This window comes from Promicromonospora sp. AC04 (assembly GCF_003058225.1).
In the GTDB taxonomy this organism is placed as follows: Bacteria; Actinomycetota; Actinomycetes; order Actinomycetales; family Cellulomonadaceae; genus Promicromonospora.
On sequence record NZ_QBUG01000004.1, the window covers coordinates 454,741 to 509,942 of the forward strand.

At 71.2% G+C, this 55,202-nt stretch carries 58 protein-coding genes, 2 tRNA genes, 1 other RNA gene and 1 riboswitch (2 of these 62 only partly in view); of the genes, 27 read left to right on the forward strand and 34 right to left on the reverse strand.

The features are described 5' to 3' along the window. The 3 genes from C8K30_RS13670 to ffs form a co-directional block, all read right to left on the reverse strand. Positions 1-453, reverse strand: partial view of a methionine ABC transporter ATP-binding protein gene (locus C8K30_RS13670; protein ID WP_108493440.1) — the beginning only. The gene continues 600 nt to the left of window position 1, outside the view; 453 of the gene's 1,053 nt are visible here — the first part of the coding sequence; the start codon lies at positions 451-453; its stop codon lies beyond the left edge, outside the window. After that, positions 453-1,340 carry a MetQ/NlpA family ABC transporter substrate-binding protein gene (locus C8K30_RS13675; RefSeq protein ID WP_108493441.1) on the reverse strand — a complete coding sequence of 296 codons (888 nt, stop codon included), beginning with the start codon at positions 1,338-1,340 and terminating at the stop codon, positions 453-455. The genes C8K30_RS13670 and C8K30_RS13675 overlap by 1 nt, the downstream gene beginning before the upstream one ends. Positions 1,341-1,720: 380 nt before the next feature. Continuing rightward, positions 1,721-1,817: signal recognition particle sRNA small type (ffs, locus tag C8K30_RS13680), an RNA gene on the reverse strand. Between the two features lie 174 nt (positions 1,818-1,991). Here ffs and C8K30_RS13685 point away from each other — a divergent pair. Further along, positions 1,992-2,076 (forward strand) — tRNA-Ser (locus tag C8K30_RS13685). 74 nt (positions 2,077-2,150) lie between these two features. On the opposite strand, the gene C8K30_RS13690 is transcribed toward C8K30_RS13685, so the two are convergent. Further along, on the reverse strand, positions 2,151-2,666 hold the full coding sequence (locus C8K30_RS13690; protein ID WP_233257171.1) for a MarR family winged helix-turn-helix transcriptional regulator: 516 nt from the start codon (positions 2,664-2,666) through the stop codon (positions 2,151-2,153). Positions 2,667-2,798: 132 nt separating this feature from the next. Here C8K30_RS13690 and C8K30_RS13695 point away from each other — a divergent pair, with 132 nt between their 5' ends. Next, on the forward strand, positions 2,799-3,245 hold the full coding sequence (locus C8K30_RS13695; protein WP_108493443.1) for a DoxX family protein: 447 nt from the start codon (positions 2,799-2,801) through the stop codon (positions 3,243-3,245). Between the two features lie 224 nt (positions 3,246-3,469). On the opposite strand, the gene C8K30_RS13700 is transcribed toward C8K30_RS13695, so the two are convergent. From C8K30_RS13700 to C8K30_RS13740, 9 genes are all read right to left on the reverse strand, one after another. Further along, entirely contained in the window at positions 3,470-4,195 is a 726-nt protein-coding gene (locus C8K30_RS13700; protein ID WP_108493444.1) for a YcnI family protein, read from the reverse strand. 66 nt (positions 4,196-4,261) lie between these two features. Beyond that, positions 4,262-4,894: a hypothetical protein gene (locus tag C8K30_RS13705; protein WP_146197465.1), complete on the reverse strand. Its 633-nt coding sequence runs from the start codon at positions 4,892-4,894 to the stop codon at positions 4,262-4,264. A 50-nt stretch (positions 4,895-4,944) separates the two neighbouring features. Continuing rightward, positions 4,945-5,613 (reverse strand): LytR C-terminal domain-containing protein, encoded by a 669-nt coding sequence (locus C8K30_RS13710; protein ID WP_158281009.1) that lies wholly within the window; start codon positions 5,611-5,613, stop codon positions 4,945-4,947. A gap of 19 nt (positions 5,614-5,632) precedes the next feature. Next, entirely contained in the window at positions 5,633-5,929 is a 297-nt protein-coding gene (locus C8K30_RS13715; protein WP_108493446.1) for a type II toxin-antitoxin system VapB family antitoxin, read from the reverse strand. A 147-nt stretch (positions 5,930-6,076) separates the two neighbouring features. Further along, the gene (locus C8K30_RS13720) at positions 6,077-7,735 is read right to left on the reverse strand and encodes an ABC transporter permease (RefSeq protein WP_108493447.1); all 1,659 of its coding nucleotides are present in this window, start codon (positions 7,733-7,735) and stop codon (positions 6,077-6,079) included. Continuing rightward, positions 7,732-8,736, reverse strand: coding sequence for an ABC transporter ATP-binding protein (locus tag C8K30_RS13725; RefSeq protein WP_108493448.1), 1,005 nt, complete (start codon positions 8,734-8,736; stop codon positions 7,732-7,734). Before C8K30_RS13725 ends, C8K30_RS13720 begins: the two co-directional genes overlap by 4 nt. A gap of 70 nt (positions 8,737-8,806) precedes the next feature. Continuing rightward, positions 8,807-9,535, reverse strand: a complete 729-nt coding sequence (locus C8K30_RS13730; protein ID WP_108493449.1) for a TetR/AcrR family transcriptional regulator — start codon at positions 9,533-9,535, stop codon at positions 8,807-8,809. 77 nt (positions 9,536-9,612) lie between these two features. Then, the gene (locus C8K30_RS13735; protein WP_108493450.1) at positions 9,613-10,542 is read right to left on the reverse strand and encodes an LLM class F420-dependent oxidoreductase; all 930 of its coding nucleotides are present in this window, start codon (positions 10,540-10,542) and stop codon (positions 9,613-9,615) included. Positions 10,543-10,555: 13 nt separating this feature from the next. Continuing rightward, positions 10,556-11,173: a DsbA family protein gene (locus tag C8K30_RS13740; protein ID WP_304590808.1), complete on the reverse strand. Its 618-nt coding sequence runs from the start codon at positions 11,171-11,173 to the stop codon at positions 10,556-10,558. Positions 11,174-11,197: 24 nt separating this feature from the next. Between C8K30_RS13740 and C8K30_RS30320 the strand changes: the two genes are divergently transcribed. The 8 genes from C8K30_RS30320 (at position 11,198) to C8K30_RS13775 (ending at position 18,802) form a co-directional block, all read left to right on the forward strand. Continuing rightward, positions 11,198-11,455 carry a hypothetical protein gene (locus C8K30_RS30320; RefSeq protein ID WP_146197466.1) on the forward strand — a complete coding sequence of 86 codons (258 nt, stop codon included), beginning with the start codon at positions 11,198-11,200 and terminating at the stop codon, positions 11,453-11,455. A 10-nt stretch (positions 11,456-11,465) separates the two neighbouring features. Further along, positions 11,466-12,215 carry a TetR/AcrR family transcriptional regulator gene (locus tag C8K30_RS13745; protein ID WP_108493451.1) on the forward strand — a complete coding sequence of 250 codons (750 nt, stop codon included), beginning with the start codon at positions 11,466-11,468 and terminating at the stop codon, positions 12,213-12,215. Between the two features lie 135 nt (positions 12,216-12,350). Next, positions 12,351-12,488: riboswitch (FMN riboswitch) on the forward strand. 115 nt (positions 12,489-12,603) lie between these two features. After that, positions 12,604-13,290 carry a nicotinamide riboside transporter PnuC gene (gene pnuC / locus C8K30_RS13750; protein WP_108493452.1) on the forward strand — a complete coding sequence of 229 codons (687 nt, stop codon included), beginning with the start codon at positions 12,604-12,606 and terminating at the stop codon, positions 13,288-13,290. Positions 13,291-13,309: 19 nt separating this feature from the next. Further along, positions 13,310-14,467, forward strand: coding sequence for a Gfo/Idh/MocA family protein (locus tag C8K30_RS13755; RefSeq protein WP_108493453.1), 1,158 nt, complete (start codon positions 13,310-13,312; stop codon positions 14,465-14,467). Positions 14,468-14,509: 42 nt separating this feature from the next. After that, on the forward strand, positions 14,510-15,730 hold the full coding sequence (locus C8K30_RS13760; RefSeq protein ID WP_108493454.1) for an acyl-CoA dehydrogenase family protein: 1,221 nt from the start codon (positions 14,510-14,512) through the stop codon (positions 15,728-15,730). An 86-nt stretch (positions 15,731-15,816) separates the two neighbouring features. Beyond that, entirely contained in the window at positions 15,817-17,241 is a 1,425-nt protein-coding gene (locus C8K30_RS13765; protein WP_108493455.1) for a sensor histidine kinase, read from the forward strand. Continuing rightward, positions 17,229-17,888 (forward strand): response regulator transcription factor, encoded by a 660-nt coding sequence (locus C8K30_RS13770; protein ID WP_108493456.1) that lies wholly within the window; start codon positions 17,229-17,231, stop codon positions 17,886-17,888. Before C8K30_RS13765 ends, C8K30_RS13770 begins: the two co-directional genes overlap by 13 nt. After that, positions 17,888-18,802 carry a DUF4097 family beta strand repeat-containing protein gene (locus C8K30_RS13775; protein WP_108493457.1) on the forward strand — a complete coding sequence of 305 codons (915 nt, stop codon included), beginning with the start codon at positions 17,888-17,890 and terminating at the stop codon, positions 18,800-18,802. Before C8K30_RS13770 ends, C8K30_RS13775 begins: the two co-directional genes overlap by 1 nt. 30 nt (positions 18,803-18,832) lie before the next feature. Here the strand turns inward: C8K30_RS13775 and C8K30_RS13780 are convergent, their stop codons facing one another. Further along, the gene (locus C8K30_RS13780) at positions 18,833-20,062 is read right to left on the reverse strand and encodes an Nramp family divalent metal transporter (RefSeq protein ID WP_108493458.1); all 1,230 of its coding nucleotides are present in this window, start codon (positions 20,060-20,062) and stop codon (positions 18,833-18,835) included. Between the two features lie 102 nt (positions 20,063-20,164). Here C8K30_RS13780 and C8K30_RS13785 point away from each other — a divergent pair, with 102 nt between their 5' ends. The 4 genes from C8K30_RS13785 to C8K30_RS13800 all read left to right on the forward strand — a co-directional run bounded on the left by C8K30_RS13785 (position 20,165) and on the right by C8K30_RS13800 (position 25,222). After that, positions 20,165-21,481, forward strand: coding sequence for a glycosyltransferase 87 family protein (locus C8K30_RS13785; protein ID WP_108493459.1), 1,317 nt, complete (start codon positions 20,165-20,167; stop codon positions 21,479-21,481). A gap of 160 nt (positions 21,482-21,641) precedes the next feature. Further along, positions 21,642-22,787, forward strand: coding sequence for a glycosyltransferase family 1 protein (locus C8K30_RS13790; RefSeq protein ID WP_108493460.1), 1,146 nt, complete (start codon positions 21,642-21,644; stop codon positions 22,785-22,787). Between the two features lies 1 nt (position 22,788). Then, complete coding sequence (locus C8K30_RS13795; RefSeq protein ID WP_233257172.1) at positions 22,789-24,099, forward strand: glycosyltransferase; 1,311 nt, start codon at positions 22,789-22,791, stop codon at positions 24,097-24,099. Position 24,100: 1 nt separating this feature from the next. Further along, positions 24,101-25,222, forward strand: a complete 1,122-nt coding sequence (locus C8K30_RS13800) for an SGNH/GDSL hydrolase family protein (RefSeq protein WP_108493461.1) — start codon at positions 24,101-24,103, stop codon at positions 25,220-25,222. A gap of 9 nt (positions 25,223-25,231) precedes the next feature. Here C8K30_RS13800 and C8K30_RS31260 read toward each other — a convergent pair whose 3' ends face one another. Then, complete coding sequence (locus tag C8K30_RS31260; protein ID WP_233257173.1) at positions 25,232-25,561, reverse strand: NAD(P)-binding domain-containing protein; 330 nt, start codon at positions 25,559-25,561, stop codon at positions 25,232-25,234. Then, positions 25,558-26,520 (reverse strand): NAD(P)-dependent oxidoreductase, encoded by a 963-nt coding sequence (locus C8K30_RS13810; protein ID WP_108493462.1) that lies wholly within the window; start codon positions 26,518-26,520, stop codon positions 25,558-25,560. The genes C8K30_RS31260 and C8K30_RS13810 overlap by 4 nt, the downstream gene beginning before the upstream one ends. A gap of 125 nt (positions 26,521-26,645) precedes the next feature. Between C8K30_RS13810 and C8K30_RS13815 the strand changes: the two genes are divergently transcribed. Further along, positions 26,646-27,026 carry a helix-turn-helix domain-containing protein gene (locus C8K30_RS13815; protein WP_108493463.1) on the forward strand — a complete coding sequence of 127 codons (381 nt, stop codon included), beginning with the start codon at positions 26,646-26,648 and terminating at the stop codon, positions 27,024-27,026. A 39-nt stretch (positions 27,027-27,065) separates the two neighbouring features. Here C8K30_RS13815 and C8K30_RS13820 read toward each other — a convergent pair whose 3' ends face one another. Further along, on the reverse strand, positions 27,066-27,473 hold the full coding sequence (locus C8K30_RS13820) for a carboxymuconolactone decarboxylase family protein (protein ID WP_108493464.1): 408 nt from the start codon (positions 27,471-27,473) through the stop codon (positions 27,066-27,068). 280 nt (positions 27,474-27,753) lie between these two features. Between C8K30_RS13820 and C8K30_RS13825 the strand changes: the two genes are divergently transcribed. Continuing rightward, on the forward strand, positions 27,754-28,626 hold the full coding sequence (locus C8K30_RS13825; RefSeq protein ID WP_108493465.1) for an esterase family protein: 873 nt from the start codon (positions 27,754-27,756) through the stop codon (positions 28,624-28,626). 51 nt (positions 28,627-28,677) lie between these two features. On the opposite strand, the gene C8K30_RS13830 is transcribed toward C8K30_RS13825, so the two are convergent. After that, positions 28,678-29,601: an LD-carboxypeptidase gene (locus tag C8K30_RS13830; protein ID WP_108493466.1), complete on the reverse strand. Its 924-nt coding sequence runs from the start codon at positions 29,599-29,601 to the stop codon at positions 28,678-28,680. Positions 29,602-29,915: 314 nt separating this feature from the next. Between C8K30_RS13830 and C8K30_RS13835 the strand changes: the two genes are divergently transcribed. Further along, entirely contained in the window at positions 29,916-30,242 is a 327-nt protein-coding gene (locus C8K30_RS13835) for a hypothetical protein (protein WP_108493467.1), read from the forward strand. A 27-nt stretch (positions 30,243-30,269) separates the two neighbouring features. On the opposite strand, the gene C8K30_RS13840 is transcribed toward C8K30_RS13835, so the two are convergent. From C8K30_RS13840 to C8K30_RS13855, 3 genes are all read right to left on the reverse strand, one after another. Then, positions 30,270-30,737 carry a hypothetical protein gene (locus C8K30_RS13840; RefSeq protein ID WP_108493468.1) on the reverse strand — a complete coding sequence of 156 codons (468 nt, stop codon included), beginning with the start codon at positions 30,735-30,737 and terminating at the stop codon, positions 30,270-30,272. A 42-nt stretch (positions 30,738-30,779) separates the two neighbouring features. Continuing rightward, positions 30,780-30,986, reverse strand: coding sequence for a hypothetical protein (locus C8K30_RS13845; protein ID WP_146197467.1), 207 nt, complete (start codon positions 30,984-30,986; stop codon positions 30,780-30,782). 883 nt (positions 30,987-31,869) lie between these two features. Continuing rightward, complete coding sequence (locus C8K30_RS13855; protein ID WP_146197468.1) at positions 31,870-32,502, reverse strand: hypothetical protein; 633 nt, start codon at positions 32,500-32,502, stop codon at positions 31,870-31,872. 187 nt (positions 32,503-32,689) lie between these two features. Here C8K30_RS13855 and xerC point away from each other — a divergent pair, with 187 nt between their 5' ends. Further along, a complete protein-coding gene (gene xerC / locus C8K30_RS13860; RefSeq protein ID WP_146197469.1) occupies positions 32,690-33,553 on the forward strand; it encodes a tyrosine recombinase XerC in 864 nt (287 codons plus the stop codon). A 69-nt stretch (positions 33,554-33,622) separates the two neighbouring features. Here xerC and C8K30_RS13865 read toward each other — a convergent pair. Further along, positions 33,623-33,709: transfer RNA gene (locus C8K30_RS13865), tRNA-Ser, on the reverse strand. A 173-nt stretch (positions 33,710-33,882) separates the two neighbouring features. Here C8K30_RS13865 and C8K30_RS13870 point away from each other — a divergent pair. Continuing rightward, on the forward strand, positions 33,883-34,596 hold the full coding sequence (locus tag C8K30_RS13870; protein ID WP_108493473.1) for a GntR family transcriptional regulator: 714 nt from the start codon (positions 33,883-33,885) through the stop codon (positions 34,594-34,596). A gap of 151 nt (positions 34,597-34,747) precedes the next feature. Here C8K30_RS13870 and C8K30_RS13875 read toward each other — a convergent pair whose 3' ends face one another. Further along, the gene (locus C8K30_RS13875; RefSeq protein ID WP_108493474.1) at positions 34,748-35,356 is read right to left on the reverse strand and encodes a hypothetical protein; all 609 of its coding nucleotides are present in this window, start codon (positions 35,354-35,356) and stop codon (positions 34,748-34,750) included. Next, positions 35,353-35,664, reverse strand: coding sequence for a hypothetical protein (locus C8K30_RS13880; RefSeq protein WP_108493475.1), 312 nt, complete (start codon positions 35,662-35,664; stop codon positions 35,353-35,355). The genes C8K30_RS13875 and C8K30_RS13880 overlap by 4 nt, the downstream gene beginning before the upstream one ends. 241 nt (positions 35,665-35,905) lie before the next feature. Here C8K30_RS13880 and C8K30_RS13885 point away from each other — a divergent pair, with 241 nt between their 5' ends. Genes C8K30_RS13885 through C8K30_RS13895 form a run of 3 tightly spaced genes read left to right on the forward strand, consistent with a single transcriptional unit; the run spans position 35,906 to position 39,092 of the window. Beyond that, positions 35,906-36,547: a DUF4956 domain-containing protein gene (locus C8K30_RS13885; RefSeq protein WP_108493476.1), complete on the forward strand. Its 642-nt coding sequence runs from the start codon at positions 35,906-35,908 to the stop codon at positions 36,545-36,547. Then, the gene (locus C8K30_RS13890; RefSeq protein ID WP_108493477.1) at positions 36,544-37,359 is read left to right on the forward strand and encodes a polyphosphate polymerase domain-containing protein; all 816 of its coding nucleotides are present in this window, start codon (positions 36,544-36,546) and stop codon (positions 37,357-37,359) included. The genes C8K30_RS13885 and C8K30_RS13890 overlap by 4 nt, the downstream gene beginning before the upstream one ends. Further along, a complete protein-coding gene (locus tag C8K30_RS13895; protein ID WP_108493478.1) occupies positions 37,356-39,092 on the forward strand; it encodes a carbohydrate-binding domain-containing protein in 1,737 nt (578 codons plus the stop codon). Before C8K30_RS13890 ends, C8K30_RS13895 begins: the two co-directional genes overlap by 4 nt. Before the next feature lie 82 nt (positions 39,093-39,174). Here C8K30_RS13895 and C8K30_RS13900 read toward each other — a convergent pair whose 3' ends face one another. Next, complete coding sequence (locus tag C8K30_RS13900) at positions 39,175-40,230, reverse strand: arabinan endo-1,5-alpha-L-arabinosidase (RefSeq protein ID WP_108493567.1); 1,056 nt, start codon at positions 40,228-40,230, stop codon at positions 39,175-39,177. A 255-nt stretch (positions 40,231-40,485) separates the two neighbouring features. On the opposite strand from C8K30_RS13900, the gene C8K30_RS13905 reads away from it, so the two are divergent. After that, positions 40,486-41,454 (forward strand): transglutaminase-like domain-containing protein, encoded by a 969-nt coding sequence (locus C8K30_RS13905; RefSeq protein WP_108493479.1) that lies wholly within the window; start codon positions 40,486-40,488, stop codon positions 41,452-41,454. On the opposite strand, the gene C8K30_RS13910 is transcribed toward C8K30_RS13905, so the two are convergent. After that, positions 41,451-42,260, reverse strand: a complete 810-nt coding sequence (locus C8K30_RS13910) for a Sir2 family NAD-dependent protein deacetylase (RefSeq protein ID WP_108493568.1) — start codon at positions 42,258-42,260, stop codon at positions 41,451-41,453. The genes C8K30_RS13905 and C8K30_RS13910 overlap by 4 nt on opposite strands. A gap of 175 nt (positions 42,261-42,435) precedes the next feature. Between C8K30_RS13910 and C8K30_RS13915 the strand changes: the two genes are divergently transcribed. Together C8K30_RS13915 and C8K30_RS13920 are read left to right on the forward strand one after the other, a co-directional pair. Beyond that, positions 42,436-43,572 carry an L-histidine N(alpha)-methyltransferase gene (locus C8K30_RS13915; protein WP_108493480.1) on the forward strand — a complete coding sequence of 379 codons (1,137 nt, stop codon included), beginning with the start codon at positions 42,436-42,438 and terminating at the stop codon, positions 43,570-43,572. After that, complete coding sequence (locus C8K30_RS13920; protein ID WP_108493481.1) at positions 43,563-44,207, forward strand: hypothetical protein; 645 nt, start codon at positions 43,563-43,565, stop codon at positions 44,205-44,207. The genes C8K30_RS13915 and C8K30_RS13920 overlap by 10 nt, the downstream gene beginning before the upstream one ends. Before the next feature lie 50 nt (positions 44,208-44,257). On the opposite strand, the gene tadA is transcribed toward C8K30_RS13920, so the two are convergent. Then, positions 44,258-44,749 (reverse strand): tRNA adenosine(34) deaminase TadA, encoded by a 492-nt coding sequence (gene tadA / locus C8K30_RS13925; RefSeq protein ID WP_255415719.1) that lies wholly within the window; start codon positions 44,747-44,749, stop codon positions 44,258-44,260. Between the two features lie 123 nt (positions 44,750-44,872). Between tadA and upp the strand changes: the two genes are divergently transcribed. After that, complete coding sequence (gene upp, locus C8K30_RS13930; RefSeq protein WP_108493483.1) at positions 44,873-45,508, forward strand: uracil phosphoribosyltransferase; 636 nt, start codon at positions 44,873-44,875, stop codon at positions 45,506-45,508. Positions 45,509-45,528: 20 nt separating this feature from the next. On the opposite strand, the gene C8K30_RS13935 is transcribed toward upp, so the two are convergent. After that, a complete protein-coding gene (locus C8K30_RS13935) occupies positions 45,529-49,074 on the reverse strand; it encodes a sigma-70 family RNA polymerase sigma factor (protein ID WP_146197470.1) in 3,546 nt (1,181 codons plus the stop codon). A gap of 182 nt (positions 49,075-49,256) precedes the next feature. Between C8K30_RS13935 and C8K30_RS13940 the strand changes: the two genes are divergently transcribed. After that, positions 49,257-50,024: a hypothetical protein gene (locus C8K30_RS13940; RefSeq protein WP_108493485.1), complete on the forward strand. Its 768-nt coding sequence runs from the start codon at positions 49,257-49,259 to the stop codon at positions 50,022-50,024. An 81-nt stretch (positions 50,025-50,105) separates the two neighbouring features. Here the strand turns inward: C8K30_RS13940 and C8K30_RS13945 are convergent, their stop codons facing one another. The 6 genes from C8K30_RS13945 to C8K30_RS13970 form a co-directional block, all read right to left on the reverse strand. Next, on the reverse strand, positions 50,106-50,414 hold the full coding sequence (locus tag C8K30_RS13945; protein WP_108493486.1) for a DUF1540 domain-containing protein: 309 nt from the start codon (positions 50,412-50,414) through the stop codon (positions 50,106-50,108). Between the two features lie 167 nt (positions 50,415-50,581). Beyond that, a complete protein-coding gene (locus tag C8K30_RS13950; protein ID WP_108493487.1) occupies positions 50,582-51,034 on the reverse strand; it encodes a heat shock protein transcriptional repressor HspR in 453 nt (150 codons plus the stop codon). 90 nt (positions 51,035-51,124) lie between these two features. Then, on the reverse strand, positions 51,125-52,138 hold the full coding sequence (locus C8K30_RS13955; protein WP_108493488.1) for a DnaJ C-terminal domain-containing protein: 1,014 nt from the start codon (positions 52,136-52,138) through the stop codon (positions 51,125-51,127). 74 nt (positions 52,139-52,212) lie between these two features. Next, complete coding sequence (gene grpE, locus C8K30_RS13960; RefSeq protein WP_108493489.1) at positions 52,213-52,902, reverse strand: nucleotide exchange factor GrpE; 690 nt, start codon at positions 52,900-52,902, stop codon at positions 52,213-52,215. Further along, positions 52,899-54,764: a molecular chaperone DnaK gene (gene dnaK / locus C8K30_RS13965; protein WP_108493490.1), complete on the reverse strand. Its 1,866-nt coding sequence runs from the start codon at positions 54,762-54,764 to the stop codon at positions 52,899-52,901. Before dnaK ends, grpE begins: the two co-directional genes overlap by 4 nt. A gap of 189 nt (positions 54,765-54,953) precedes the next feature. Further along, positions 54,954-55,202, reverse strand: partial view of an oxidoreductase gene (locus tag C8K30_RS13970; protein WP_108493491.1) — the 3' end only. The gene runs 1,410 nt beyond the window's last position; 249 of the gene's 1,659 nt are visible here — the last part of the coding sequence; its start codon lies off the right edge, out of view; the stop codon is at positions 54,954-54,956.

Genomic DNA, 55,202 nt, shown 5'->3' on the forward strand with positions numbered 1-55,202 from the left:
CGACAGCGTGGACGGATACACGCCCGCCTTGTCCGCCAGGCCGACGAAGTCCAGCAGCTCCGCGACCCGCGCGTCGCGCTTGGCCCGAGGCCAGCCCGCCACTTCTAGCGGGTAGGCGACGTTCCCCGAGACCGTCCGGGAGGAGAGCAGGTTGAACTGCTGGAACACCATCCCGATCCCGGCCCGGACCGGCCGCAGCCGCGCCTCGCTCAGCGAGCCGAGCGAGACGCCGTCGACCACGACGTCACCGCCGGTAGTGCGCTCGAGCGCGTTGATGAGCCGGACGAGGGTGGACTTGCCGGCACCCGACTGCCCGATGACGCCGAAGATCTCGCCCTCGCGGATGTCGAGGGTGACGTCGTCAACGGCGCGCACCTCGGCGCCTTTCCCCCGGCCCGGGAACACCTTGGTGGCACCCTCGAACCGGATGATGCCGCTGGTCGCCGCAGGCATCAGGAGGCGTCCTCCTGGATGCCGGCCAGGATCTCCTGCAGCTCGGCGGCCGAGTTGTCCTTGATGACGCCGGTGCCGCCCGAGGCCTCGATCACGCCCTCCTCGACCTCCGGGGAGTGGTAGATCTCGACGAGCTGCTGGAACACCTCGTTGTCGGCGTCGGCCCCGCGGGCCACCCACACGTTGATGTACGGCTCGGCGGCCGAGGCGTCCGGGTCGTCCGAGAAGATGGCGTCCTCGGAGGTCAGGTCGGCGTCGCCCACGAAGTCGTTGTTGATGATCGAGGCGTCGACGTCCTGCAGCGCGAGCGCCGTCTGGGCAGCGTCGACCGGGGTCACGGTGACCTTCGACTCGTCCTCCAGCACGTCGGCCGGCGTGGAGAACGCGCTGCCGCCGTCACGCAGGGCGATCAGGCCGGCCTCCTGCAGCACGAGCAGCGCGCGGGCCTGGTTCGTGTCGTCGTTGGGGATGGCGATCTCGCCGCCGTCGGGGATGTCCTCGACGCTGTCGTGCTTCAGCGAGTAGAGACCCAGCGGGTAGACGGCGGTCGCCGCGATCGGCGTGAGGTCGGACCCCGTGGCGGTGTTGTAGTTGGCGAGGAACTGCAGGTGCTGGAACTGGTTCAGGTCCAGGTCGCCGTCGGTCAGGCCCTGGTTGGGGAGCTGGTAGTCGCTGAAGTTCACCAGCTCGACGCTGATGCCCTCCTCCTCGGCCAGGTCGGTGAACGTGGTCCAGTAGTCGTCACCGGAGTTGACGACGCCGATGCGGACCGGGTCGTCGGCCGAGCCCGTGGCGGGCGTGATCTCGTCGGTGCCGCCGCAGGCGCTCAGCGCGAGGACGGCGGTGACGGCGAGGCCGGTGGTCAGGACGGAGGTGAAACGAGACATGGGTGGTCCTCTCGGGCGCACGGGCGTGGGTCTGCCTGTGCTCAGGATGCGTGGGGCCGGCGTCTTGCGCAGGCCGGGGTGAAACGGCGGCGGGCCACGGCCATCAGCAACGTGGCGAGCTCGGGACTGGTGCGGTGCGGCCCTCAGCGGACCGCGGGAACGTGCGGCGCTCTCAGCGCTCGCGCATTCGCCCGCCACGCACGCGGCCGCTACACATGGCGTCGCGACAGATGCGCGACGTCGTGGCGGCGGTCCAGGTGCGGGTCATACGGACATCGTGCGTCACTGCACAACGTCGGGGCGAATCCCCTCGGGGTAAATCCCACGATGCGGACGAAAACCTGTCCACATCGTGGCGCACCCGCGGAAACGCGGGAAAAATAAAGGACCCCCCGCACACCCACCAGAGCTCACTTACCCTTGCTGCCTTCCGGCCCTGGGGGAGTTCGGCGAGGTGGTGCCGCACGAGGGGTCTGACCTCAGCCTAACCGATCCCGGCGGCCCGGCCGAACCGCATCGAGCCCGCTGTACGCGACCTCACAGCCCCGGCCTCGGATTCCGATTCGTTGTCCGAGCACGCCGTCCGGTATCCTCGTCAGGCCGCGCCAGACTTCGGTCCAGTGGCCGCGCGCCCGCCGTGGCGGAGCGCGAGGAGGATTCGCCTAGTGGCCTATGGCGCACGCTTGGAAAGCGTGTTGGGTTAACGCCCTCGGGGGTTCGAATCCCCCATCCTCCGCAGCCTGCGAAGGCCCGGAACCGTTGGAATTACAACGGTTCCGGGCCTTCGGTCGTTGACCAGCAGATGCCTGCTCAGGACTCTTTCGCGTCGCCCGGCTCGTCGTAGCGCCGGTAGCCCGCCGCCATCGGCCCGGGCAGGTCGACGCTCGCCAGGATGGCGTCGCTGATCGCGGCGAGCTGCTCGATCTGCTCCGGGGTGAGCACGTCGATGACGTGTCGCCGAACCGTCGCCACGTGACCCGGCGCCGCGGCCTCCATCTTCGCCCAGCCGCTCTCCGTGAGCCGCGCGTTGATCGCCCTGCCGTCCCCTGGGCAGGGGAGCCGCTCGACGAGCCCCCGGTCCTCCAGGCGCTGCACGACGTGCGAGAGCCGCGACAGCGTCGCGTTCGTCGCCCCGGCCAGCTCGGCCATCCGCAGGGTCCGGCCGGGCGTCTCGGACAGCACCGCCATGACGAAGTACTCGAAGTGCGTGACGCCGGAGTCGCGGCGCAGCTGGCCGTCGAACACCCCGGGGAGCAGTTCGAGCACCGCGACGAAGCGGACCCACGCCGCCATCTGGCGACGGTCGAGCCACGGGGTGTCATTCACCGGAGCAGGTTCTCACGCGATGGTTGTCGCTTCAATTCACCCCGTGCTAGCGTGCCGCGAAAGTTGAAGCGACAACTTGATTCACCCCCTCAGCCCACCCGACCTGCCAGAACAAGCACAGGGAGTTCTCCCATGAAGTTTCCGTGGACCAGGGACCTTGCAGTACTCATCGCCCGCGTCGCGATCGGAGTCGTGCTCATCGCGCACGGCGCCCAGAAGTTCTTCACCTTCGGGATCGCCGGGACCATCGACTCCTTCGCCGGGATGGGCGTCCCCGTCCCGCAGGCCGCCGCGCTGTTCGCGGCGGTGGTCGAGCTGGTCGGCGGCGCCGCGCTGATCCTCGGCGCCGCGACCCCCGTCGTCGGCCTCCTGGTGGTGCTGAACATGCTCGGGGCGTTCGCGCTCGTGCACCTCGGCAACGGCGTGTTCGTCGACCAGGGCGGCTTCGAGCTGGTGGCCGCGCTCGGCGCCGGCGCCCTCGTCCTGGCGGCCACCGGTCCCGGCGCGTGGAGCGTCGACCACCTGGTGGGCCGCGCGGTGGCGTCGCGTCGCGAGGTCGCCGCGCCGTCGGCGATCTGAGCCGTCCCGGCAGCCAACACAGCACCATCGCGGGCCTCTCGTCGTTGTCGGACGGCGAGGGGCCTGCGGTCCAGGCGCTGCTCAAGCTCTGACCTCGGCGAGTGCAGACCTAGCCGCACCCCGCGTCGGCGAGTGCAGACTTCGTTGCGGCTAGAGGGCGGTCAGCCGCAACGAGGTCTGCACTCGCCGACGCAGAGCACAACTAGGTCTGCACTCAGCGGGGCTCAGGCACGGCGGCGGGTGACGAAGGCCGCGCCGATGCCCACGGCACCGACCACGATCCCGACACCGCCGAGCCAGCGGCCCACGGGGTCGACGGCGGGAGCGGACTCAGCCGATCCGGCGGCGCTCCCGTCCGAGGCGGCCTCCGCGGTCCCGCCGCCGTGGTGACCGTCCTCGGCCTCCGCGGCGGTCGTAGTGAACACTGGCGCGGGAGCCTCCGGCTCCTTGCCGTCGTCGGTGGCGAGGTCGTCCCAGTCGACGACGTTGCCGTCGGTGTACGTCTGGTGGGCCGGGAGCACCACCTCGGTGCCCTCCTCGGGCAGCGCCCCGACCCGGACGGCGAACTCCTGGTACTCGTTCGGCGGGACCTCGTAACCCTTCTCCGCCGTCCAGGTCACCCGCACGGGCGCTTCGTCGACGGTCGCGCCCTCGACCTCGAACGGCTCGTCGAGCTTCTCGACCTCCACCTCCACGTCCCAGCCGGGCAGGGAGCGCGGCCTGACGCTGAGGAACGGGGTGTCGGTGGGCAGGTCCACGACGAGCTTCTCGGTCGACTCGGTGTCCGACTCGGTCGGCACGCGGAAGGTGAGGCTCGCGTAGCTCTCGGCAGCGGTCGTGTCGGGGGTCACCCCGACGTGCGCGAACGCGGTGGTGGGCAGCAGCACCAGGACGGCGGTTGCGGGGACGGCCGCGAGGGCGCGGCGGGTGGGCAGGCTGAAGCGAGTCATGTGCTCGGTCCTTTGTACGGAGATAGGTGGGAGGGCGTACGGCAACGCACCTCCCGCCCGACACCGTCAGGCCGCGAGGCGCATCACCCAGGCCGACGACGGCGGCCCGCGCACCGGCGCGACGTGCACGTCCACGGAGCCCGACGGCGTCTCGACCGCCACCGGCACCGGGACCCGCCGGACCACGGGCAGCCACAACGGCTCCAGGGAGAGGGGCCGGACCAGCCACGACGCGAGCAACCAGACGCCGCGCTCGACACCGACGAGCAGCCCGACGGTCACCGCCGTCGCGAGGGCGTGCCACGCGAGCATCCGGAGATCCATCGCGGCGGGCTCGGCCCCGGCGACGCACGCCCCGTACACACCGGCGACGGGAGCGGCCTGGTGCGCGTGCGCCCCGGCGGAGGCTCCGCCGTCGGGCAGCAGGGCGGGCGCGCAGGCGCCCGCCAGGAATCCGAAGGCCTGGTGCAGGGCGTACTGGCCGAGGCCCGCGAGGGCGAGGCCGCCCGGCCAGCGGATCTGCCTGCGCACGGCGAGCGCCGTCACCGCGAGCAGCAGCGTGCCGAGCAGCGCTATCGCCTCGACCGGCGGGACATGGCCGCCCGCCTCGAAGTGCGCCGTCAGAGCGAGCCCGAGCACGACCGCCGCCCACAGGAGCGCGCGGCCGAAGCCCACAGCTCCCGAGGACGGCGTCAGCACAGCACAGACATTAGCCCGCTAGGTGCCCGGAATGCGCAGGTCGCCGGGCGTCACTTCGCCGGCTGTGCCTCGTCGCCCGAGTCGGTGCTGCTCGGCATGATCCGCTTCTCCGGATCGATCGACTTCGCCGCGACGCAGCCCGTTACGTTCTTCAGCGGCTGGTCGGCGGCCACGTCGACGTCGTCGACGGGGAGCGGCGCCTCGAAGTCCTCGCCGATGAGCAGGTCGATCCTGCGCTCGGTCCGGTCGTCGAGGACCAGCCGGATCTCCGGGAACTGCGCGGCGAGCGTGTACGCCTGGACGATCCCGTTCCGGCCGAAGCGGATCTCCGACTCCTTGAGCAGCACCGGCACGTCGCCCGTCGCCACGATGTCGAACCCGCGGTCCGCCAGGACCGTCCGGTGCGCCTTGGCCAGACCCGACTCGCCCGAGGCGTTGAGCAGGCGGACCTTGGTGTCCGAGTACGCGGACGGGAGGGCGCCGTCGGGCTGCCCCTCCACCGGCGGGACGCACGGCACCGGATAGGTCTTCTGCTCCATCACGCCCACCGTGGTGAACGGACGGTTGAAGGGCGAGCTGATGGCGCCCGAGTAGACCGCGAGAGCGAAGATGCCGCAGACGGCGAGGAACGCGATGAGCACGCCGAAGACCACGGCCTGGCGCTCGTGCTCTCGGCGCCGGCGCTCCACACGCGCCTGGTCGTACCCGGGGGATGTCACGCGACGAACCTACCTGAGGTCAGCGGATGGTGAGCACGCGAGCGTGCAGCACAGGACGTTGCTGGAGGGCGGCCCGCACCGCCCGGTGCAGGCCGTCCTCGAGGTACAGGGTGCCCTCGTACTCGACGACGTGGGCGAACAGGTCGCCGTAGAACGTGGAGTCCTCCGCCAGGAGGGTGTCGAGATCGAGCGTGCGCTTGGTCGTCACGAGCTCGTCGAGCCGCACCTGGCGTGGTGGCACGTCGACCCAGTCGCGGGTGCGCGACCGCCCGTGCTCGGGGTACGGGCGGCCGTCTCCTACGGCCTTGAAGATCATCCGTCCATCCTCACTGGACTCGGCGGGGCACGATCCGGGTGCGGCGTTGACCACCTGCCTGCTGACACCGAATGGCGTCCCGAACCCTACCGGAACGCGAGTGTCAACAACAGTTGGACTGACGCAGGATCAGCACCGCGACGACGGTCAGGCGCTCGGCACGTCCCGCCGCCGGAACCCGATGAACGCCAGCACCAGCAGCACGACGGCGACACCGGCCAGACCCCACATATGGGACGCCTCGACACCCTCCACCATCGGGCTGCCCACCCACCAGAACGGCGAGATCCCGCGGGCCCAGTCCGGCAGGTCGAACAGGTCCGCGAACATGCCCACCAGGAAGATGTAGCCGAACAGCACCCAGGCGATCCCGGTCGCCTTCGGCAGCCACGCGTACAGCGCGGCCGCGAGGCCGACGACGACGGCGAGCGCCGGCAGGTACACGAGGCCCAGCTCCAGGTACTCCCTGAAGCCGATCTCGTCGTACCCGGTCGACGCCGCGCCGAGCCACAGCGCGAGCGCGCCGCTGACCTGGACCAGCACGGTCCCCAGGAGCGCGATGGCCAGGGAGGACCCGAGCCAGCGCCCGCGGGACACGCGGGCGGCCAGCGCGAGCTCGGTCAGCCCGGCCTCCTCCTCGCCCTTGACCCGGAGCGTCATCGCGATCGCAAAGGCCGCGGCGCCCGCCCCGATGTACAGGCCGAAGATCCCGAGGAACGTCCGCACCATGTCCTCGCCGCTGCCGAGGAGAGCCGCGTACATGGGGTTGCTCTCGACGGCCTCCAGCATGTTCGGCACCTCCCTGATGATGGTGCCGGACCCGAGCCACATCACGCCGAGGCCGAGCCCGGTCCAGATCAGGGCGCCGCGCTGCTGCACCCAGGCGAGCGAGAGGGGACCGGTGAGCGTGGGCCGGGCGTCCGCGCGGCCCTTGCGCACCGCGACCAGGCCGGACGCGAAGTCGCGTCGCGACCCCAGGAACGCCGCCAGGAGGATGAGCAGGACCACCGCCGCCACGCACAGGCCGAGCGGCCACCACCGCAGGTCGACGAAGACCCGCGTCTGCTGGACCCACGCGATCGGCGAGAGCCACGACAGCGCGCTGCCGTGCTTCTCCTGGATGTCGCCCAGCGCGCGCAGCAGGAACGCGGCCCCGAGCACGGCGAGCGAGATGCCGATGGCGCCCCGCCCGTGCTCGTAGGCCTGCGCGGCGACGAGCGCGACGGCCCCGAAGACGAGCGCCCCGAGCGCTGTCGCGAACGTCATCGCGAACGACTGCGTGACGTCGAAGTCCTGCGCGGCGAGCGTCGCCCCGCTCGCGAGCGCGATGACCACGTTCATGATCAGCACGAGGAGCAGCGCAGCCACCGACGGCGCGTGGCGGCCCACGATGCCCGCGCGCACGAGCTCGGACCGGCTGCTCTCCTCCTCGGACCGCGTGTGGCGCACGATCTGCAGGATGCTCATCACGGCCAGCGTGAGCACGATCCAGAGGGTGAACTCGTTGGCCACCGCCGCACCGGGCTGGTAGTTGTCGAGGCCGTAGCCCGGTCCCGACATCGAGATCATGGCGGGCGACGAGATGAGGACGGACCGCGCCTCGCGCGCCTGGGCGTCGTCTGCGAGCAGGAGGTACTCACCGAGCCCGCCCGCGTAGAGGAACGTGATGCCCAGGGTCCACCAGAGGATCCGCATCCGGTCCCGGCGGAGCATGAAGCGCAGCAGCTTCCCGGTCCCGGCGAGGGTGGAGCCGAACGCCGGACGCGCCAGGACCGGGGCCGACGGCGTCGCGACGGCCGCGCTCATCGCGCACCAGCCTTCTTCGCCGGCGCGCCGTTCGCCGACGCCGCGGCCTCGGCGGCCGCCTCGTCGGCGTCGAGCACGTCGCCGTAGTGGCGCATGAACAGCTCCTCCAGCGACGGCGGGGTAGCGGTGAAGCTGCGCACGTCGAGCGTGGTGATCGCGGACAGCACCGCGCCGATCCGCGCGTTGTCGGCGTCGAACGTGATCCGCGTGCCGCCGTCGGCCGCTGTTGTCACCAGGTCGTGGACGCCGGGGAGCGCCGCGACCGGCGTCGGGTCGCCGCCCACCAGTGCCGTCACGTTCGTGCGGGTCAGGTGCCGCAGCTCGTCGAGCGTGCCCGACTCGACGTCGATGCCGTTGCGGATGATCGTGACGGTGTCGCACACCTTCTCGACCTCGGACAGGATGTGGCTGCTCAGGAGCACCGACCCGCCTGCGGCCTTGGCCTCACGGATGTACTCGGTGAACACGGCCTCCATGAGGGGGTCCAGGCCGGAGGTGGGCTCGTCGAGGATGTACAGCTCGGCGTCGGACAGGAACGCCGCGACCAGGGCGACCTTCTGTCGGTTGCCCTTGGAGTAGGTGCGGGCCTTCTTGCGCGGGTCCAGCTCGAAGCGCTCGAGGAGCTCGGCCTTGCGGGCCCTGAGCCGCGCCTTGTCCCCGCCGCCGTTCAGCCGGATCAGGTAGTCGATGCACTCGCCGCCGGTCAGGTTGGGCCACAGGCTCACGTCGCCGGGGACGTAGGTGATCCGCCCGTGCAGCGCGACTGCGTCGCGCCACACGTCGCCGCCGAACAGCCGTGCGGAGCCCGAGCTCGCGCGCAGCAGCCCCAGCAGCACACGGATGGTGGTGGACTTGCCGGCTCCGTTCGGGCCCAGGAAACCGCGGACCTCGCCGGGCCGGACGGTCAGGTTCAGGCCGTCGAGCGCCTTCACGGTGCCGAACGACTTGTGCAGGTCGTGGATCTCGATCGCGGGTATGGCGGTCGATGTGGTGCTGGTCATCGCTTGTTCGCTCTCTGACGTCGGAATGGGGACGTGGCTGGGCAGCACTGGTGCCGCCGGCGAGTGCCGGTCAGCCTTGGGCGGGTGCTACCCCGTCCTGCGACGGCGGGTCCGGCACGTACAGGAGGTACTCGTCGAGCATGCGCCTGGACGTGAGGAAACCCTCGGTGAACAGCTCCAGCATCGGCAGGTAGCTGTTCGTGAGGTAGCTGCGGACGATGGCCGCGAGGTCGGCCGGGTCCGACGGCGGGCTGAGCGTCACCTCGAGCAGCAGCGCACCGAGCGAGGAGAGCGTGAGGTAGCGGGCCCGCGCGGCCTCGTCCCGGCTGGGCACGATCACGCCCGCGGCGACACCCTCGCGGGTGTAGCTCACCGAGTCGGTGACCATGTGGTCGATGAACTCGCGGGCCAGCGGACTGCCGTCCTGCATGGACCGCAGGATGTACCCGACGAGGGCCGCGTTCTCCTCCGCGGCCGCGAACCTCTGGAAGAAGCTCTGGCCCGCCGCGGCGACGGCCACGTTCTCGCGCTTGAGCCGGCGGATCGTGGCCAGCACGTCCGCGTCACACTCGGCGCGGAGCTTGTCCTTCGAGCCGAAGTGGTGCATCACCAGGCCCGCGCTCACCCCGGCGTCGGCCGCGATGGTACGGACGGACGCCCCGAAACCCTCCACCGCGAACCGGCGGACCGCGGCATCGCGGATCCGGGCGCGCGCGGTCAGGTCGGTAGCGGCGCGCACGCCGTCGCCCGACGGCGGGGTGGCCTCCGCTTGCTCCTGAGCATCCTCGGCTGAACGCATGTTCAACATGCTAACCACGCGTTCAGCCGGGTGTCCAGACCTCGGTGTCGGACGTCGGCCGGGGGGCGGCCCGTTCGTCAGCCGAGCTGCGGGCGCACCTCGCGCGCGATCACGTCGAGGTGGTCGAGGTCCGCCAGGTCGAGCACCTGCAGGTAGACCCGCTGGACACCCTCGGCCTCGAGGGCCTTGAGCCGGTCCACCACCTCGGTGACCGTTCCGGCGATGCCGTGCTCGCGCAGCTCGGCGGGCTCGCGGCCGATCGCCGCGGCGCGCCTGGTGAACTCCGCCTCGTCCTGCCCGACGGCGGCGACGAGCGCCACCGACTGGACTATCGACTCGGGCGCGCGCCCGGCGTCGGCCAGCGCCTTGTTGATCACCCCGATGCGCGGGCCGATCGAGTCGAGAGCAGGGAAGGACTGGTTGTACTCGTCGCCGTACTGCGCCGCCAGGGCCGGCGTGCGGCGCGGGCCGCCACCCCCGACGAGCACGGGGATCTTGGGCTGCGCGGGCTTGGGCAGGGCCGGGGAGTCGATGATCTCGTAGTGCTCGCCGGAGAAGGAGAACTTCTCCCCGACCGGGGTGCCCCACAGGCCCGTGACGATCGCGAGCTGCTCCTCGAGGATGCTGAACCGCTTGTCGGGGAACGGGATGCCGTAGGCGCTGTGCTCCGCGGCGAACCAGCCGGTGCCGAGGCCGAGCTCCACCCGGCCGCCGGACATCTGGTCCACCTGCGCCACCTGGATGGCGAGGACGCCGGGGTGCCGGAACGTCGCCGAGGACACGAGCGTGCCGAGCCGTACGGTCGAGGTCTCGCGGGCGAGGCCGGCGAGCGTGATCCAGGAGTCGGTGGGGCCGGGCAGGCCGTCGCGGCCGCCCATGGCGAGGTAGTGGTCGGAGCGGAAGAACGCGCTGAACCCGAGCTTCTCGGTCGCCTGGGCGACCGCGAGCTGGTCGTCGTACGTCGCGCCCTGCTGGGGCTCGGTGAAGATACGCAGGTCGAGAGTCATGATTCCTTCGGTGCTAGTCGAACTGGGGGTCGGTCGTGCGCGACCGCTTGATCTCGTAGAAGTACGGGTACCGCGCCAGCGCCACGGAGGCGTCGAACAGTGCGCCCGCCTCCTCGCCGCGCGGGATGCGCGTGAGCACGGGGCCGAAGAACGCGACGCCGTCGACGTGGAGGGTGGGCGTGCCGACGTCGTCCCCGACGGGCTTCATGCCGGCCTCGTGGGAGGCCGCCAGCTCCTCGTCGTAGTTCTCGGAGGTCGCCGCAGCGGCGAGGGCGGCGGGCAGGCCGGCCTCGGCGAGCGCAGCGACCGCAACGGCGTCGAAGGCCTTGTCGCGCTGGTTGTGGATGCGGGTGCCGGCCGCGGTGTAGAAGGCGGAGAACGCCTCCGGGCCGTGGTCCGTCTGGACCGCCGCCGCCACGCGGCCGATGCCGCGGGAACGCTCGATGCGGGCGCGGTAGTCGGCGTCGATGTCCCTGCCCTTGTTCAGCAGGTACAGGCTCATGAGCTTGAAGGTGAGCTCGACGTCGCGGACCTGGGCCACCTCGAGGGCCCAGCGCGACGTGATCCAGGCGAAGGGGCACATGGGGTCGACATAGACGTCGACGACGGGTTTGGTGGCAGTCTCGGTCACGCGCAGCAGACTACGCTCGCTTGCGTGACCGGGATCCGTTGGGGAAGTCTCGCCACCGTCGTCGGTGGCGGGGTGATCTTTCTGGTGTGTCTCGTGGGCGTCGTGCTCGGTCATCCGTGGTCCGCGGTGCCCGGTGTTCTCGGCCTCCTGACGGCCGCGCGCGAGGTGCGCTACCTGCGCAGACTGCACTCGGGGAAGATCTCTGCCAAACGGGAAAATTCGCATCATGAACGTCATTCGTCGCTCAAAGACTCTTCACGTGGCCCGGGGAGCACGCGGTAGCCTGCCAGGCATGACCGCCGTCCGTACCCACACGCACGCGCAGGCAGTCGACGCTGCGGTGGACCTGTTCACTCGGCAGGGGTACGAGGGAACCACCGTCGAGGAGATCGCCGACGCCGCCAAGGTCAGCCGCGCGACCTTCTTCCGCCGGTTCCGCTCGAAGGAGGACGTGGTCTTCGCCGACCACGAGCTGCTGCTCGAGGAGGTGGTGGTCATGCTGGCCGCCACCCGCCCCGACGCCCGCGCCAGCGAGGAGTCCGGGCACGACCTCGGCCGCGGCTGGGACCCCGACGTCGACCCGTACCTCGAGGTGTGCCGCGCGGCACGCATGGTGTTCGACCACCACGTGGGCCAGCGCGAGACCTCGCTCGCCCGGTACGCCCTGCTGCAGCAGGTACCGGCGCTGCGCGACCGCGAGCTCATCACCACGCACCGCTACGAGCGGGCGTTCACGCACTACCTGCGCGACACGCTCCCGGCCGAGCGGTCGGCGTCGACCGCGTCGATCGCGTTCGCGGCCTCCGTGGTCGCCGTGCACAACGCGATCCTGCGGCGCTGGCTGCGCACCCCGTCCCTCGAGCTGCGGCCCGAGCTCGAGGAGGCGTTCGCTGACCTGCGGCGGGCCGCCGTCCTCGGCGCCACGGCCAACCCCCTGTCCGACGACGGCACCCCGGTCACCCGCCGCGTGGTCGTCGCCGTCGTCGAGGGCCTGGCCGGGCCCGACGAGGTGGCCCGCGCCGTCCGGGACGCGCTCGTCTAGCGCTCGTGTCGAACGCACAGGTCAACTCGTGTGACCTGTGGGTCCGACTTGTGGCCGGTCAGACATCCCCGGGGCGTTCCCGTGGGAATGAGGCCGTGGCATCCTGTGTTCCGCTAGACAATGTGCAGCAGATGCACACGTGCTCCGGGGTCGGTGAAATTCCGAGCCGGCGGTCATAGTCCGCGACCCGGGTCGCTCCTTCGGGAGGGGCTCGGTTGACCTGGTGAGATTCCAGGACCGACGGTTAAAGTCCGGATGGGAGGAAGCACGTGCGGCGCGTGCCGTCGACCCTTCGGGGCCACGGCTCCGCGCCGTCGTCGGCGCCCCTGTGGCGTGCCGGCCCTCACCCCGGAGTCCCCGTGTGCGGACTTCGGAAGAGGGAAGAGACATGGACTGGTTCCGCGCCGCCTACGACGCGACGTTCCTGGTCGGCGACCAGCAGATCTACTGGCGTGAGGTCGTCGGCAACCTGTTCGGGCTGGCTTCCGCCCTGGGTGGGCTGCGCCGCAAGGTCTGGGCATGGCCGGTCGGCATCGTCGGCAACATCGTGCTCTTCACCGTCTTCATGGGCTCGTGGTTCGGCGAGACCGGGCGGGCCGACATGCTGGGCCAGGCAGGCCGTCAGATCATGTTCATCGCCGTCTCGATCTACGGCTGGTACCGCTGGCGCCAGACCCAGCGGCTGGGTGGCGCCGGCACGGTGGCCGTGCACCCGACCTGGGCATCGTGGCGGGCCCGCGTGGGCCTCGTGACCGGGATGCTCGCCGGCACGCTGCTCCTCACCCCGCTCTTCCGCGCCCTCGGCTCCTTCGAGCCGGTCTGGGCCGACGCCTGGATCTTCACGGGGTCGGTGCTCGCCACCTACGGCATGGCCAAGGGCTGGGTCGAGTTCTGGCTGATCTGGGTGGCCGTCGACCTGGTGGGTGTGCCGCTGCTGTTCTCCGCCGGGTACTGGGCGACCGCCATGATGTACGTGATCTACGGCGCGTTCACGCTGTTCGGGTTCTTCACGTGGTGGCGCATCAGCCGCCGCGAGGGCGCAGGCCCCGGCCAGGTGGCGGTCGCCACCGCCTGATCGCGTACCGTCGGCCCTCGTGACCGCACAGGAGCGCACGGCCAGGATCGGGATCGTCGGCTCGGGCTTCCGCGCCCGCACGATGCTGCGCGTGCTGCACGCGCTGCCGGACCGGTTCGAGGTGGTCGGCGTGGCCACCCGCAACGCGGCGGACCGCGCGGAGCTCGCCGCCCGCGGCCTGCCGGCGGCGGGCCTGCCCGGGCTCCCGGCGCCCGCCTACGCCACGGTGCCCGAGCTGCTCGCCGCGGGCCGGCCGGACCTCGTCCTGCTGACGCTGCCCGCGGGCGCGGCCCAGCCGGTGATCCGCGACCTCGCCGCCGCGGGCGTCCCCGTGCTCACGGAGACGCCCGCGGCGGGCACCGTCGAGGAGCTCGCGGCCCTGCAGCGGCTCGTGGACGACGGCGCCTGCGTGCACGTGGCCGAGCAGTACCACCTGGAGCCGCTGGTCGGCGCGCAGCTCGCGGTCGCGGCGTCCGGCCTGCTGGGCACCGTGACGGACGCGCACGTCGCGATCGCGCACGACTACCACGGCCTCAGCGTGCTGCGCCGCGCCCTGGGCGCCGGCTTCGAGGACGCCGAGATCACCGCCCGGCGCGACGCGCGCCGCGTGCTGCCGAGCCCCAGCCGGGCCGACGACCCCGACGACCTCACCCCCGTCGACACGGTGCACGCGACCGCGTGGCTGGACTTCGGCGACCGGCTCGGCACCTACGAGTTCGACGACGTCCAGTACCGCTCCTGGGTGCGCTCCCCCGCGCTGCTGGTCCGCGGCGAGCGCGGCGAGCTGCGCGACGACGTCGTGCGCCACGTCGGCGCCGACGGGCTCCCCCGGCGCTCCACGCTGGAGCGCGTGGCCGCGGGCGGGGCCGGCAGCCACGAGGGCCTGTTCCTGCGCGGCTACACGCTCGACGGCGAGTGGGTGTACCGCAACGCGTTCCGCCCGGCCCGCCTGCCCGACGACGAGCTGTCGATCGCCCGCATCGTGGCCGACATGGCCGACCACGTGCTGCACGGGGCGCCGCCCCCGTACTCGGTGGCCGAGGCGGCGCAGGACCAGTACCTCCAGCTCGAGGTGCGGCGCGCAGCGGCGTCGGGCGAACGGGTGCGGACCCGGCCGCAGGCCTGGGCGACCGGGCGAGTCTGCCGCCACGCCGAGCCGAACCCGAGTGAGACGTAGTCTCGCTTGACCTGATATCCGGTACCGGCGCACCATGGACGCATGACTCAGACTCCCGGGGTGACGGCGCCCACCTATGACGTCACGCAGCCGCTCGACATCGACTTCGCCGGCGCGTTCGCCGACATCACCGAGGAGGAGCGGGCGCAGCAGCTCGCCGTCCGCCAGTTCGTGCAGGACGAGGTCCTCCCCGTCATCGACGGCTACTGGGAGCGGTACGAGGTCCCGATGGACCTGGTCAAGCGCATGGCCGAGCTGGACTTCCTGCGCGACGGCGTGGACGTGCCCGGCTTCCCGAAGATCTCCAAGATGGCCGAGGGCCTGGCTGCGATGGAGATGTCGCGCGGCGACGGCTCCGTGACCACCATCTGCGGCGTGCAGGGCGGCCTCGCGCTGCGCTCGATAGTGATGCTCGGCTCCGACGAGCAGATCGAGAAGTACGCCGGCCCGATGGCCCGCGGCGAGATCCTCGGCGCGTTCGCGCTCACCGAGCCCACGCACGGCTCGGACTCGGTGGCGCTGGAGACGTCCGCCGTGAAGGAGACGCGCGACGGCGTCGAGGGGTACGTCATCAACGGCGAGAAGAAGTGGATCGGCTTCGGCTCGATCGGCGACATCTCGGTGGTGTGGGCCCGCGGCGAGGACGGCCAGGTCCACGGCTACATCGTGCCGCAGGACACCCCGGGCTACGAGGCCACGACCATCCAGGGCAAGCTCTCCCTGCGCGCCATCCACCAGGCGCACATCGTGCTGAACGACGTATTCGTCCCGGCCGACAGCCTCCTGCCGAAGTCCCGGTCCTTCAAGGACACCGGCCGCGTCCTGTTCGCGACCCGGCTCGGCGTCGCGTGGGGCGCCGTCGGACAGGCCATCGCCTGCTACGAGGCCGCCGTCGCCTACTCCAAGCAGCGCGTGCAGTTCGGCCGGCCGCTCGCGGCGAGCCAGATGGTGCAGGAGCGCCTGACCAAGATGCTGTCGATCCTCACGCAGATGCAGCTCCTCGTGAAGCAGATGACGCGACTCGACGAGGCGGAGCAGCTCACCGGCCCGCAGGCGTCGCTCGCCAAGTACACCTGCACGCGCGGCGCGCGGGAGATCGCGGCGATCGCCCGCGACCTGCTCGGCGGCAACGGCATCCTGCTGGAGAACCGCGTGGCCCGGCACTTCGCCGACATCGAGGCGCTGCACACCTACGAGGGCACCGAGAGCATGCAGGCCCTCATCATCGGCCGCGAGATCACGGGTACCAGCGCCTTCGCCTGAGCCGTGCCGAGGTAGGGAAAACCCCACCCACACCCGGTGGGGTCACTCAATGTGCCGGGGGCGCCGGTCCGCCTAGTGTCGTGTCCATGACCAGCGATGACGGCCCGACGCCGGCGCCCCCGCCCCGCACCCTCGCGGACCAGGTGGCGCCCGCGCTCGTCTCGGGCCCGGCGTTCTTCCGCGCCCCGTACGACGCCGCCACCGGACGCGCCTTCGCCGCCCTCGCGGTCGGCTGGATCTGGCACCTCACGGGCGGCCTGATCCTGTGGATCCTCGTGGTGGTCTCGGCCGGGATCGTCCCGGCGCTCGGCATCGGGCTCCCGCTCCTCGCGTTCTCCCTGGTCGCGGCGCGCTGGTTCGGCGCGGCCGAGCGCGCCCGCATCGCCGCCCAGACCGGGGTCGCCATCCCCGCCCCACTGCCCCTGGGCCGCCCACCGCGCGGCTTCTGGTCGAGGCTGTGGGCGCCGATCCGCGACGGCCGCGCCTGGGCAGCCACGCTCTACGCGTTCCTCGCGATGCTCCTGACCTCCGTGTTCTTCGCGGTCTCCACCGGCCTGGCTGCGGGAGCGGCCGCCGCAGTGGTCTTCGTGGCACTGGGCCGGGGCAGCTCCCTCGCCGAATGGTCCAGCGACCGGGTGGCGGTCTCGATCGCACTGTCCTGGCCGGCCACCGTGGTCGGCGCGCTCGTCGGGGCCATCGTGCTCGGGTGGGCGGCCGCCGCCCTCGCGCAGTACGGGTCGTACCTCATGGTGCGCCTCGCGACGGTCCTGCTCGGCCCGTCCGCGGCCGAGGTAGCCCATGCCCGCGCCGCCGCCGCCGAGCGGGAGATGCGCCTGGCCGAGGCCGCCGCGCACACCGCCCGCGAGCGCGCCGTGGTGCTCACCGAGTCGCGCACGGCGGCGGTCTCCGCCGCCGACACCGAGCGCCGCCGCATCGAACGCGACCTGCACGACGGCGCCCAGCAGCGCCTGGTCGCCCTCGGCGTCGAGCTCGGGGTCGCGCGCCGGCTGGCCGACAAGGACCCCGAGCACGCCGTCGCCGCCCTGGAGCTCGCGCACCGCGAGATCAAGGAGACCCTCGCCGAGCTGCGCGACCTGGTGCGCGGCATCCACCCCGCCGTCCTCTCCGACCGCGGGCTCGACGCGGCCCTGTCCGCGCTCGCGGGCCGCAGCCCGGTCCCGGTGCGCGTGGAGGTGACGGGCGACCTCTCGCCCGCCAGCGCTGCCGCGCAGGCCGCCGCGTACTTCGTGGTCGCGGAGGCCCTGACCAACGTGGCCAAGCACGCCGCGGCGGACACGGTCCTGGTGCATGCGAGCCTCGTGCCGGACGACCACCCGGCGCGCCTGCGCGTCGCGGTGTCCGACGACGGCCGCGGCGGCGCCGAGCTGTCGCCCGGCAGCGGCCTCGCCGGCCTGCGCGGCCGGGTCGCGGCCCTGGACGGCACCTTCGAGCTCGACAGCCCGCCCGGCGCGGGAACCCGCCTGACCGTGGAGGTCCCGTGCGCATCGTGATCGCGGAGGACTCAGTGCTCCTCCTGGACGGCCTCACCCGCCTGCTCGTGGCAGAGGGCCACGAGGTGACCGGGTACGGCACGGCGGACCGTCTCGTCCTCGCGCTGTCGACCCCGGGGGCCCAGCTGCCCGACCTGCTCGTCACCGACGTCCGCATGCCGCCGTCGCACACCGACGAGGGACTGCGCGCCGCCGTGCACCTGCGCAGCCTGCACCCGGACCTGCCCGTGCTCGTGCTGTCGCAGTACGTGGAGCAGAGCTACGCGAGCGAGCTGTTCGCACGCGGCGCGCGCGGCCTGGGCTACGTGCTCAAGGACCGCGTGGCCGACGTCGACGAGTTCCTCGACGCCGTCGCCCGGGTGTCCGGGGGCGGCACCGTCGTTGACCCCGAGGTGGTCACGCAGATCATCGCCCGCCATCCCGGCTCCGACCTCGACGTCCTGACCCGCCGCGAGCGCGAGGTGCTCGCGCTCATGGCCGAGGGACGTTCCAACGCCGCCATCGCGGACCGCCTCGTCGTGGGGCTGGCCGCCGTGGAGAAGCACGTCACCAACATCCTGACCAAGCTCGGCCTCCCGCCGGCCGCCGACGACCACCGCCGGGTGCTCGCCGTGCTGCGCTGGCTCGACCAGAACGGAGCACGCTGATGACTCAGCCTCCCCCGGACGACTACGTGCAGGACGCCGGATACCCGCCGGTGCCGCCTCAGCGCGGGGCGACTGCCCGCGTGCTGACCACGCTCGGCGTGGTGCTCGGAGTCGTCGTCGTCGGCTTCGGGGCGCTGTTCCTCGTGGACCTGATGGTGTCCGAGACCACCACGACCCGGCACACGTACGCGGCCGCGGAGACCGTCGAGCTCGTGGCGGACGGCGACGTCACGGTCAACGCGGCCGAGGGCGACGTCGTGGTGGACGCCATCGCCCACAGCGGCATGCGGGAGCCGCGGTACGCGGCGGACGAGTCCGCGAACCGGCTGGAGATCACGCACCGCTGCGGGTGGTCCGTCATCCTCTCCCGCTGCTCCGGCGAGCTCGACGTGACGCTGCCCGCCGGCACCGAGGTGGTGGTGCGCACCGAGAACGGCGACGTCGTCGCGAGCGGCGTGGCCGGCGACGTGTCCGTGCACACGAGCAACGGCCGGGTCGAGGCCACCGACATCGCCGGCCCGCTGTCGGCCCGCTCCAGCAACGGCGACATCACGGTCGCGAACGCGGGCGCCGACGTGGAGGCCTCCACCTCCAACGGCGAGATCTCCGTGGGCGACGTGGACGGCACGGTCACCGGCGACACCAGCAACGGCCGGATCACCGTCGACTCGGTGACAGGCGACGCCTCGGCGACGACCAGCAACGGGTCGGTGGAGATCTCGGCCGTGGCCGGGAACGTCTACGCCGAGACCAGCAACGGCCGGATCACGGTGCACGGCGACGGCGAACCGGTGGCCCTGACGATGCAGACGTCGAACGGCGACGAGATCGTCGAGGGCCCGATCGACCCGGACGCCGCCCGCACCGTCGAGATGCGCAGCTCGAACGGGGACGTCGCCTACCTCGACGAGTAGGCGACGTCGCCGCCCCGCCCCGCGCGACGTTCAGCCGGTGAACGTGAGCCAGAGCAGGGTGACGTTCAGCGCCACGATCACGCCCGCGACCACCCAGGCCAGCACCTGGGTGGTCACGGCGTTCCGGTGCTCGCCCAGGAGCTCACGGTCCCGGGTGAGCCGCACGAGCGGGATCATCGCGAACGGGATGCCGAAGCTCAGCACCACCTGGCTCACTACCAGCAGCCAGGTGGGCGAGATCCCGGTCATGAGCAGCACGATCGCGGGCAGCAGCGTGACCAGGCGGCGGGTCAGCAGCGACACGCGGATCCGCAGCAGGCCGGACATGATCTCCGCCCCGGCATACGCCCCGACGGACGTGGACGCGAGCCCCGACGCCAGCAGCCCGATCGCGAACAGCACGCCCACCACGGGCCCGAGCGTGCCGGTGATCGCGGCGTGCGCGCCCTCGATGGTGTCGGTCCCCTCCCGGCCGGCCAGGTTCGCGGCCGCGAGCAGGAGCATCGCGATGTTCACGCTCCCGGCCAGGACCAGCGCCAGCACGACGTCGATCCGCGTGGCACGCAGGATGCGCGGCACTGACGTCGACGGCGCGTGCAGGTGGTCCCGGGCCAGCGAGGAGTGCAGGTAGATCGCGTGCGGCATCACCGTGGCGCCGAGCATGGAGGCCGCCAGGAGCACGGAGTCCGTGCCGGCCAGGCGGGGCACCAGACCGGCCAGCATGCCCGCCGGGTCCGGCGGGGAGAAGAAGAGCCCGGCGCAGAAGCCGACGGCGAGCACCGCGAGCATCGAGGTGACGACCCCCTCGAAGGCCCGCTGGCCCCGCCGCTGCTGCACCGCGAGGACCAGCAGCGACACGACCCCGGTGACGATCCCGCCCAGCACGAGCGGCACGCCGAACAGCAGGTTCAGCGCGATCGCCCCGCCGATCACCTCGGCGAGGTCCGTCGCCGCGGCGACAACCTCGGCCTGGACCCAGTAGGCGAGGCGCGCCGGGCGGGGCAGCCGCTCCCCCAGCACCTCGGGCAGCGACCGGCCCGTGACCACGCCGAGCTTGGCCGACAGGTACTGCACCAGTACGGCCATCGCGTTGGCCGCCACGAGCACCCAGACGAGCAGGTAGCCGAACCGCGCGCCGGCGGTGAGGTTCGCGGCGACATTGCCGGGGTCCACGTAGGCGATGGCCGCCACGAAGGCGGGCCCGAGCAGCACAAGCAGACGCGCGCGGCCGGTACGTGGCGCCGTGGCGGTGCGAGTCATCTGCTCTCCCTAGAAGTTCGGGTACCCGAACTCTAACTCGCGATCTATCGAACTTGTACCCATATCGACCGATCACCGACACAGTCCTCGATCAGTGCAAGGATGTGGCCCGTGCCGAGCCCGTCAGACCAGTCGACAACCCCCAACGCCGTGGGCCAGGACATCCTGCGGTCCGCCACCCGTGTGCTCTCGTCCTGGCCGGCCCTCTGGGTCGCGTTCGCGCTGGCGCACGGCTGGATCATCCTGCAGACCTGGGTGTTCGAGGCGCAGATCCTCGGCGACGTGAACCTGTACGAGTGGTGGGTCCGCAACGGCATGGACGTCGGGTGGTGGCCAGTCTTCAACTACGACTGGGTGTACCCGCTCGGCGCCCTCGGGCCCATGCTCATCCCCGCACTGCTCACCGAGTCCACACCCGCCTACGACTGGGTGTGGATGGGCCTGGTCACGGCCGCCAACGCCGTCGCCGTCGCGGTGCTCGGCCGGGCCCGCCCCCGCGGCCGCGCCGCCGTCTGGTTCTGGCTCTTCTTCCTCGTGATGCTCGGGCCCATCTGGATCGGCCGGCTCGACGGCCTGCTCGCGCCGATCATCCTCGTCGCGCTCGTCATCGCGGCCCGGCGCCCTGCGCTCGCTATGACGCTGGCCACCGTCGGCGCCTGGATCAAGATCGCCCCGGGCGCGGTGGCCCTCGCGCTGGCCGCGACGGCGTCGAACGCCAGGGCGTTCGTGCGGAACGTGGTGCTGCCGGGTGCGGCGGTCTGCGCCGTCGTCATCGGCATCGCCTTCGCGGGCGGCGGGCAGGACAACGTGCTCGACGTCTTCGGCGAGCAGGGTGACCGCCAGCTGCAGGTCGAGGCCGTCGGCGCCACGCCGTTCACCGTGGCCCGGCTCTGGGACCCCTCGATCCAGGTCGAGTACGACGACGTCATCTACACCTACGAGGTGCTCGGCGACGGCGCCGACGCCGTCGCGCAGGCGCTCGACGTCGCGCTCCCGGTCGCCGCGCTCCTGATCGCGGCGCTCATCTGGTTGGCGGCCCGACGTCGGCCCGACCGTGTCGGAGACATCCTGCTGATCGGCGCCGCCGCCGAGCTGCTGGCCCTCATCGTCTTCAACAAGGTGGGCTCGCCGCAGTTCATCGCGTGGATCGGGCCGCCCATCGCCGCGGCGATCGCGCTCGGCACCCGCAGCCAGGGCACGCGCCGCACGTGGTTCGTGCCCGCTCTGGGCACCCTGGTCGTCGCACGGCTGACCATGGAGATCTACCCGCTCAAGTACGGCGAGTTCCTCGGCGGCTGGCCGCTGGCCACGAGCATCGGCGCCCTGCGCAACGCGCTCCTCGTCGCGCTGCTGGTCGGCGCGGTGGTCCGGCTGGTCCAGGTCGCCCTGTCCCGCCAGGTGGCTTCCAGGGCAGGTTGAGGGCCTGTTCAGCGGTGTTCCTCATGCCAGGTGCATGGTGGCTCCGCTACGGTCGGGATCGTGACATCGTGTGTTGCGGTTACCGTCTCGACGCCACCCGTTCCCCGACTCGCCGCACGGAAGACTCTGTCCGGACATCGACGACCGGCAGGTTCGTAGGGTGCGAGTAGCCATCGTTGCGGAGAGTTTCCTCCCGCAGGTCAACGGAGTCACCAACTCCGTCCTGCGGGTCCTTGAGCACCTGCAGGAGCGGGGAGACCAGGCGATGGTCCTCGCGCCCGACGCCGACGCCGCCATCGGCCACGTCCCGCCCTTCGTCAGCGGCGCCCCGGTGGTCGAGCTCGGCTCGATCGGCTTCCCGGGGTACCCGGACGTGCGGCTGGTCGTCGGCAAGAAGTGGCGTACCGAGCGCACGCTCGCGACGTTCGCGCCCGACGTCGTCCACCTTGCCTCGCCGTTCATCCTCGGCTGGCGCGGCATCCTGGCCGCCGAGCGGCTGCGCCTGCCGAGCGTCGCCGTCTACCAGACCGAGGTGCCCGGCTACGCGGCGCGCTACGGCCTGGGCCACTTCGAACCGCTGCTCTGGAAGCGGGTCAAGGACATCCACGAGCGCGCGACGATGACGCTCGCGCCGTCGACCGCGACCATGCGGCAGCTCGAGAACCACGGCATCCCCAACCTGCGCCTGTGGGGGCGGGGCGTCGACACGCAGGCGTTCCACCCGCAGTTCCGGGACGAGGCGTGGCGCCGCCGGATCGGCGCAGGCCGGGACATCCTCGTGGGCTACGTGGGCCGCCTGGCGGCCGAGAAGCAGGTCGAGGCGCTGCGTGTGCTGCAGGGCCTGCCGAACGTGCGCCTCGTGATCGTCGGCGACGGGCCCGAGCGGGACGAGCTGCGGCAGGTCCTGCCCGGCGCCCACTTCACGGGGCTGCTGCGCGGCGCCGAGCTGTCGCGGGCCATGGCGAGCCTCGACGTGTTCGTGCACCCGGGCGAGCTGGAGACCTTCGGCCAGACGCTGCAGGAGGCGCACGCCAGCGGCGTCCCCGTCGTCGCGCCCGCCGCGGGCGGCCCCCTGGACATCGTCCGGCACTCCCACGACGGCTGGCTGTACCCTCCTGGTGACCACGAGGCGCTCCGCGCCCGCGTCGTCGACCTGGTGGGCGACGAGCGCAAGCGGCGGGCCTTCGGGACCGCGGCGCGCGAGCGCGCCGAGGGCCGCACGTGGCACGACATCTGCGCCGAGCTCATGGGGCACTACGACGACGCGATCCGGGTGCACGCGAGAGCCGGCTCAGCGGAGGTATGACTTGCGAATCGTCCACGTAGCGAACTTCTACAGCCCCCGCTCCGGGGGCATCCGAACCGCAATGCACGCCATGGCCGGGCAGTACCTGGCCCGGGGGCACGAACCAGTGCTCGTCGTGCCGGGCAAGCGGGACGGGGTAACGCTCGTGGACGGCGTCCGCGTCGTCAGCCTGGCGGCGCCGCGCGTGCCGTTCTCCGGCGGATACCGCGCCGTCGTGCAGACCGGCAAGATGCGCGGCCTGCTCGAGACGATCGCGCCCGACCGCCTCGAGGTGAGCGACCGCACCACCCTCGCCGGCCTGGGCGACTGGGCCCGCGAGGCCGGCGTCCCGTCGCTGATGATGCTGCACGAGCGGGTCGACGGCGTGCTGCGGTCCTGGCTCCCCGGCGGCGCCGAGGGCGGCCACGCGGCGGCCTTCGGCGCAGCGGCGACGCCGGCGCTGGCCGACCGGTACAACCTCGCCACGCTCACCCGGTTCGACCGGCTCGTGGCCACCACCCAGTTCGCGGCGGGCGAGGTGGAGCGCCTGGCCGCCCGCGTGCGGGGCGCCGCGCTCCCGCCGCTGTACCGGGTGCCGCTGGGCGTGGACCTGGAGCGGTTCCGGCCCGATCGGTACTCGGACGAGGCCCGCGCCCAGTACGCGCCGCCCGGGACCACGCTCATCGTGCTCGCGAGCCGCCAGTCCACGGAGAAGCGGCCCGACCTCGCGATCGACGCCGCGGCCCAGCTCATGCGGGACGGCCGCCCCGTGCGGCTCGTCGTCGCGGGCTCCGGGCCGCTCCTGCCGAAGATGCGGCGCCGGGCGGAGGCCGCCGGGCTGCCGCACCGGTTCCTCTCGTTCATCCCCGATCGCGACCGGCTCGCAACCCTGCTGACCTGCGCCGACGTCGTCGTCGCACCCGGACCGATCGAGACGTTCGGGCTCGCTGCGCTGGAGGCGCTGGCGTCCGGGACGCCGGTGGTCTGCAGCTCGTCGAGCGCGCTTCCCGAGGTGGTCGGTACTGCCGGCGCGTCCGCCCCGCCGGACGCGGCGGCGCTCGCCCTCGCGCTGCACGACGTGCTGGACCGCGACGTGGACCAGCGGCGCAAGGCGGCCCGCGCCCGCGCCGAGCTCTTCCCGTGGAGCGCCACCGGCGACGCGATGCTCGAGCTGCACTCTCGTAAGGCCTTCGACCTGGCGCCGGATCCCGTGGTCCACGAGCCGGCCCGGCTCGAGCACGCCGAGCCGGCGGTCCCTGCTCCGGTGGTCCCCGACCCGGTCGCCCCCGATACGACCGGCCCGATCCACGTGGGCACTGTGGGGCGACGGTGAGATGACCTCGCCGGCGGGACGCGAGCGCTGCTTCCGACTGGTCGCCCTCGGTGACTCGATCACCGTGGGCGTCGGCGACACCGTCGGTCCCGACGCCGTGCACGGCCCCGGCTGGGCCGCGCATCTCGCGGCCGTGCTCGGCGTGGGGCAGTTCACCAACCTCGCCACCAACGGCGCCCGCTCCCGCGACGTCGCGGACACCCAGCTCGACGCCGCGCTCGCGCTGCGGCCCCGGCTCGCGACCGTGCTCGTGGGTGGCAACGACGTGCTCCGCAGCGACTTCGACGCGCGGCTCATGCTCGCCGACCTGCACCGGTGCGTCAGCGAGCTGTGCGGCGCCGGTACCGACGTCGTGCTCGTGCGGCTGCCGGTGATCGGCCTCTTCGAGCTCAGCCCGCGGCTCGTGCGCCGCGTCATGCGACGCCGGGTCGCGTCGATCAACGCGGCGGTGGAGGAGGTGGCGGCGGCCGCTCGGGCGAGCGATCCGGATGCCGGTGGACCGGCTGCGAGTTCGGTCCCTTGCAGTGAGGCGACACCGAGATCGGTCGGTTGCCTCGAGATCGGTCAACCGATGGACCGATCTCGAGGCAAGGAACCGATCTCGGATCAAGGACTGAGCAAGAGACCGATCTCGGCGCGCGGACGGGTCGTCGTCGTGGACGCCGTGCACGCAATCGCACCCGCCGGGGCCAGGGCCTGGCACGTCGACCGGGTGCACCCGTCGCCGGCCGGGCACCGTCGGCTGGCGCTGGGCGTCGCGATCGCGCTGGCGAACCTGGACCCGGTGTACGAGATCGCTCCGGGCGAGGCGCCCGCCGTCGGACAGACGGCACTTGCCGGGCAGGCGACCCCGGCCGGGCATACGTCGTGCGGGGCGCGGGCGACAGCCCTCGCCGCCCGGCTCCCCGAGGCGCCCGACCCGCCGTCGGCGTGGCGACGACTGGTCTGGCTCCTCGGGGCCGGGCTGCCGTGGTGCGTGCGCAGGGGCCGGGACTTCCTGCCCGGCCTGCTCCGCGCCGTCGTGCACGACCTGCGCTCGGAGCGGGCGTTCACGCCCGGCGGCATGGTGACGAGCTTCGCCGACTCGGGCCTGGACCCCCGCCGTCGCATCGGCCGGAGCTGACCCGGCGGCTCAGGCCGCGGGAACGACGTCCACGGCCTGCGGACGCATGGCGTCGATGATCCGGGTCCAGTTGTCGCCCCCGTGACCGTGCTCGCGGGCCCAGGTGTAGTACGCCTGGACCGCCGCGGGCAGGCCGTCGGCGAGGCTCAGGATCAGGAGCTCGCTCGCCGCGAGGGCGTCCGCGGGTGTGGCCGCGAGCTTGGCGCCGGCCGCGACGACGTCGGCGGCGCGGCTGGGCGTCCGGTTCCAGACCGTTACCTGGTGACCCTCGGCGAGCAAGGTCCGGACCATGGCCTGGCCCATCGGGCCGAGGCCGATCAGGGTGACGGGGGTGCTCATCGGAGGGCCTCCGTCCGGTCGGCGCGGTCGGCGCTGGCGGCGCTAGCGGCGCGGCCGGCCTGGTCGGCAGTGTCGGCGCGGTCGGCGCGGTCGGCCCGCAGGCTCTCGTAGAGCCTGGCGAACCCCTCCGCACCGTGGCCCTCGGCGATCTGCTTGCTGATCAGCTCTTGTACGGCGGCGATGGGCACAGGATCGACGCCCTGTTCCTCGCTCGCGCGCACGATGTGGCTGAGGTCGGAGAAGTCGAGGCTCTGCTGGCCCGGGGCGGTGTAGTCGCCGCCGTCGATCACGCCGGCGTGGTGGGCGAAGCCGGCAGTCATGGCGCTGAGGAACGGTGTGGCGCGCGCCGCGTACTCGGTGGCGCTCACGCCGACCGAGCCGACCATCGCGGCCCCATGGAGGAAGCCGGCGAACATGGTGTACATCCCCGAGAGCATCGCCAGGTCGAACAGCGAGGCCAGGCCGCTGTCCGCGCCGTCGTGGGTGCTCGTGGCCCAGCGGTCGAGCACCGGCCGGACGGCGTCGAACACCTCTTCGGAGCCGCTGTACAGGATTGACGCCTCCGGGGTGCCGATCATCGGCGGGGTCGCCATGATCGCGCCGTCGAGGTAGCCGACGCCGTGCCCCGCCGCCCAGGTGGCGAGCTCGCGGGCCTCGTTCGGCGTCGTGGTGGTGAGGTTCACCAGCACGCTCCCCCGCATCCGGTCGACGACGGGATCGAGGGTCTCGTGCACGGAGGCGTGGTCGAGGAGGCAGGCGATCACCAGAGGGTGATCCGTCACGGCCTCGCCGATCGCCGACGCCGCCGTGGCGCCCCGCGCGCTCAGGCCGGCCGCGCGGTCAGGGGTGCGGTTCCAGACGGTCGTGACGTGGCCGGCGTCGAGCAGCGCCGTGGCAAGGGCGCTGCCCATAGCGCCCAGTCCGAGCACCGTGACGCCGGTGTCGTCGGGGTTGGTCATGGAGGATCTCCTCGTGTCGATGCGAACCTCGTCATCGTCAGCGGGCGACGTACCATCACGGAAGTACCCACTAATTACTGGGGTACTTACCTCTTGGTAAGTCACCCAGCCAGGAGGAGCGCACGATGGCGAAGGCACCCCGCAACGGCCCCTACATCTGCGGCATCGACGCCGCGCTCGACGTCGTCAGCGGCAAGTGGAAGGGCCTGATCCTCTGGGAGCTCGACGAGCACGGCATGCGGCGGTTCGCGGAGCTGCGGCGCGGGCTGCCGGGCGTCAGCGAGAAGATGCTGACCCAGCACCTCCGCGAGCTGGAGGCGGACGGGCTCGTGCACCGGCAGGTGCACGCCGAGGTGCCGCCGCGCGTGGAGTACTCGCTGACGGCGCACGGCCGGACCCTCAACGCGGCCCTCGCGCCCCTCGGGGCGTGGGGTGTGGCACGGATCCGGCGCGAGCGGTCCGAGCTGGTCGAGCACCGCGATGCGGCTGCGCTCCCGCGGCCCTGATCCTCGGGGCGACCTTGAGGAGCAGAGCCGCCCCGAGGTTCAGGCCAGCGGCATCAGCCCGCGCTCGGTGAAGACCTTCCGCGCGACGCCGACGGCGTTCAAGGCGCGCGGGAACCCGCAGTAGACGGAGCTGTGCAGAAAGACCTCGATGATCTGCTGCGGGGTCAGACCGACGTTGAGCGACGCACCGACGTGCACCTCGAGCTGCGCCTCGCTACCGCCGAGCGCGGTCAGTATCCCGAGGGTCACGAGCTGACGCTGCTGGGGCTCCAGCTCGGGCCGGGCGTAGATGTCGCCGTAGCCCCACGCGACGATCTGGTGCCCGAGCTCGGGAGCGATGTCGGCCAGGGAGTCGATGACATTGTGGCCGGGGTCGTCGTGAACGGAGTCGAGGATCACCTTGCCGGATGCGAATCGCTCTGCGCGCAACGCCTCGTTCTCGGACATCGTTTTTCTCCTTCTGAGCTGCCGGCATGGGTGACGTGGGGCTCGATTGACTGCCACAAGGGCGTGCGCCGGTGGGCGCGCACCCAGTTCAACCGATGACCGGCCGGTGGCGCAAGACAATCCATAGACATACATGCAGGTCAAATTGGATTTTGGTGCCCGCAGGCCCGGATTCTGTGGCGGCGACGCCACGACACACCCGCTGACACCTCGAACGAGGGCAAAGTATGGCAGGTTGGTACATCTCGACAGCGGGCACGCGGCGCTGAAGAATCACCCCATGGATGAGGGGTTTCGGTCGACGGCAGAGCGGGCGCTGGAGCCGTACATCCCGCTGCCGCTGGACCAGGACGACGTCCGGTATGAGCACGGCCCCGACTCGTCCCGCCGGCCCGGCGTCCCAACCGGCACCACCGTCGAGCTGCCCTGGGACAACAGCACGGCATATCCCGGCACGTCGCGGAAGGTCTGGATCCACGTTCCCGCCGCGTACGACCCCGCGCAGCCCGCAGGGCTCGTCGTCTTCCAGGACGGGTGGTGGTATCTCGACCCTGACGGCGACGTCCGCGGCGCGATCGTCCTGGACAACCTCGTCCACCACGGCGACATCCCGGTCACGATCGGCGTCTTCGTCGACCCTGGCGTATTCGAGGACGTCGAGGACCCCGATCAGCGCAAGAACCGCAACGCCGAGTACGACGCGTTCGACGCCCGGTACGGCGAATTCCTCGTCGAGGAGATCCTCCCCGAGGTCAGACGGCGCTTCGCGGTCAGCGACGACCCGGAACGCTGGGCCGTCGTCGGAGGAAGCAGCGGAGGCAACTGCGCCTTCACCGTGGCCTGGCACCACCCAGACCGCTTCCGCCGGGCGGTGTGCTTCCTGTCGAGCTTCGCGCAGATGCCGGGCGGTAACCCGTACCCCGCCCTCATCCCCGAGGCGCCGCGCAAACCCCTGCGGATCCTGATGCAGGCAGGCCATCGCGACCTGCGCTGGAACGAGCCCGATCGCAACTGGCTCGCGGAGAACCTGCGAGTCGCCGCCGCGTTGGCCGAAGCCGGCTACGACTTCCGCCTCGTCCTCGGCGACGGAGGACACAACCCCAACCACGCCGGCGTCCTGCTGCCGGATGCCCTGCGCTGGCTCTGGCGGTAGCCCGTCCAGCTGAGGCGTCGTGACCGGTCTCGCGAACGCCAACCCGCGTTTCTACGCGGCCAACGGGGCGACGCTCAACGTCCCCGCGTCCGCGTCGAGCTCGCACTCGACCCCGAGCGGGATCGATACCGGGTTCTCCATGTGCCCGAGCGGCAGCCCGGCCAGGATCGGCACGCCTAGCGGGCCCAGCCTGTCGCGGAGGACGTCCAGCACGGTCCACCCACGATCCTCGTAGCCCTCGAACCCTTCGAGCGTGCCCATCGCCACACCCGTGATCCCCGCGAGCGCACCGGACAGGATGAGCTGGGTCAGCGCGCGGTCGACCATGCCCAGGCCGACCGTCCGGTTGATCTCCAGCAGGAGGACGTGGCCGTCGAGGTCGTTGTCGACGACGCCGACGCTGCGGGCCAGCATCTCGAGGTTTCCGCCGAACAGGGTCCCGGTGGCGGTTCCGCCGGTGGTGAGCTCGGCGCCGTACTGACCGATGTCGCTCCGCACCGGCTCGCCGTGCCCGCCGACCAGGAGATGTCGGACGGTGCCGGCGCGCGTTCCGGCGGCCGCGCCGTGGACCGACGGGACGCCGACCAGGTGCCACACCTGGTGCAGGGCCGTGATGTCGCTGAACCCGATGATCGGCTTCGGGTCGGCCCGGAGGGCGTCGGTGTCGACGTCGGCGAGCAGCCGCAGGCTTCCGCACCCGCCTTGCAACGTCAGGATCGCTCTGACCTCCGGGTCGCGGATCGCGGCGTTGAGATCTGCGGCGCGCTCACGATCGCCGCCTGCCATGTACCCGAGCCGATCCGTGGCGTGCCGCCCGACGCGGGCTGTGAACCCCCACGACTCGACGGTCGCGATGCTTTCCGCGCGCCAGGAGTCCTCACTCCAGCTGGCCGGGGACACGAGCGCGATCACGTCGTCGGGCTCGAGCCTTCGTGGCCGAGCCGTATTGGACCGAGACCGAGCGAGTCGCGACATGTGCGTGGACGCTACCCGGTCACCGGCAGCGCGGAGTCCGCCTCCACCAGGTCGTTCGCGGAAACTTCCATGCCAAATCACATACGCGGTCGCCCGGCGGAAGCGGACAGCGCAAGAATGCAAGAACCCCGGCCGGGCGCAAGTGGCCGACGCCGCAGGCAAGGTCGCGCTCTTGGTGTCCACGCCAAGCAGAACGAGACTGCGGGCCGCGGGCAGGGAAGGAAGAAGGCTCAACGATGAGGAACGTGCCGCGTCATGCCCGGACCGGTCCAGCCAGGTCCGGGCGGCCCGCACGCTCAGCGGGTCACAGGGGTGTGAGTGCCCCGCTGCGGCGTGCTGCCCGGGCCGCGTATACCCGCCGGGACCGCACCCTCGCGTTCGAGCGGCGCAAGCCAGCCCGGCAGACGTACTGGATCCACGCCGCGCGTCGTGCCCTGCAGGCAGCACTCGACCCGGGCGAGCTGTCCCAGGTGATCGCGGCGCACAGCCAGTACCACTACGACTCCGCCACCGGCCTGTACCGGTGCATGTGCGGCTGGTACCTGACCCGCGACTGGCAGGACCACACGGCCGCCGTGATCCGCACTCACGTCCTGGGCGGCGGTCGGCCGAGAGCGGTGCTTCGGTCACGACGCTGGTAGGTCGGGCACTGGTTCGAACCGAGCTGCTCAGGACCTTGCTGGTGGTTCGAGGTACTCCAGCTCGGCGCCCTCGAACAAGCGACCCTCGAGCATCTTGGCGATGTTGCCCAGCCATCCCGCGTGCGCGTAGTCGCTGCGCGAGTCGACAATCCCCTCCACAAGCCTCATCGTCACCCAGCCGGTCCATTCGGCGAACTCGGTGTCACCATGCCTGGCGAACTGGGCACTCTTCAGCGCAATGTGCTGGTCCTGGGAAAAGCGGTTGATCATGTCGTTGTCCAGCTGCGCACCTCCGGCTGTCGCTGACGTGTACGTCGCGACGAACTCGCGGAACCTGAGCGCGGCGGCCAGCGCCCGGTCCCGATCTTGCGCCGCCGCGTTGGCATTGAGTGCCTGCTTGGCGGTGTGCAGGGCGATCCAAGCGGCGATCAGGCCGCCGAAGATCGCGCCGAAAAAGCCGTCGAACAGGCTCAGAACGACTGTCCCAAAAGTCATGGCCCAGACCGTAGCGGTGAATGTGCCCCGACAGCGCCAGGACTACTGCAGCGTCACTGTCAGATAGTCCTGGACGATGGGTGCGAAGCCGTAAAGAATGTAGTCGGTGAGCTGATCCGGCGCGGCCCAGACGAGGTCGGCGAGCTCTTCGGCATCTGCAACGTATGCCGTGCCGCTCCTCACCTCGCAGGCGACGTAGCCCATGAGCCGCCCGGTGTTGGGGTGTACGCGCTCGCCGAGCATCTTCACGGCCTCGACCGTGAGCCCAGCCCTTCGACGACGTCGCGATTGGCGAAGCGTCACACCAAGGCACGTGCTCAGCGCGTGTGGCACGCGGGAACACACCAGCGACACCCGTCGACGTTGTCGTAGCGCCTCCCCGCTGCCGCGACCGCACCAGCACACGACGCGAAGTAGCCAAGCAGGAATCTGTTTCTCTCGTCCGGCAGACAACCCTGGTTGGACGCAAGGTCGTGCACTTCGTGCTCACCCGTGGACTGCTCGTCCCTGTTCACGCAGTAGGTCGGCATAGCGGACCTCCAAGATCCGATTACACGTCATCATGTGATCTAGATCGTATTTCCGTCGCATCACCCCAAGAAGAAAAGTCGGCATGTAGCGGGGGTGACTCGCGGGTGACCTTGGATTGCGCGAGTTCCGCCACGTCGGAAGCCACGGCGTCCGCTCCGGCTTCCCGCAGCTCGTCGCCCCGATGTCCCTGTCCTCTTGACTCCAGCAGGTGCCCGCCGGAGGCAGACAACTGAGGCGGAGACCAGATCTCTACTGCTGGTCGGGTGGCCACGTGACGACCACGTCTGGGCCGGAGAGAAAACCCGTAAGGACGAGCAAAGGGCTTGCGACGCCGTGAACGCTTTCCGGCCCGGTGTCCAACGTCGGATGGTCTGGCTCGCCGGCGTCGTGCGGACGTTTGTTAGGCGGGTGCTCGACGTGGCCGGTTACGGGTGCCGGCCGCCGTGACCGTCCGCGATCTGCAGTCCGCCACCAAGGTCTGACTCGCCTGGTGTTCACGCGCTCCTGGACAACCTCGCGGGAACGGCGGGGGGCCGCGGCGTGCGAGCCGGGGCGCGGGGATACTGGAATGGGCCCAGACCGCCCCTGACCTCCAGGACGCCTAGTCCCGAAGCACCGAGGAAACCGCGTGCAACAGTCGGTCCTCCAGGACTCCGTGCACCTGGTCGACCCTGAGGTCAACCGCCAGGGCCTCGAACGTTTCGTCATGGAACATGAAGAAGTAGTGCTTGAGCCTCTGCGACCACCCACCTTGGTGGAGAGGGTGGACGGAGTTGATGCGTTCCTCTTCGGCGATCCAGGGCGAGTTGTGGACGATGTGAGGTTCGTATGGTTCGAGTCCTCGGCTGAACAGAGGGTGGCCGCTGATCACTTCGTCGTTCGGGCCGCCGAACTTGGTCGCGTGGCAGTGCCCGAAAGTGAACTCGAGCAGCTGCGCGGGCATTGGATCGGTCGGCGACACAACCGTGGCGTAAGTGCCGTCCCAGTTCGGGTCGACCGTAGATGCGTAGCAGATCAGCACGGCGGCGGACCCGTTCGAGACGAGGTGCGGCAGCGGTGCTCCTGTGTCCCACTGCGCAGCCAGGTCCATCGGTTCGGCCCAGGGTTCGCCTCGTGCTGCCGCGAGCTGCCTCTCGGCTTTGGTTAACTCTCTGTGGGCGTCACGGTCGGCGTAACCCGAGGCCACCAGCCGATCTCGTGCCGTCGTCACGGCCCGTTTGAGCTCTCGTGTCACCTGCGCATCCTCGCACGCAGCGCCAGGCGGGGTGCGGTGGGGGTGCGGCCGGGGGCACCCCCGGGCGCCGGAGGTCGCGGGGGTCCCCACCGCACCCCGCCTGGCGCTGCCGGCGCGGCGTAGCCGCGCCCTTGATCGCGAGCCGCGGCCGGCGCTGGGTGCCTTGCGGGTGCGGGAGGTAACTCCGGTGGCTGTGAATCGAGTCCTGATGGCGTTGAGTGCTGCCGGCAAGCACGACACCGCACGGCAGACGCGCAACGTGCTCTCGCAGATCATGATGATGTGCGTTAGCTACGCGGCACCGTTCAATCCAGTTCGTGACGCGGTGACGGTGCGCAAGCCAAGGCGGGGTTCGGTGCACACCCTCAACCTGGACGAAATCGTGAGGCTTCGGGCCGCTGTTCGTCGCTGGGAAACTCGACCGCCTGCTACTCGGGGCACGCGGAGCATCACGCTCCTGCCCCAGATCGTGGACACGATGATCGGCACGGGGCTGCGCATCGGTGAGTGCCTGGCGCTGCGGCAGTCGGACCTTGACCTGGACGCCGAGGTGCCCACGCTCACTGTGACAGGCACGGTCGTACGCGTCGAAGAGACGACATTGGAAGGGACGGTCAAGGGCCGGCTGGCACGACAGCCCAAGCCGAAGTCGGACACGTCACGACGCACGATCACGCTGCCGGACTTCGTCGTCACGGCGCTTCGCGAGGCGATCGGGCTCGGCCTCGACGGCGGGACGGACAAGCTCGTGTTCCCGTCGACGGAGGCAACGCCCCGCTCCCCTGGTCGAGTTCGGGAGCAACTGCGCCAGGCGCGCGAGGGAACGGGTATCACCGTGACGCCGCACGACTTCCGCCGCACGATCGCGACGCAGGTAGCGAATCAGACCACGATCGGGAATGCGACGGCACTGCTCGGTCACGCTGATGAGGGCACGACCGTGCGGCACTATGTGGACCGAACGCACATCGCGCCCGACCTGCGGATCGTCATTGATCAGCTCGTCCAGCAGGCAGAGGCTGACGATGCCCCGGAAGCCAATTCGGACTGAAAATGGACCGCCCGGCATGACGAAGGCCCCCAGATCCGCATAGTTCTGCGGTTGGGGGCCTTCAGTGTGCGGTAGCGGTGGGATTTGAACCCACGGTGGACTTTCACCCACACACGCTTTCGAGGCGTGCTCCTTAGGCCGCTCGGACACGCTACCTTCGCCCGCCGCATCAGCAGCGGGCCGTAGCAGGATACCTGGTCGAAGCCCGGTTCCACGAATCGATTGCCGCACACCCGCCGCACCGTGGTGAGCGTCTCACCCAACCGACAGTTGTCCGACGATACGGCCGGCCACGTCCGGCGACCCACACACGACCGTAGAGTGTGTGCATGGCGACGACCGCTGACGCAGAGCCCCTTCCCGAGGTAGCGGCCGGCCTGTCGGAGGCCAAGGCCGGCGACCTTGTCGAGCGCACCGCGGCCTCGATCCGCTCGTGGATCATCACGGGCACGGCGCAGCCGGGCGAACGGCTCTCGGAGAAGACGGTGGCCGAGACCCTCGCAGTGTCCCGCAACACCCTCCGCGAGGCGTTCCGCGTGCTCACCCACGAGAACCTGCTCGTCCGACGCCCACACGCCGGCGTCATGGTGGCCGTGCCCACGCTCGCGTCGATCCTCGACATCTACCGCGTGCGCCGCATGATCGAGGGTCAGGCCCTGCGGGACGCGCTGCCCGGCCACCCGGCGACGAACATCATGCGCGAAGCCGTCGAGACGGCGGAACGGGCGCGCGACGAGAAGGACTGGCGCACGGCCGGAACGGCCAACATGGAGTTCCACCGGGGGATCGTCGCGCTGTCCGACAGCGAGCACCTGGACCGGCTCTACGCCACTATCTCGGCCGAGCTTCGCCTCGCGTTCGGCCTGCTCGCGAACCCGGAGTACCTGCACGCCCCCTACGTCGTGCGCAATGCCCGGATCCTGGAGATGACGCTCGCCGGGGACAGCGCGGCCGCCGCCGCGGAGCTCGACGACTACCTCGTCCAGTCGGAGCGAACCGTCGCGGCCGCATACTCCCGCCGCACTCCGCACGAATCCGCCTGACGCCCGCCGACCTGGATCACGCGCTCGGGCCGTGTCACTGACAGTGCACATTGTCTACGCAGCGCAACACAGCCCCAGGAGTACCTGTTTCCCCGAGGGCCGGAGCGATCCCCGCACACCGCCGCATTGCGGCACCACACACGCACAGTCCTCACCGCGGCGGCAGCACCGCCAGCAGCTCCTCGAGCTGCTCTCGCGTAGTAGCCACGTACCCGCCCCGCAGCCGCATCGCCGCATCCCAGACCTCGCGCTCCTCCGACGTCTGCCGCTCCAGCACGCTCATGTTCTCCGTGAGGTCGAGGCGCCGATTGAATCCCTGGACGGTGTCGCGCCACCGGTGCAGGCCGGAGACGAGAACGGCGTCCCGACGTCGGTCGAGCGCACCCGAGACGAGCGCCGCGTCGACCGCGGAGACCGCGAGCCGCGCGAAGACGGCCCGCGGACGGTCGTCCGCCGCCCGCGCGAACCCGTTGTCCGCGAGGATCGCCTGGTTCCGCTCCAGCTCCCGCCGGATCACGGTCAGCACCTGGGCCCGCCGTTCCGCCTCGGCGCTGAGCCGCTCGACGATCAGCCCGGTCATCCCGGCCACCAGCGTCAGCGAGTTGACCGCCGGCTCCCAGCGCGGCTCCCCGGGGAGCGCGAACCACAGGACGCCCAGGACGAATGCGGTGGCCAGCAGCAAGTAGGTGACAGTGGCCACAGTGGTGCGCGCGACAGTCACGTGGCGCTCCACCAGCCACCACAGCCCGGCCACGCTCACGCCCAGATCGTGAACGGCCGGTCGTCCACCCGGGGCTCGGCGCCCGGCGGCTGCACCACGAGGTAGACCCGATCGCCCGGCCCGAGGACACCAGCGATGCGGTCGAGGGCGGCCGCGGTGTCGTCGGGATCCGTGATCGCGAGGTCCAGGTGCACGGAGAGAACCCCGGGCTGAACGGGCTCTCGCGCCTGGTCAGGCCCTTGCGGGCCGACGCCGGACCGCGCCTTCCGCAGGAGCAGGGGTACCGCTCGGACCAGCACGCCGAGCCGATGTCCCACGGGCTGCTGCTGCACTGTCGGTTCGGCCATGTCGGTTCATCCTCCGGCGCGGGCGGGCAGATCTCGCTGCACAACCAGGCTAGCGGTGTCCGACATAAGTATCTAGGTTGTTCAACAATTTGTCCGGGGCGCAGCACCCACGCAACAGCCGCGGCCAGGCGCGTCCAGGGCTCTCCCAGCAGGTTCCAGGCTCAGCCCAGCCGCACCACAGGGCATCACCGGGTCCATGCGTTTACCTCGTGTTCATCACCAAGCAAACCTCGGAGAACCGATGAACCAGCTCATGCTCTACGCGGTCGACCTCGTCGCCGTCACCATCCTGACCTTCGCCCTGTACTTCCCGCGGCACCGCCGGCGCGACCTCGTGGTCGCGTACCTCGGCGTCAACGTGGGGGTGCTCGCGGTGTCCGCGACGCTCTCCGCGAGCGCCGTCGCCGCCGGCCTGGGGCTCGGGCTGTTCGGCGTGCTGTCGATCATCCGGCTGCGTTCCTCGGAGCTGTCGCAGCACGAGGTCGCCTACTACTTCGCGTCGCTCGCGCTCGGCCTGCTGGGCGGGCTCGGGACGAGCGCCGGCTGGCTCGGGCTCGCGGGCAGCGGCCTGATCCTGCTGGTCATGGCACTCGCCGACCACCCGCGCCTCTTCTCCCGGCATCACAGCCAGCTGGTTGTCCTGGACCGCGCGATCGCCGACCAGCAGGAGCTGGTGGTGCACCTGGAGCAGCTGCTGGGGGCGCGCGTCCACACCCTCTCCGTGCAGCGCCTGGACCTCGTGAACGACGCCACCTGGGTGGACGTCCGCTACTCGGAGGCGCGCCGTCTGCCCATCGTCACCGACGACGGCACCGGCGCCCCGACGACCCTGCACCAGGGGACCACGGGCAGCGCGCGGCCGGAGCTGGCGGCGGCCCGATGATCGACACCCTCGCCCCCGTCACCCTCGACGAGCTGAACGACACCGCCGCGCTGCAGACGCGCCGCGACCGCAAGTACGTGCTGACCCCGGACGAGCTCGACGACCTGCTCGCCGCGCTCCCGCCGGCCCGCGTGCTGGAGATCGACGGGTCCCGCTCGTTCGCCTACGACTCCACCTATTTCGACACCCCTGACCTCCACGCCTATCGCCTCTCCGCGACGCGTCGGCGCCGCCGGTTCAAGGTCCGCACGCGGACCTACGTCGACTCCGGGTCCTGCTTCGTAGAGGTGAAGACCCGCGCGGGGCGCGGCACCACGGTCAAGGAGCGGCAGCCGCACGACGACGCCGACCACCTCGGCGTCTCGCGCACCTTCGTCTCGGCCCGCCTGGCCGACGCCGGGGCGCCGCCCGTGCCCGTGCTCACCCCGACCCTGCGGTCGCGGTACCACCGCACGACCCTGCTGCTCGACGACGCCCGCGTCACCCTCGACACCGGCCTCGTCTGGGACCTGCTCACGCCGGACGGCGCCGACCCGGAGGCCGGGCCGACCGTGCGCCGCAGCGCCACGATCGGCGACCGCGTGGTCGTCGAGACCAAGACCGCGGCCGGCTCCGGGCCCTCGTCGGTCGACCGCCTGCTCTGGCGGGCCGGGCATCGGCCCGACCGCATCTCCAAGTACGCCACCGGGCTGGCCGTGCTGCTGCCCGGCCTGCCGGACGCGCCCTGGCGGCGCCTCGTCCGACGCCGGCTCGCAATGAGCCTGCCCAACCCCACGACCACTGATCTGACCAGCGAGAGGACCCCCTCATGAAGATTCGCCGACCCCGCCCCTTCCTGACCGCCACGATCTCCGGCGCTCTCGTGCTCGGCGCCCTCGCCGGGTGCAGCACTGCCGCCGCGGAGTCCACGAGCGGCACGGACACGACCACCACGACGACCATCTCCGACGTCGCGACCACCGTCGACGACGCCCTGGCCGACAACGAGGACTACACCGACCTCGCCGCACTGGCCGACGAGACCTGGGACACCTCGAGCGAGACCACCGTCTCGCTCGACGGCGACAGCGCGACCGTCTCGGGGGACGGCGCCACCGCCGACGGATCCACCGTCACCATCACGGCCCCCGGTACGTACCGGATCAGCGGCACCCTGGACGACGGCCAGGTAGTGGTGAGCTCCGAGGCCGACGGCGTCGTGCGGCTCGTGCTCGACGACGCCGACATCACCAGCTCGACCGGCTCCGCGATCGCCGTCACCCAGGCCGACGACGTGTCGGTGGTGCTCGCGGACGGCTCGTCCAACAGCCTGACCGACGCCTCGACGTACGAGGACACCAGCGAGGACGCCCCGAACGCCGCGCTGTTCTCGTCCGACGCCATGGTGATCTCCGGCACGGGCTCGCTGAACGTCACCGGCCGCTCCAACGACGGCATCGCCTCCAAGGACGGCCTCGTGATCGCGAGCGGCAACATCACGGTCACGGCCGTGGACGACGGCGTGCGCGGCAAGGACTTCCTGGTCGTGACGGGTGGCACCGTCGACGTCGACGCAGAAGGCGACGCCCTGAAGGCGGACAACGAGGACGGCACCAACGAGGACGGCGAGACGGTCGGCTACGCGGCGCTCCTCGGCGGCACGGTCACCGTGACCTCGGGCGACGACGGCGTGCACGCCGAGAGCGACCTCGTGATCGACGAGGCAACGGTCACCGTCTCCGAGTCCGTCGAGGGCCTGGAGGCCGCGCACATCCTCGTCGCGGGCGGCACGGTCGACGTCACCTCGTCCGACGACGGCTTCAACGCCGCGGGCGCCACGAGCACGACGACCGACGACACCGCCGCTGCGGACGACACGGCCGCGGACGACACCACGACGGACGACACGGCCGCGGACGACACGACGACGGACGCCGGCACGACGTCGGAGTCGGGCACGACCGGCGAGGCTCCCGCCGGAGCCCCTGCCGATGGCGAGATGCCCGCGGGCGGCGAGCCGCCGGCGTCGGGCACGATGCCGGAGGGTGGGGCGCCGCAGGGCGGCGGGGGCGGCGGGGGCGGTATGCCCGGCGAGGCCGCTGGCGACTACTCGCTCGTCGTGACAGGCGGCGACGTCACGGTCGACGCCGGAGGCGACGGCCTGGACTCGAACGGGACGCTGACCGTCTCGGGCGGCAACGTGACGGTGTTCGGCCCGACGAACGCGGGCAACGGCACCCTCGACAGCGCCGGCACGTTCACGGTGGACGGCGGCACGCTGCTCGCCGTCGGGACCTCGGGCATGCTGCAGACGCCCGCCGACGGGTCGGAGGGCTGGGTCGCGGCGACCTTCGACACGCTGAGCGCGGGCACTGAGCTGACCGTGGTCGACGCGTCCGGCACCGTTGTAGCCGAGGTGACGCTGTCGAAGGACACGCAGTCGGTGGTCCTGGCCTCGTCGGACGTGACCAGCGGCGAGGAGTACACGGTGCAGGCGGACGGCTCGGAGGTCGCCACGGTGACCGCGGGCGAGGCCCCGGAAAGCACGGGTATGGGCCAGCGGTGACCTGCCGGTTGAGTGCTGGGTACTTGTCGGGTCGGATGGTTACGACGCAACAAGTACCCAGCACTCAACGACCAGGGTCGGGTCAGTAGACGTACGGCCAGCCCGCGGAGTCGTAGCCGAGCAGGTTGATGCCCAGCCGCGACGCACCGCTGTCGGTGTAGTAGTGATAGAAGAGCGCGTCGGCGTCGCTGTCGGCGAACACCGCCTGATGGCCCGGGCCGTGGATGCTCCCGTGGCCGGCCAGGATCTCGGTGCCGCCGCCCGACGTCAGAGCCGTCCCGGCACGGTCGACGTAGGGACCGGTGACCGACGTCGACCGGCCCACCATCACGCGGTACGTGCTGCTCGCGCCCTGGCAGCAGTTGTCGAACGAGACGAACAGGTAGTAGTAGCCGTTGCGGTAGTGGATGGTCGGCGCCTCGATGGCGCCGCCGCCCCGGCCGGCGATGCTGGCGAACGCGGACCCGGACCGCTTGCCCGTCGAGGAGTCGAGATCGATCATCTTGATGCCCGACCAGAACGAGCCGAAGCTCAGTCGCCAGCGGCCGGACTGGTCGATGACGAGGTTCGGGTCGATGGCGTTCCAGTTGTCCGACGTGTTCGACGCGATGACGAGGCCCTGGTTGGTCCACGACCCCTGAGCGCCCGTGGTGCTCGTGGCGAGGAAGATGCCCGAGTGGTTCGAGCCGAACGTCGAGGCCGAGTAGTACATGTAGTAGCGGCCGTTGACGTAGGTGATGTCCGGCGCCCAGAGGTGGTTGCTGCCGTTCGTGTAGGCGTGCGTCCACGAGGCGCCGTTCGGGAACGCGGCTCCGGCGTCGTTCCACCGGGTCCGGTCCGACGACGTCTTCAGGGTGATCCCGTCGCCGGTGTGTGCGAGCAGGTAGGTGCCGCTGGGCGACTTGGCGACCTCCGGGTCGTGCACGCCGACGCTGCCGGTGACGACGCCCGGGTTGGGGTAGGCCGCGACGGCGGCGGGCGCCGCCGTCGTGCCGGCCGTGACGCCCGCTGAACCGTCTGCCGCTGCGGGGCGGCCCGAGGCCGCCGGGGTGACCGCGAGCCCTGCGGCGACGAGCAGCGCGACGGCCGCCTGTCGGCGTCGGTTGCTGCGGGTGGATCGTGCTCGGAACTCGTGCATCGTTGCCTCCGTCCGGTACGCGCCGGCAGCGAACAGGCCCAATGTGAGCGCTCACATTCCGGGCCGGACCATCGTCGCTCCGGCTTCTACAAGGTTGTAGAACAGTGTGAGGTGGGTGAATTGGCACGTCAAGGGGCAAGCTGGATCGGGTGTCGCTGCGGCCCGCGACCGGCCTCGGACCGCGGCTCGAACCCGGGCTGTTCGACGGCGCCAGATGCGAGGTAGTGTTCCGGACACCGCTGAGGGAGGACATCGATGCCCGCGCCCACACTCTTCGACTACTCGGACCACAGTCCGTACTCGAACCCCGGAACCCACGCAGGATTCTTCACCGAGCTGAGCACCGACCCGGAGGACCTGCACCGGTTCGTCTGCTCCGCCGTCGTGCACTACCGGGCCGACGGCCCGCAGCCGACCGAAGCGCAGAAGGCCGACCCGGACCGGCGATGGCTGACCTCGATCCTGGACGCCGCCGAGATGCGTGCGCCGCTCGACGGGCCGCGCACGCGCGCGCAACAGGTGGCCGGCTGCTGCCGCGACCACACCCTCCTGGCGCTCGGCGTGCTGCGCACGCACGGCATCCCCGCGCGCTCCAGGATCGGGTTCGCCACGTACTTCACGCCGGGCTGGCACGGCGACCACGTGGTGGGCGAGCGCTGGGACGGCAGCCGCTGGGTGCGGTTCGACCCGGAGCTGGACGGACAGGACTTCGACTTCGACGTGCACGACATGCCGACCGGGCCCGAGTCGCCGTTCCGTACGGCGGCCGAGGCGTGGCTCGCGATCCGCACCGGGACGGCCGACCCGGCGACGTTCGGCGTGGGGCCGGACCTCCCGGACCTGAGCGGCAAGGACTTCGTCCGCTACTACGTGCTGTACGAGGTGGCGCACCGGCATCGCGACGAGCTGCTGCTCTGGGACCTGTGGGGGCCGGAGCTGGGCACGCGGTACGTCCGCGAGGCCGGCGGCGGGGTGGCGGCGACCTGGGTCCAGGAGGCGGGGCTGCCGGGCGCCGACATGTCCGACGCCGAGTTCGACGCCGTCGCCGACGAGCTCGCCTACCTGCTCGTCGCCGCCGACGCCGGGGACCACGAGGCGGCCGACCAGCTCGCCGAGCTCTACCGCGGGGACGTGCGGCTGCACCCGGGCGAACGCGTGCTGACGCTCTCCCCCACGGGCCACGGCGCCATCACGGACCTGACGGCCCACAACAAAGGGCGTTAGAGGCGGTTGGACAGGGCTTGCAGGACGTCGCTCGTGCCCGAGTCGATCTTTACCGTCGCGTACTTGTCGCCGCGGGTGATGCCGCGGTTCACGATGACGACGGGCTTGCCCTCCTCCGCCGCGTGCCGCACGAACCGCAGCCCGCTCATCACCGTCAGCGACGAGCCGGCGACGAGCAGCGCGTCGGCCGAGTCCACCAGCGCGAACGCCCGCTGCACCCGCTCGCGGGGCACGTTCTCGCCGAAGTAGACGATCTCCGGCTTGAGCACGCCCCCGCAGAACTCGCAGGGCGCCGGCCGGAAGTGCGCGGTGGACTCGATGACGGCGTCGGCGTCGGGCGCGATCTCGATGTCCGCGACGTCGCCGACGGACTCCAGGAAACCCGGGTTGAGGGCGGTGAGCCGCTCGGCGAGGTGCGCTCGGGAGATGACCCGGCCGCAGGACAGGCAGATCACGCGGTCGTAGCGTCCGTGCAGGTCGATGACGTTGCGGGAGCCCGCGTCCTCGTGCAGCAGGTCCACGTTCTGGGTGATGATCCCGGCGAGGATGTCGCGCTCCTCGAGCCGGACGAGCGCCCGGTGCCCGGCGTTCGGCGCGGTGCGGTCCACGTGCTGCCAGCCCACGTGGTTGCGTGCCCAGTAGTGCCGGCGGAACTCCTCGTCGCCCACGAACTGCTGGTACGTCATCGGGCTGCGCGGCGGGGAGTCGGGGCCGCGGTAGTCGGGAATGCCGGAGTCGGTCGAGATCCCGGCGCCCGTGAGTGCGGTGATCCGCAGGCCGGTGAGCACGGCGACGGCGTCGTCCACGGTGGTGCGGTCTACCTCGACGGGCTCGGGCTGCCAGGTGGTCGGGCGGGCTTCAGGAAACACCCTACGAGGGTATGCCGAGAGCGGCCCGCCGTCCCCGTCGTGTGTTCCATTTCGCACCACGTCGCATCCCGCTAACCTGGGATTTCTTTGCATCGGAGCACGAGGGGACCGCGTGGGCGACTCAGCGATATCCAGGATCGACAACACCCTGGCCGGCGACGAGTTCGCGTGGTCCGTGACGCTGGTCGGTGAGGATCAGTCCGACAAGCTCGCCACCCTGGCCCAGTACCTCGACGACGGCCACTCGACCTCCGGGGACGGCAAGCGCGTCCCCTCGGGGTACGCCTATTGGGGTATCGGTCCCACCATCGCCTGGTTCAACGCCTCGAACGACCCGACCTACATGGTGATCAAGGTCGGCACCGAGATGTTCCGCAGGCAGTGGCGCAGCATCTCCCCGCTCGTCACGGACGAGGCCGTGCACCTGGTCAGCCTCGGCGTCGGGACCGGCGCCAAGGACGGGATGTTCCTGGAGACGATGCACCAGGCCAACCCGTCGATGCTCTACGTCCCCATCGACATGAGTGCCGAGATGCTCCGGACCGGTTCCCGCACCGCGGTCCGGGAGGCGCACTTTCCCCTGGACCGCGTGCTGGGCCTGCAGATCGACCTCTCCCTGGACGGCAACCTCGAGGAGCTGAAGCAGTTCCTCGACCGCCTGGTCGGCGACGAGTCGATCCTCTACTCGCTCGTCGGCAACACCGTCGCCAACTTCGACGACGACGCGGAGTTCCTGGGCGGCATCGCGCGGGTGCTCCGCCCTCAGGACCGGATACTCGTCGAGTTCGCCACCACGGAGAACCTGACCCAGGACGCCGTGCGCGCCGCCGAGGCCGAGTACCGCCAGACCCGTGGGTTCGTGGAGTTCGTCGCGAGCGCCGTCCGCTACAACACCGACCTCAAGATCGACCTCGACCAGGTCAGGTTCGCCGGATCGGTCGAGGACGAGAGCATCCTGCTGAAGGTGTTCTGGCAGAACGTCGGCGGCGAGGACATCCGGATGCTCATCCCAGGCAGCCGCCCGGTCCATCTCAAGCCGCTGGACACCATCCGGCTGTACACGACCCGCAAGTACACGACCGAACGAATCGACCAGCTGGTCGACGGCGCGGGCCTGCGCACCGCCCATATGCAGCGGGAACGCTTCCGGCACACCCAGCGGCAGAACCCGTTCGGCCTCGAGCTGCGCCTCATGGCGCGCGACGAGAACGCGCCCACCGAGCTGCCGACGTTCGACGTATGGAAGTGAAACGAGCGCGTCTGCGGCTCCTGCGGCAACGGGTCACCGCGGCGTGGTCGAACCGCCGCTGGGCCCGACGGCGGCGCGTCACCGTCGCCGTCGTCACCTACGCCCTGCTGGCCATCGCGTTCGTGCTCGGCATCCTGTGGATCCTCGGCATCGGTCCCGAGTGGGAGCCCTGGGTGAACTCCCTGACGCTGCTCGCGGGCGTGACCGGGCTCATCGTGGAGCGCCAGAACGCCGAGACGGAGCGCCGCTCGGAGCTGGTCGCCTCGGTGGTCTTCGAACTCCAGCAGAACCGTGCGATCGTCGAGCGCCGCCTCGCCGGGCTCCGGACCGGCGGCGAGCGTGCCCTCTCGGTCAGCCCCCGGCTCGCGTTGTCGGCGGTCGACGCCGCGCTCGCGTCGGGCGTCCTCAGCCGGGCGCCCGACAGCGCCCTGGTCGAGAAGCTGCACCGCTGGCGGGAGCGGGTCCAGGGCTACAACTGGCGCCGGGACCTCACGGAGTTCGAGCTCATGCTCGTCAAGTACCAGTCCGCCGCGGGCACGGGGTCGAACATGTCCAGCCTGGCCAACGAGCGGCTGTACCTGCTGCGCCTGCGCACGCTGCTCGACCAGCTGCACTCCGCGCTGCCCCAGGTCTGACCGGGCCCGCCTGGGCCGTGCGGTTCGGCCCGCGAGCCGGCCGCACGTACTCAGCCCCGCCGGGCCTCGAAGAACTCCCGGAGCAGGGCCCCGCACTCGTCCTCGCGGACGCCGCCGAGCACCTCGACCTCGTGCAGCGCGCGCTGGTCGCGCACCAGGTCCCACACGGACCCGGTGGCCCCGGCCTTCGGGTCCCACGCCCCGAGCACCAGGCGTTGCACCCGTGCCTGTACGAGCGCGCCCGCACACATCGGGCACGGTTCCAGGGTCACCACGAGCGTGCAGCCGGACAGCCGCCACTCGCCGCGCGCGGCGGCCGCGGCCCGCATCGCGAGCACCTCGGCGTGGGCGGTCGGGTCACCGGTCGCCTCCCGCTCGTTGTGCCCGACGCCGATCACCTGCCCCGCCTCGTCGAGCACCAACGCTCCGACCGGCACGTCGCCGGTGTCGAGGGCACGGCGGGCCTCGTCGAGCGCGGCCCCCATCCAACGCTCCCAGTGCGCGCGGCGCTCGGCGACGCTCAGCCTTCCTGTGTCAGACACACACGTCACCATAGTGACCCGCGGGTCCGACAACCTGGTGGGGGCTGCCGCGCGGTGTGGGCCTGGCAACGTTCCGGGCCTTTGCGCGGTCGCGGCGCACGACTGGCCGGTAGCGTTGGCACCATGCGCCTTCACGTCGTCGATCACCCCCTGGTCGCCCACAAGCTGACCGTCCTGCGGGACGAGACCACGGCCTCCCCCACCTTCCGGCTGCTCGTCGATGAGCTGGTGACGCTCCTGGCATACGAAGCCACGCGCGAGATCGCCACCGAGCCGCACGAGGTGACGACGCCGATCACCACGATGACGGGCACCCGCCTCGCATCCCCGCCGCCGCTCGTGGTGCCGATCCTGCGCGCCGGCCTGGGCATGCTGGACGGCATGAGCCGCCTGCTCCCGACCGCCGAGGTCGGCTTCCTGGGCCTCGTGCGCGACGAGGAGACGTTCAAGGCCGTCACCTACGCCAACCGTCTGCCCGACGACCTCACAGGCCGGCACGTGTTCCTGATCGACCCGATGCTGGCCACCGGCGGCACGCTGGTCGCCGCGATCGACTACGTGCTGGAGCGGGGCGCCCGCGAGGTGACGGCGGTCTGCCTCCTGGCCGCCCCCGAAGGCATCCAGGCCCTCGAGGAGCACGTGGGCGACCGCGCGAACCTGACCGTCGTGGTCGCGGCCGTGGACGAGCGCCTCAACGAGAAGGCGTACATCGTGCCCGGCCTGGGCGACGCCGGCGACCGCCTGTACGGCATCGTCTGACCGGCGCCTGACCTAGGACGTCAGGCCTGGTCAGGCTCCGGCTCGCGGCAGACCTGGAGCTCCGTCCCCATCCACGGCCACCGCCCGAGGCCCGTGGTCGCGATGCTGGCCGACGGCTCCGGGGACGGGGTCGACGTCGGTTCGCACTCCTCGACCCAGCACGCCTCGCTGTCGACCGCGAACGAGCGCTCCACGGTGTGCGACGCACCCTCCAGCTCACGGGTCAGCCGCACGGTGACGTTGCCCTTGAAGCTGAACGGGGTCTGGCGCGTGAGCTCGAGCGTGGTCGTTCCCGCGCCGACCGCCTGCGCCGGGCCCTCCTCGCCGGTGCCGTCGTGGATCAGCACGCCCGTCCAGTCGCGGCCGGTCCGGTTGTCGACCGCGGCCGTCAGCTGCACGGTGTTCTCGACGCACGCGGCTGCCGCCGCCACCGACACCTGTTCGGTGGGCCAGGTGATCTCGGCGCACGAGTTGAACCGCACGTCGATCTCGTCCAGCACCTGGCCGGCCGCCTCCAGGGTCAAGGTGTTGGTACCCCAGGTGACCGGGAACTCGAACTTCTCGGACGACCCGGCGGGAACGGTCTTCGTCAGGCCCGCGATGTGGAACTTGACCGGCAGGGTCGAGTCCCTGTTGTCCGCCATGAGGCCGAAGGTCTGCACCGAGCGGTCCTGCTCGACGTCGAAGACGCACTCCGCCGACATGGTCGAAGGGCCCCTCGCGGGCTGAATCACCGCGGCGTCGAAGCGCTCAGTGGGATTGACGTCCGGCACGAACGAGCGGTCGGCCGGGTCGCCGTCGGCGTCCGCCACCTCTCGCGAGAGGTGGAAGGTGACTTCGCCCTCCGCCAGGTGCGTGCGGCCCGTGTTCACCGAGAAGGTCACCGGGCCGCCCGGCGCCACGACGCGGCTGACGGACTCGATGGTCCCGTCACCCAGCGGCACGGACATGACGGCGGTCAGCGACTCGTCCGACGTGTTGGTCAGCGTGCCCTCGATGCCGACGGTGCCGCCGGCATTGACGGTCTGCACGCTCGTATCGGTACCCCACGACGGGGAGTAGCAGCCCATCCGGCCGTGCTCACCCGCGTCGATACGGGTCTCGTAGGTGCGGCCGTCCACGTCCGTGGCCAGGACGAAGACCCCCTGGCCAGCCGGAACCCGCAGGCCGTCGGGCACCGTGATCCGGGTGCTCTCGCCGGGTGCAAGATCCTTGCCGGACGACGCGCTGCCTCCGGCCGCCTCGAGGGCGACCCGCAGGGTGCGCTGGGTCGTGTTGGTATAGGTACCGATCACCGCGACTTCGGCCGTGTCGACGCCGCCCTTGGCGAGGCACTCCGCGACGACGCCGCCGACGCCGGCCTCGGCGTTGGCCCAGGCGGACGTCACGACCAGCGTGGCCGAGGCCGAGTGCGCGTTCCCCGTGAGGACCGGGCTGATGCTCGCCGCGCCGAGCACGGTGGGCTCCCCCGACGACGACGGGGACGAAGCGGTGGTGATGTTCAGCGGCACGTCGACGGTCCCGCCCAGGTCCAGCTGCATCGCGGCCGCATCCGTCCCGGCGCGCGGCGCACAGAGCCAGGTGTTCGGCAGCTCGGCCGGCGCGCAGGACAATGCGGGCTGCGTCGAGGTGGGCGTCACGCCGTCGGGCAGGGTCACCTCGACCGACCACCCGCCCGGGACGACCGCACGGTCACCAGTGCTGACGACGCGGACCGGCAGCGACGCGACGCCGGGGCTCGCAAGCGAGACGTCCTCGGTCTGCGCGGACAGCTCGGGGCCGAACGGCGCCACCGTGCGGTCCTGGAGGTCCACGCTGACGGGCTCGACGCCGTCGGCCCAGACCTTGGCGCCGACGGGGTAGTCGCCACCGGAGTTGGCCTCCACCTGCACCGCGACGTCGTGCTTTGCACCCGGCGCGAGCTCACCGAGCGAGCAGACCAGGACGTTTTCCTGCTCGGTGGGCATACAGGCGGCGGGGCCATCGGCCGGCATCGGGTCCGCCGAGGGGGGCGCGCTGGGCGCCGACGTCGGCAGGGCCTGCGTCTCGCCGTCGGACGAGCCGCTCCCGGTCTCGGTGCCGGATGCGGCGTCGCCGCTCGCGTCGGAAGCGGAGCTGGGCGACGTCGGCGTGGCCTCGGGGTTCGACGCCGGTGTGTCCGTCGTGCCGTCGTCGTCCGAGCCCTTGGAGCTCGACACCAGGCGTCCGCCGACGCCGGTCCCGAACGGACCTTCCGGCTTCGCGACGGTGAGCCCGGTCGGGAGCGTGATCTCCAGCTGGGTACCCGTGGCCGCGGTGTTGCCCTTGTTCTCGACGGTGAACGACAGGTCCTGGGCCTCGCGGGCGGCCAGCGGCTTCGCGGCGTCGGCGTAGTCGACGACGAGGTACGTCGTGTTCTCGCCCGGCTCGACGTCGGTCGGCAGGACGGGCTCGCCGTCCTTGATCTCCTCGCTGCCCGGCAGCTCGCGGCCCTCGTTGGTGGCGATCACCGTGTCGACCACGGGGTCGGCGTCGGCCGGTGCGGCGATCTGCAACGCGGCGACCATGCCGACGGCGGCGACGGCGAGCGCCCCCGCGGCCATGCTGCCGCCTGTCGCGGCGGCAGCCGCGGAGGCAAAGGCGCCGGCGGTGGCGGAGACGGCGGACGACATCGCGCCGGAGAACGTGGTGGTCGAAGCCGCGCCCGCCGTCACCGTGGCGGTCGGCGCACTGCTGACGGCCGCACCGGCGCCGGCCTTGGCGGCGACGACCAGACCACCGATCGGCGCGCCTGCACCGACCAGGGCGAGGCCACCCGCACCGAGGACCAGCGGGGCGATGACGGTCTTCATGCCGTGCGCGACGTCGTGGAGCTCGAGCACCAGGGCGCTGCAGGTGCCGCAGGTGGAGAGGTGTTCGTCGATCTTCGCGGTCTCGCGCTTGGACAGGCTCTCGCGGACGTACCCGCCGAGGAGCGGGTTGACGCTACGGCACGTGTCCGACGGCGCATGCGTGAGGTGCTGCTGCAGGTACCCCGCACGCAGCGCTTCCTTGGCGCGGTAGAGCAGGGCGGAGACGCCGTTGGGGCTGAGGCCGAGCACGGGCGCGACCTGGGCAGGTTTCAGGTCGTCGACCAGCACGTACCAGAGCACCTCGCGCCAGCGCCCCGGCAGGTCGAAGTACGCCTTGGAGACCACGCTGCGCTCGAAGCCGGCGAGCGCGGGGTCCTCCTCCGAGGCCACCCGGCCGAGCACCGACTCGATCTCGTCGTCCGTGGTAGGGCGGGTACGCGCGGCACCGCGGGACACGTCGAACGACCGGTGGCGCACCACGGTGTACAGGTAGGTGCGGAACCCGGCATCGGGGCCGGCCCCGCGGTGGAGCATCTCGAACAGCTTGCTGAAGGCGTCCGCGACGACGTCGTCCGCGTCCGCGTGGGAGACGTACTGGCGAGCGAGTGCACGCGCGGCTCCGGCGTGGCGCTCGTAGAGCACACCAAAAGCGTCGCGGTCACCCGACCTGACCTGCAGGATCAGTTCCGCGTCGCTAGGGGTGGTTCCCCCGGTACTGCTCTCGACTTGCTTCACGTCTACCCAGACTCTCGCGGTCGTCGCGCTGCCCAAGACTGTCGTCCGCCCTCGCAAGACTATAGAGCCACGTCGACGGTTTAGGGGGTGGAAAGCAATATTCCGGGGTGACAGCCGGGTGAAGTCCGCAACATCACCATCGAAGGTGCGTCATGATGAGTGCCCGTGAAGGTCCAATCATCATGAGCGAGTCACAGCAGGAGGTGCAGGTGCGCGTGCACGACCTGCGCGAGCGGTGGCGCGCTACCAGTCTGGCGTCGGTGTGGATCCGGCCGAACGACTGGGAGCACCCCGCTGCGGAGGCCCTGGCCGAGGCGCTGGCCGAGGGCCGCGGAGTGATCGCGCCCGCCGAGCGCCTAGGAGCAGCACGCGCCAGCGTTGGCGCCGGGATCACCGAGGCACTCGACGACGTCGCGTGTCTCTACGCCGCGTTCGGCCGTCCAACGGATGTCGGTGCGCTGCGGGCCGCAGCGATCGGCTGGGTCGGCGAGCGTGAACGCGTCCCGTACCAGGTGGCCACGCACGACCCGTCGACAGGCCTTCCCACCGGCGAGTACCTGGGCGAGCGCCTGCGCGAGACGTACGGCACGGCGCAGCGCTCCGGCACCACCGCCGGCGCCTCCCACTGCCTGCTGGTGCTCGACGTCGGACTCGACAGCCTTGACACGTGGCAGCGGCTGGCGCGCTCCGCCGCGATCGGACGCACCCTGCACCAGGTGTTCGGCGAGGGCCACCCCATGGCCGCGGTCGGCGACGGCACCTTCGTTGTGCTGTGCGAGCGCGGCCCCTCGACGGCCGAGCTCGGTCAGTCGCTCCGCCGCGTCGTGGAGCGCAACGCCGAGGTGCTCGGCCTCACGACGGAGGTGCGCCGGCCGACTCGGGTCTGGGTGGAACGCCTCCCCGGGACGCACGCCGACGCGCTGCTGCTGCTGGAGCACCTGGCTCGCTGAACGCCGCCGTCCGCACCGGACCTTCGAACCACGCGAAGAGCGCCCGCTCGGTGAACGAGCAGGCGCTCTCGCAACGTTCGGTCAGCGCTCCTGGAAGGTGAGGCAGTCGGCGTGCGCCGGGTCCCCGGGGCCGGGGCCCACGCGGATCGACGGGGCGTTGCACTCCAGGTGGTCGTTGTGGGTGCACTCGCCGCGCTGGCAGGCGCCGACGTGAGCGATGACCTTGTCGAGGCCGCCCTTGGCGGTCAACGGGATGAACGTGGCACAGGAGGCGTCACCCGCGTGTCCCGCGATGGTAACGGCGCCGGCGTGGCAGCCGTGGTCGTGGTTGTAGCCGCAGCCGTCGATCGAACACTCGACGACCTCGGGCATCTCCATCAGCGTGCTCATGGTTTTGCTCCTCGCTCGGTGCGCTGCTCCTCCGGAATAGCTCGATCCTATTCCTGAATTGCAAGACGCGTAGACCAAGGAATGCCTTACCTACATTGTCGCGTGCATTTCTCGATTAACGAAAGAATTGCATTGCCGAAATCGGCCGGCTGACGGCGGAGAAGTGTTCAGCCCTCGCGGCGCGGCGCCGGACGCCAGAGCACCACTGCGCCCCCGCCGACGGTGCGGTGCTCGAGGTCGACCCGCATCGCCGTACTCCGGACCCGCTGACCGCGCTGGACCACCACCACGTCGCCCGCGGCCGGGCCGGCGGCGAACACGCGCCCCTCCTCCTGGACCCGCATGAGCAGGTCACCGAGGCGTTCCTCCAGCACCGAGACGTGCGCCTCCAGGTCGAGGATGCGCTTGATCCCGGCGAGGTTGATGCCCTCGCCCTGCGCGAGCTGCTGCACCTGCAGCAAGCGCGCCACGTCCCGGCGCGAGTAGCGGCGGCCGCGGCCACGCGTTCGCCTGGGCACCACCAGACCGAGTCGGTCGTACTGCCGGAGCGTCTGCGGGTGCATTCCCGCGAGCTCGGCGGCCTTGGACACGGTGAGCACGGGTGCGTCGTCGTCGACCATGTGCCCCTCCCTGTCTCTTTCGCTCTCCTTGCGTGCGGGCAGGTTAGCCGAAGCTGGTGCGGCGGGGCGGACGCCCCACCGCACCGACCGTCATTCCGCCGCCCGCTCGGCCAGCCCGGCGCGCACGTCCTCGCCGTCGTTCTCGGCGGCGAACTCCTCGAGCGCCTGCTTGGCCTTCCTGCTGAGCTTCTGCGGCACGACCACCTGCACGGTGACGAGCAGGTCGCCGGTCGCCTTCGCCGTCCGCACGCCGCGTCCCTTGACACGCAGCACCCGGCCCGACGGCGTCCCCGCCGGCACCTTCAGCCGCACGGTCGAACCGTCCAGGGTCGGCACCTCCAGCGTGGTCCCGAGGGCCGCCTCCGAGAACGTGACTGGCACGCTCATCCGCAGGTCGACGCCGTCCAGCGTCCACACCGGGTGGGGCGTGACGTGCACCGTGACGACCAGGTCGCCCGCCGGGCCGCCGCTGGCACTCGGCCTGCCCTTGCCGCGCAGGCGGATCTTCTTGCCGTCGTTGATCCCCGCCGGGATCCGGGCCGTGATGGTGCGGCCGTTGACCTCGAGGTCCGCCGTCGTGCCCTCGACGGCCGCGCGGAACGGCAGCGTGACCTGGGCGACAATGTCGGCGCCGGCGGTCGGCGCGGTGAACCCGGTCGGGCCGGCCGAGCCATAGGGGGACCTGCCCCCACCGAACATCGAGCCGAGGATGTCCTCGAAGCCCGCGCCACTGCTGCCGCCCTGCGTGTAACGGACGCGCGGTCCGCCCCGGCCGGCAGTGCCCTGGGCGCCGCCGAACATGGCGCCCATGATGTCCTCGAACCCGCCTGCCCCGGCGCCGCTGGCACCCGCGGAGAAGCGAGCGCCCCCCGCCATCGCGCGCACGGCGTCGTACTGCCTGCGCTGCTCCGCGTCGGACAGCACCGCGTAGGCCTCGCCGATCTCCTTGAACTTGTTCTCGGCGGCCGCGTTCCCCTGGTTCTGGTCGGGGTGGTACTGGCGCGCGAGCTTGCGGTAGGCCTTCTTGACGGCCGCGTCGTCGGCGTCCTTGGACACGCCCAGCACGGCGTAGAAGTCCTTCTCCATCCAGTCCTGACCGGTCATGGCACCTCCTTCCGCACTGTGCTCTCGTGGCCGGGCCCGCCCGGTCTGGGCGGGCCCGGCCATCGAGGACGGGACTACTCCGGTCCGACGACGCCCACGCGCGCCGCCCGGACGACCTTGTCGCCGATCTTGTACCCGGGCTCCACCACGAGGTTCACCGTGGTGGCCGTAGCTTCCGCTTCGGTCGAGTGCATGAGCGCCTCGTGCAGGGTGGGGTCGAACTCCTCGCCCACCTTGCCGAACCGCTCGACGCCGAACTTCTGCAGGCTCTGGTCGAGCTTCTCCGCGATCGCCGCCATGGGACCGCTCAGCTCGCCGTGCTGCTTCGCGCGCTCGACGTCGTCGAGCACGGGCAGCAGCGCCGCCAGCACGTCCTGCACGCCCCGGTCCCGCGCGGCATCCTGGTCGCGCAGCGCCCGGTTGCGGTAGTTCGTGAAGCTGGCCCGCTCGCGCTGCAGCGCGTCCAGGTGCTCCGCCGCCTCGGCCTTCGCCTTGAGGACCTCGGACGCCTCGGCCGCCTCGCCGGACGGCTCGAAGTCGAGCCCTTCCAGCGGATCGACGGAGGCGTCGTCCTGCGCGGGGGTCTCGACGGGCTCGACCACCGCCTCAGGCTCCTCGGCCGGTGCGGGCCCGGCCGCGGGAGCAGGCTCGGCCGGCCGGCTCTGCTCGCCCGAGTTGTTCACCTTGCGCTTGTCCGTGAACTGGAAGGGGTGCTCCCCCGAGCCCTCCGGCTCGGGGGAACGTGGCTGGTTCTGGTCCGTCACTTGCGCTCGTCCTCGTCGTCCACGATCTCGGCGTCGACGACGTCCTCCTCAGGGGCGGACTGTGCCTTCGCCGTCTGCGGGCTGCCGTCGGCACCCTGCGAGGCGGGCTGCTCGGCGGCGTACAGCGCCTCACCGATCTTCTGGGAGGACGCACCGAGCTTCTCGTACGAGGTCTTGACGGCCTCGGCGTCCTCGCCCTCGAGCGCGGACTTCACCGCGGCGATGTCCGCCTCGACCTCGGTGACGACCTCCGCCGGGAGCTTGTCGCGGTTGTCCGCGATCTGCTTCTCCATGGAGTACGCGAAGGCCTCGGCCTGGTTGCGGGTGTCCGCCTCCTCGCGACGCTTCTTGTCCTCGTCGGCGTGCGCCTCGGCGTCCTTGACCATGCGGTCGATGTCCTCCTTGGGGAGGGCCGAGCCGCCGGTGATCTTCATCGACTGCTCCACGCCCGTGCCGCGGTCCTTGGCGGACACGTGCACGATGCCGTTCGCGTCGATGTCGAACGTGACCTCGATCTGCGGCACGCCGCGCGGGGCGGGCGCGATACCGGTGAGCTCGAAGACGCCCAGCGGCTTGTTGTCGCGCGTGAACTCGCGCTCGCCCTGGAAGACCTGGATCGCGACGGACGGCTGGTTGTCGTCGGCCGTGGAGAAGACCTCGCTGCGCTTGGTCGGGATGGCCGTGTTCCGCTCGATGAGCTTGGTCATCACGCCACCCTTGGTCTCGATGCCGAGGGACAGCGGGGTGACGTCGATGAGCAGGACGTCCTTGCGGTCACCGGAGATGACACCGGCCTGCAGCACGGCGCCGACGGCGACGACCTCGTCCGGGTTCACGCCCTTGTTGGGCTCGCGGCCGCCGGTGAGCTCCTTGACGACCTCGGTCACGGCGGGCATGCGGGTGGAGCCACCCACGAGCACCACGTGGTCGATCTCCGACACGGAGATGCCGGCGTCGCGGATCACGGCGTGGAACGGCGCCTTGGTGCGGTCGATGAGGTCCTGCGTCATCTGCTGGAACTGAGCGCGCGTGAGCTTCTCGTCCAGGTGGATGGGGCCGTTCTCGCTCATCGAGAGGTACTGCATCGAGATGTTGGTGCTCGTCGCGGACGAGAGCTCCTTCTTGGCCTGCTCGGAGGCCTCGCGGAGGCGCTGCAGCGCGATCTTGTCCTTCGACAGGTCGACGCCCGAGGAGTTCTTCACCTGCTTGATGAGGTACTCCACGACGCGCTGGTCCCAGTCGTCGCCGCCGAGGCGGTTGTCGCCGGACGTGGCGCGCACCTGGATGGTCGAGAAGTCGTCCTCGTCCTTGCCCACCTCGAGCAGGGACACGTCGAACGTGCCGCCACCGAGGTCGAAGACCAGGATGAGCTCGTCCTCCTTGCCCTTCTCCAGGCCGTAGGCGAGCGCGGCCGCGGTGGGCTCGTTGACGATGCGCTTGACGTCGAGGCCGGCGATCTGGCCCGCGTCCTTCGTCGCCTGACGCTCGGCGTCGTTGAAGTACGCCGGGACCGTGATCACGGCCTCCGTGACGGGCTCGCCCAGGTACTCCTCGGCGTCGCGCTTGAGCTTGCCCAGGATGCGGGCGGAGATCTCCTGCGCCGTGTACTTCTTGTCGTCGATCTCGACTGCCCAGTCGGTGCCCATGTGGCGCTTGACCGAGGAGATGGTGCGGTCCACGTTGGTGACCGCCTGACGCTTGGCGACCTCACCCACCAGGACTTCGCCGGTCTTGGAGAACGCGACCACCGACGGGGTGGTCCGCGAGCCCTCCGCGTTGGCGATGACGGTGGGCTCTCCGCCTTCGAGAACCGCCACCACCGAGTTCGTCGTGCCGAGGTCGATACCTACTGCGCGTGCCATGTTTGCTGCCTTCCTTCGACAGATTGAGTCTGCTGCACTCAACTTAGGCCGGAGCGCACGAGGAAGCAAGTTCGGCCCCGCAAAGTTGAGTCCACTTCACTCAACCCCGGGCGGCGCTCAAAAGTTCCCGGTGCATGCTTGCCCTGCTAGGACGGCCGGCGGGCGGCGTCGTCCTCGATCACCACGGGGTCAGTACCCCAAGAACGTGTCGGTGCGCACTCGCCGCACACCTGCGGCTCGCGCCTGGCGCCGCACCGTCGAGACGGACGCGGGCGAGCCGGACACCATCACCTCGCGATCCGCGAGCCCGGGGACCGTCGCGGCGAGCAGGCCGGCGGTCTCGAGGGTTCCGTCGAGCCACACCCAGTCGGCGGGCAGGCGGCTGCCGTCGCGGAGGACCGGACCACCGGGTGCGCAGCCGGGCGATCCCGCCGGCAC

Bases quoted from the DNA above. Each gene is read 5' to 3' on its own strand.
- C8K30_RS13745 (WP_108493451.1), top strand. From the start codon at position 11,466: ATGACCGCCGTCCGTACCCACACGCACGCGCAGGCAGTCGACGCTGCG.
- C8K30_RS13820 (WP_108493464.1), bottom strand. From the start codon at position 27,473: ATGTCCGAGAACGAGGCGTTGCGCGCAGAGCGATTCGCATCCGGCAAG.
- C8K30_RS13895 (WP_108493478.1), top strand. From the start codon at position 37,356: ATGAAGATTCGCCGACCCCGCCCCTTCCTGACCGCCACGATCTCCGGC.
- C8K30_RS13830 (WP_108493466.1), bottom strand. From the start codon at position 29,601: ATGTCGCGACTCGCTCGGTCTCGGTCCAATACGGCTCGGCCACGAAGG.
- C8K30_RS13950 (WP_108493487.1), bottom strand. From the start codon at position 51,034: ATGGTCGACGACGACGCACCCGTGCTCACCGTGTCCAAGGCCGCCGAG.
- C8K30_RS31260 (WP_233257173.1), bottom strand. From the start codon at position 25,561: ATGAGCACCCCCGTCACCCTGATCGGCCTCGGCCCGATGGGCCAGGCC.
- dnaK (WP_108493490.1), bottom strand. From the start codon at position 54,764: ATGGCACGCGCAGTAGGTATCGACCTCGGCACGACGAACTCGGTGGTG.
- C8K30_RS13945 (WP_108493486.1), bottom strand. From the start codon at position 50,414: ATGAGCACGCTGATGGAGATGCCCGAGGTCGTCGAGTGTTCGATCGAC.
- upp (WP_108493483.1), top strand. From the start codon at position 44,873: ATGCGCCTTCACGTCGTCGATCACCCCCTGGTCGCCCACAAGCTGACC.
- C8K30_RS13695 (WP_108493443.1), top strand. From the start codon at position 2,799: ATGAAGTTTCCGTGGACCAGGGACCTTGCAGTACTCATCGCCCGCGTC.
- C8K30_RS13810 (WP_108493462.1), bottom strand. From the start codon at position 26,520: ATGACCAACCCCGACGACACCGGCGTCACGGTGCTCGGACTGGGCGCT.
- C8K30_RS13720 (WP_108493447.1), bottom strand. From the start codon at position 7,735: ATGAGCGCGGCCGTCGCGACGCCGTCGGCCCCGGTCCTGGCGCGTCCG.
- C8K30_RS13920 (WP_108493481.1), top strand. From the start codon at position 43,563: ATGGAAGTGAAACGAGCGCGTCTGCGGCTCCTGCGGCAACGGGTCACC.
- C8K30_RS13890 (WP_108493477.1), top strand. From the start codon at position 36,544: ATGATCGACACCCTCGCCCCCGTCACCCTCGACGAGCTGAACGACACC.
- C8K30_RS13735 (WP_108493450.1), bottom strand. From the start codon at position 10,542: ATGACTCTCGACCTGCGTATCTTCACCGAGCCCCAGCAGGGCGCGACG.
- C8K30_RS13840 (WP_108493468.1), bottom strand. From the start codon at position 30,737: ATGACTTTTGGGACAGTCGTTCTGAGCCTGTTCGACGGCTTTTTCGGC.
- C8K30_RS13905 (WP_108493479.1), top strand. From the start codon at position 40,486: ATGCCCGCGCCCACACTCTTCGACTACTCGGACCACAGTCCGTACTCG.
- C8K30_RS13825 (WP_108493465.1), top strand. From the start codon at position 27,754: ATGGATGAGGGGTTTCGGTCGACGGCAGAGCGGGCGCTGGAGCCGTAC.
- C8K30_RS13785 (WP_108493459.1), top strand. From the start codon at position 20,165: ATGTGGCCCGTGCCGAGCCCGTCAGACCAGTCGACAACCCCCAACGCC.
- C8K30_RS13880 (WP_108493475.1), bottom strand. From the start codon at position 35,664: ATGGCCGAACCGACAGTGCAGCAGCAGCCCGTGGGACATCGGCTCGGC.
- C8K30_RS13800 (WP_108493461.1), top strand. From the start codon at position 24,101: ATGACCTCGCCGGCGGGACGCGAGCGCTGCTTCCGACTGGTCGCCCTC.
- C8K30_RS13760 (WP_108493454.1), top strand. From the start codon at position 14,510: ATGACTCAGACTCCCGGGGTGACGGCGCCCACCTATGACGTCACGCAG.
- C8K30_RS13885 (WP_108493476.1), top strand. From the start codon at position 35,906: ATGAACCAGCTCATGCTCTACGCGGTCGACCTCGTCGCCGTCACCATC.
- C8K30_RS13715 (WP_108493446.1), bottom strand. From the start codon at position 5,929: ATGATCTTCAAGGCCGTAGGAGACGGCCGCCCGTACCCCGAGCACGGG.
- C8K30_RS13725 (WP_108493448.1), bottom strand. From the start codon at position 8,736: ATGACCAGCACCACATCGACCGCCATACCCGCGATCGAGATCCACGAC.
- C8K30_RS13900 (WP_108493567.1), bottom strand. From the start codon at position 40,230: ATGCACGAGTTCCGAGCACGATCCACCCGCAGCAACCGACGCCGACAG.
- C8K30_RS13815 (WP_108493463.1), top strand. From the start codon at position 26,646: ATGGCGAAGGCACCCCGCAACGGCCCCTACATCTGCGGCATCGACGCC.
- C8K30_RS13775 (WP_108493457.1), top strand. From the start codon at position 17,888: ATGACTCAGCCTCCCCCGGACGACTACGTGCAGGACGCCGGATACCCG.
- C8K30_RS13955 (WP_108493488.1), bottom strand. From the start codon at position 52,138: ATGACCGGTCAGGACTGGATGGAGAAGGACTTCTACGCCGTGCTGGGC.
- C8K30_RS13870 (WP_108493473.1), top strand. From the start codon at position 33,883: ATGGCGACGACCGCTGACGCAGAGCCCCTTCCCGAGGTAGCGGCCGGC.
- C8K30_RS13700 (WP_108493444.1), bottom strand. From the start codon at position 4,195: ATGACTCGCTTCAGCCTGCCCACCCGCCGCGCCCTCGCGGCCGTCCCC.
- C8K30_RS13730 (WP_108493449.1), bottom strand. From the start codon at position 9,535: ATGCGTTCAGCCGAGGATGCTCAGGAGCAAGCGGAGGCCACCCCGCCG.
- pnuC (WP_108493452.1), top strand. From the start codon at position 12,604: ATGGACTGGTTCCGCGCCGCCTACGACGCGACGTTCCTGGTCGGCGAC.
- C8K30_RS13780 (WP_108493458.1), bottom strand. From the start codon at position 20,062: ATGACTCGCACCGCCACGGCGCCACGTACCGGCCGCGCGCGTCTGCTT.
- C8K30_RS13765 (WP_108493455.1), top strand. From the start codon at position 15,817: ATGACCAGCGATGACGGCCCGACGCCGGCGCCCCCGCCCCGCACCCTC.
- C8K30_RS13940 (WP_108493485.1), top strand. From the start codon at position 49,257: ATGAGCGAGTCACAGCAGGAGGTGCAGGTGCGCGTGCACGACCTGCGC.
- C8K30_RS13675 (WP_108493441.1), bottom strand. From the start codon at position 1,340: ATGTCTCGTTTCACCTCCGTCCTGACCACCGGCCTCGCCGTCACCGCC.